This window comes from Variovorax sp. VNK109 (assembly GCF_049445855.1).
Lineage (GTDB): Bacteria > Pseudomonadota > Gammaproteobacteria > Burkholderiales > Burkholderiaceae_C > JAGOCV01.
In genome coordinates this window covers 56,240-110,764 of sequence record NZ_JBMSDV010000003.1, presented here as the reverse complement: position 1 = coordinate 110,764, position 54,525 = coordinate 56,240, and the positions used below count along the sequence as shown (strand labels likewise).

The window sequence follows — 54,525 nt, the reverse complement described above, 5'->3', positions numbered from 1 at the left end:
CGTCGGGCATGGTGGCCGGCACGCCGTCGACATACAGCCGCACGCCGCGGATGCCGAACGTGGAGCGCGCGCCGAAGCCACGGATGGACAGTTGCAGGTCCTGCGCGTGGTTCTGCCGGTTCTGCAACACAAGGCCCGGCACGCCGCCCAGGCCCTCGGAGAGGTTGACCTGCGGCAGTGCATCGCGCAGCGCCTGGCCGTCGATCACGTCCACGGATGCAGGAACCTCGAAGGGCGGTGCTTCGACGCGCGTGCTCGTCACCGTCACGGTGGATAGGCTTTGCGCGTTCGCGGCAGAAGCCAGCGCCGCAGCCGCCACCAGGGTCCATGCATCAGGAACAGTTCTCAACGGTAACCCTTCTTCTCGGATGTTGCGGGGGCCGGCATGGCGATGAGCATTCGGTCGAGCTGCGCGAACACACGCATGCTGGCGAGCAGGTCTTTCTCGGTGATGCCTCCGAACGCTTCATCCGCCAAGTCTTGCAGCACGCGCTCGATCTTCGCGCGCATACGCCTGCCATCGGCGGTGAGGTGGAGGGTCTTGGCGCGGCCGTCTTTGGCGTCAGGCCGTCGCACGAGCAGGCCGCCTTCTTCCACGCGGTCGAGCGTCCGCACGAGCGACGGACCTTCGATGCCCAGCAATGCAGCCAGTTCGTTCTGGCGGATGCCGTCATTGCGCCCGACGATGAGCACCGGCCAGGCACTCACCACCGACAGCCCACAGCCTGCGAGTGCCTCGTCGGCACGACGCCGGTACGCGCGCGCGACCAGTGTCGCGGCGATGATGGCCTGCTGGCCGAGGCTCTGCGCATGCTCCATGATGAGGACGTCTCCGAGTACCGGTCACGCATACTGGTGGTCGGACAAATCGATAGCAAGCTAACTATTTGTTGCGATTTTCTCTCGTTTGCAAAGTCCACCCATGGGACGCGGGATTGCGTCTGGCACAACGGCTGTCTGGTGAAGGTACGGGGCTTGCGCTTCGGGTTGCCGGTGCTTGCCCCTGCTACGCAGGGGTGCCCTGCGATGCTCGACAGGACGGCCACGCGGCGCAACTCACTACGCGCGCTGGCCGTCCCATCTGCGCTTCTCGGCTGCGCACAGGCAACCCGAAGCGCGAGCCCCGTACCTCTGGACATTTTTTTGGAATGCGACGAGCGGCAGGCGGCTGTGCGCTGGGGTTCGCTGTGGGGCACCGAGCAGCGCAGCCTTGGGAATGGCGCGCGCAGCGCGCTTCAATACTGACTCACGGCGGCTATCTGAGCGGAGCGGGTCAAGCGACCCGCGCAGCGAGTTCCGCCGTGCATCCCCAAGGCGAGCAGCACAGGGGAGTCGGCGCAACGCGCCGACCGCCACACCGCGAACCCCAGCGCACAGCCGCCTGCCGCGCACCCACACAAGGATCAAGAGCGCCGCTGCTCCGCCACACACCGCTCGAACACGCGCCAGAACGTCGCGTCCTGCGCCGTCGCGAAGTTGATGCGCATCAGCGTGCAAGGCTGTGCCGTGGCATGGAACAGCGCGCCCGGCGCGAGGAGGTAGCCCTCGTCGAGCATGCGCATCGCCAGGATGTCGGTGTCCACGCCCGTGTCGACCCACCCGAACAGGCCGGCAGGCTCCGCCGCGAACGTGCAGCCCGCCGCCAGGGCGAGCTTCACACAGCGCGCACGCGCGGCGTCCAGCCGTGTGCGCACGCGCTCGGCATGACGGCGCAATTGGCCCTGCTCCATGCAGATGGCGAGTGCCTTCTCGAGCAACGATGGCGTGGTGAGCGTGCCCAGCAATTTGGCGTCGAGCATGCGCTCCACCAGCGGCGGCGGCGCGGCGAGGAAGCCGACACGCCAGTTGGGCGCGAGGATCTTCGCAAAGCCGCTGACGTAGATCGTGCGCTGCAATCCGTCGAGCACCGACAGGCGTGTCGCATGCTCGGGGGCAATGTGGCTGTACGTGTCGTCCTCGACGATGTGGAAGTCGTGCTGGTGGGCAAGCTGCAGCACGCGATGCGCGCTGCCCGGCGTGAGGCAATAACCCGTGGGGTTGTGGAACACACTCACGCTCACGAAGAGGCGCGGCTTGTATTGCTCGCAGTAGCGGGCCATGATGTCCAGGTCCGGCCCGTCTGCGCGGCGCGGCACGGGCAGCACGCGCATGCCCAATGCGACGAGCCGCGCGAACTCGACCGACCAGCCGGGCTCCTCCACCATCACCGGGTCGCCGGGCTTGAGCACCGTGCGGCTCACCACATCGAGCGCGTGCGTGGCGCCGACGGTCGTGATGATCTGCGCCTGCGTCGCCGGCACGCCGATGCCATTGAGCTTCTTGGCGAGCGCGGCACGCAGCGTCGAATCGCCCATCGGTTCGCCGTACTTGAGCGAACCTTCCGCCAGCGCCTTGCCGCTCGTGACCTTGCGCACGGCAGCTGGCAGGAAGGTCGTCTCCAGCCATTCCGAGGGAAACACGCCCGCACCGGGCTGCGGCTTGGTGGAGGCCTGGTGGAACATGCCACGGATCAGCGCTGTCGCATTGATGCGCGAACCGGCAGGCAGCGGACCGGGCTCCGCGGGCTCGCGCAACGCCTGCCTGCCGGTACTCGACGCGGAAGACACGCGCTCGGTCGCCACGACATCGCGCACGAAGAAGCCGCGCTGCTTGCGCGCTTCCACCAGGCCCTGCGCCAGCAACTGGTCATACGCAGCCACCACCGTGTAAGGGCTCACGCCCTGCTGGCGCGCGCATTCGCGCACCGACGGCAGGCGCGTGCCCGGCAGCAGCAGGCGGGCGCGGATGCGCTCGGCGAAACGGCCAGCCAACTGGTCCGTCAGGGATTGCGATGAGGTGCGGGTGAGCATGGTCAATGGAAACTGTGCTGGGCCTTTGACCCATACAGATGCGGATTTTGTTCGCCCATCTGTATTGGTTCTGTACCGGCCACCTACTCTAAAGTGTTTGACATGAACTGGCAAGAATTCACCGCGCTGCTCGTGCTGGCAACCGCCATGAGTTTCAGCCCGGGCCCCAACACCACGTTGTCTACCGCGCTCGCGGCCAATCGCGGGCTTCGCCATGCCATGCGCTTTGTCTGGGCCGTGCCGGCCGGCTGGGGTGTGCTGCTGGTGCTGTGCGGCACGGGTCTGGGGACGCTGGTGCTGCACGCGCCGGCGCTGCGCATGGTGATCAAGGTGCTGGGCATCGGCTACCTGCTGTGGCTGTCGTGGAAGCTGGCGGGCAGCCGCACGCTCGGCGAAGCCGACGCCAGCCGCATGGACGTGGGCTTCTGGCAGGGCGCGGCATTGCAGTTCGTCAACATCAAGGCCTGGTTGCTGGCGCTGACCATCGTGGCCGGCTGGATTGCCGGGCGCGACGACGCCTGGACTCGCATGGCCCTCGTGCTGCCGGTCATGCTGGCATTCGCGTTCACCAGCAACTTCGCGTACGCCGCCATGGGCGCCTTGCTGCGGGGCTGGCTGGCACGCGGCTCCCGTCTGCTCTGGTTCAACCGCTTCATGGCGGCGCTGCTGGTGCTGACGGCCGTCTGGATGGTGCAGGCATGAACGTGCAGGCCCCCGCGATTCGCGCCCCTTCCCACGACACACGCGCCGCGCTGTCGCGCGGGCTCTGGCTTGGCCTGCTGGGCGTGGTGATCTTCGCCTTCACGCTGCCCATGACGCGGCTGGCGACCGGCACCGCCGACGCACCGCTGATGTCCGGCGTGTTCATCGCACTCGGTCGCGCCGTCGTGGCCGCCGTGCTGTCGGCGTTGCTGCTGTGGGCCACACGGGCACCGCTGCCGACGCGCGACACCTGGCTGCCGCTCGTCTTCACATCCGCCGGCGTGGTGCTCGGCTTCCCGCTGCTCACGTCCATCGCCATGCGACACGTCGAGGCCGTGCACGCGAGCGTGATCGTCGGCGTGCTGCCGCTGGCCACCGCTGCGGCGGGCGCCCTGCTGCACCGGCAGCGGCCGTCCACGGGCTTCTGGCTCTGCGCCGCGCTGGGCAGCGCACTGGTGGTGACCTATGCGGTCCTGCGCTCGGGCGCTGGCGGCTCCGGCATCCGCATCGGCTTCCACTGGGCCGACGGCCTGCTGCTCGCGGCCATGCTGTTTGCGGCCATGGGGTACGCCTGGGGTGCGAAGCTCTCGCAGCGCATGCGCGCCGAGCATGTGATCTGCTGGGCGCTGGTGATCGCGCTGCCGTTCACGCTGCCGCTGGCGTACGTCACGCGCCCCTTGGCCGCGATGCCGGCCACGGCGTGGTGGGCCTTCGGCTATCTCGCGGTATTCTCGATGTGGCTGGGCTTCTTTGCGTGGTATCGCGGCCTCGCCCTCGGCGGCACGGTGCGCGTGAGCCAGGTGCAACTTGCGCAGCCATTCATTTCCATGCTGTTCGCCGTGCCGCTGCTCGGTGAATCGCTCGACGCGGTGACGGTGCTGTTCGGCATCGCCGTCATCGCCACCGTGTTTGCCGGCCGCAGGATGCCGGTGCATTCAAAGCAGAAAGCCACGCCATGAACTGGAACCTCGCGCGCCGCGCCGAAAAAATGAACCCTTCCGTGATCCGCGAGATCCTGAAGGTTACCGAACGCCCCGGCATCATCAGCTTCGCCGGCGGCCTGCCCTCGCCGAAGACCTTCCCGGTCGCCGAGTTCGCCGAGGCCTGCGCACGCGTCCTGAAGGACGACGGGCCCGGCGCCCTGCAGTACGCGGCCAGCGAAGGCTACGGCCCGCTGCGCGAGATGGTGGCCGCGCAACTGCCGTGGTCGGTCGACCCGCAGCAGGTGCTGATCACCACCGGCTCGCAGCAGGGCCTGGACCTTGTCGCCAAGGTGCTGATCGACGAAGGCAGCCGCGTGCTGGTGGAGACACCCACCTACCTTGGCGCATTGCAGGCCTTCATGCCGATGGAACCCAAGGTGGTCGGTGTGGACAGCGACGACGAAGGCATCGTCGTGGACGACCTGCCGCGCAAGGCCGGCAGCGGCGCCGACAAGGCGCGCTTCCTCTACCTGCTGCCCAACTTCCAGAACCCCACCGGCCGCACGATGACCGAGGCGCGCCGCGCCGCACTGTCCGCACGCGCAGCCGAACTCGGCGTGCCGATCGCAGAAGACAACCCGTATGGCGACCTGTGGTTCGACGCGCCGCCGGCCGCGCCGCTCACCGCGCGCAACCCGGACGGCTGCGTGTACCTCGGCTCGTTCTCCAAGGTGCTCGCGCCCGGCCTGCGCCTGGGCTTCATCGTGGCACCGAAAGCGCTGCATCCGAAGCTGCTGCAGGCCAAGCAGGCGGCCGACCTGCACAGCCCCGGCTTCAACCAGCGCATGGTGGCCGAAGTGATGAAGGACGGCTTCCTCGACCGGCACGTGCCGACGATCCGCGCGCTGTACAAGTCGCAGCGCGATGCGATGCTGGCCGCGCTCTCGCGCGAGATGAAGGGCCTGGACGTGCAATGGAACACGCCAGCCGGCGGCATGTTCCTGTGGGCGCGCCTGCCCGAAGGCATGGACGCCGTGCAACTGCTGCCGCACGCCGTGGAGCGCAACGTGGCCTTCGTGCCGGGCGCCGCGTTCTACGCGCAGGACGGCGACGCGCGCACGCTGCGCCTGTCGTTCGTGACCGCGAGCGTCGACGAGATCAACACCGGCGTCGCGGCGCTGGCCGCAGCCATCCGCGAACAGCTCGCACGGCAGACGCCGCAGCGGCTCGCCGCCTGATCACGCAAGGAAGTCATCATGCTCAAGCTCTGGGGACGCACGAGTTCGATCAACGTGCGCAAGGTATTGCTCGCGCTGAACGAGCTGCAGATTCCGTTCGAGCGCATCGAGGCGGGCGCGGCGTTCGGCGTGGTCGACACGCCCGCATACCGCGCGATGAACCCGAACGGCCTGGTGCCGGTGATCGAGGACGCGCACATCGGCGTGCTGTGGGAATCGAACGTCATCGTCCGCTACCTCGCGTCGCGCCATTCGGCAGGCAGGCTGTACCCGGACGACATGGCCGCGCGCTTCAACGCCGAGCGCTGGATGGACTGGCAACAGACCACCATGAACCCGGCCGGCCGCGATGCGTTCCTGCAGATGATCCGCGTGCCCGAACCGCAGCGCCAGCAGAAGCTCATCGACCAGTCGGTCGCGGCGATGGTGCCGCTGCTGGACATGCTCGACGCGCACCTCGCCACGCGCGAATGGATGCTGGGCGACCACCTCACCGTGGCCGACATTCCCATCGCCTGCGAGATGCACCGCTGGTGGGGCACGCCGCTTGCCCATGCGCCGCACCCGAACCTGCGCCGCTGGTACGACGCGATGCTCGCGCGGCCTTCGAGCCGTGGCGTGCTCGACCTGCCCCTCTCCTGATGAACACACCATGAACAACACAACATCGGCCAGGCAGCGCAACTTCAGGCAAGTGGACGTGTTCACCGCCACGCCCTACTTCGGCAACCCGGTCGCCGTGGTGCTGGATGGAGACGGCCTCGACGCCGACACCATGCAGCGCTTCGCGCAATGGACCAACCTGTCGGAAACCACCTTCCTGCTGCCACCCACGCAGACCGGCGCGGACTACCGCGTTCGCATCTTCACACCCGGCGGTGAACTGCCGTTCGCAGGCCACCCCACGCTCGGCAGTTGCCACGCGTGGCTCGAAGCCGGCGGCCAGCCGGCGCAAGGCGACTTCGTCACCCAGGAGTGCGCGATCGGCCTCGTGCGCATCCGCCGCAACGGCAGCAAGCTCGCTTTCGCTGCGCCGCCGCTCAAGCGCAGCAATCCGTCGCCCGCCGTCCTCGCACAGGTGGCCGGCGCGCTCGGCCTGAAAGCGAAGCAGGTGGTCGCCTCGCAAGTGCTGGACAACGGGCCGGTGTGGTTCGGCCTGCTGGTCGATTCCGCGCAGACCGTGCTGAGCCTCGACCCCGATCACGCGCAACTGAAGGCACTCGGCTACAAGGCCGGCGTGGCGAACGTGGGCGTGGCTGCGGCTGATGACAGCCAGCCCGGCGTGGTGGTGCGCGCATTCGCCGCGCCCATCGGCGTGAACGAAGATCCCGTCACCGGCAGCTTCAACGCGAGCCTGGCGCAGTGGCTCATGGGCGAGGGCCTCGCACCGGAGCGTTATCTCGCGAGCCAGGGGGAGCGCCTCGGCCGCGCAGGCCGTGTACACGTGGAGCGCGATGCGCAAGGCCAGGTGTGGGTGGGTGGTGAATCCGTCTCGTGCATCGGCGGACAGGTGAGGCTCTGACATGCTGACACTGCAGGAACTCGCCTTCTTCGCGCTCGCTGCGCTGGTGCTGGTGCTCACGCCGGGACCCAACATGATCTATTGCGTGTCGCGCGCCCTGTCGCAGGGCCGCACTGCGGGGCTCATTTCGCTCGCGGGTGTGCTGCTCGGGTTCGTGGTGCATCTGCTGGCCGCATCGCTGGGCCTCACTGCGCTGCTCATGGCCGTGCCGGTGGCCTTCGATGCGATACGCATTGCGGGAGCAGCGTACCTCCTGTGGATGGCATGGCAGGCCGTACAACCCGGTGGCAATGCGCCATTCGAAACGCGCACGCTGCCGCACGATTCGCCCGCCACGCTGTTCCGCATGGGCTTCATCACCAACCTGCTGAATCCGAAGGTCGCGATGTTCTACCTGTCGTTCTTCCCGCAGTTCATCCACCCCGAACGCGGGCCGGTGCTGTTGCAGAGCCTGGCGCTCGGCGCGATCCAGATCGTGGTGAGCGGTGCGGTCAACGCGACGCTCGTGTGCTGCGCGGCGGGCATCACCGCATTTCTTTCGCAGAGCGCAGGCTGGCTGCGCGCGCAGCGTTACTTCATGGGCACGGTGCTGGCGGCGCTGGCGGTGCGGGTGGCGCTGACGGAGAAGCAGTGAGGCGTCGGACAGCCACTCAGCGCGGCAGGCATGCCTTGAGGTAGTCGGGCACCGGCACTGGCGACGTCTGGCGCGGATCGGCCTCGACACCCGAGAACTGCGAGCGATACAGCAACTGCCCCGCCCAGCACGGGTGTCCCATGTCCTCGTCATCGTCCAGCGGCGGGCCCTTGCGGGTCTTGGTCGATGCTTCCGTGATACGCAACTTCAGCACCGAGGTGGCCCGCATTTCCGTGTCATTCGGCGCGCGTGCGTCCTCCCAGCGGCCAGGCAGGATCTGGTCGGAGATGATCTTCAGGGCATCGAGCTTCTCGTCGCCTTCCACCAGCGTCGCTCGCCCCAGGATGACGGCCGAGCGGTAGTTCATTGAATGGTTGAACGCCGAACGCGCCATCACGATCGCGTCCAGCAGCGTCACGGTGACGCAAACGTCCACGCCGTCGGCCAATGTCCGGAGCATCCGGCTGGCTGCCGATCCGTGGAAGTACAGCACATCGCCATTTCGGCCATAGCCTGTCGGAATGACGTACGGCTGGCCTTCGACGCTGAAACCCAGATGGCACAGGAAAGTCTCGTCGAGCACGGCGGCAACGCTGGCAAGGTCATAGGCGCCGCGAGTCGGCCGGCGTTCGAGCGTGACGCGCGAGGTCTGCAGGCTGGGAGTGTGGGGGGATGTGCCGGTCATATCTTTCTGTCCTCTCGGTTGAAATGCGGTACCTGCCGATTCCGGGAAATGCAGGAGCCACGTTTGCTTTCGGAAGAATCATGGTGATTTAATCGGCACCTGAAAAGTACCGCTTTTAACTGCTTCAAAGGTGCCACCGATGATGCTACCCCCACTGGACGGCCAGGGTTCGCTCTACACACAGCTATACCGCTGCATCCGTGCGGCCATCCTCGCCAAGACTCTGCTGCCCGAACATCGTCTGCCGTCCACACGCGATATGGCGACCGAGCTCGGTGTGTCGCGCAACACGGTGCTGCAGGCATACGAGCAGTTGCTGGCAGAGGGGTATCTCGAATCCCGCCTCGGATCGGGCACCTACGTCGCGGGGCGCATTCCGGACGAGGCCCTCGCTGTCCGCAAGGATGCGTCCAAGCAGGCCAGCGTCCCGGCGCGCGTTCCCCTGCGGTTGCTGTCGGAATACGCGCGCCGCGTGGTCGGGCCCGAAAGCGCGAGCCTCATGCCGCCCGACCCGAGACTGCGCATCGATTTCCGGTACGGCGCGCCCAACCTGGACGACTTTCCCGCAGAGGAATGGCGCGCCCTGACGGCCCAGCGGCTCCGGCGGCTGGGCAAGCCGTCTCTGATGTACGCAGAACCCGGGGGCCACCTGCCACTTCGCGAGGCCATCGTGCGCTACGTGCGCGAACATCGCGGGATCAACTGCACAGCGCAGGACGTGATCGTCGTCAACGGTTCACAGCAGGCGTTGGACATCGTGGCCCGGGCACTACTGGACCCCGGCGACCGCGTGTTGATGGAGAACCCGACCTACCCGGGCGCCCGCGTCGCGTTCCAGGCACTGGGCGCAAAGATCGAATCAATCCCCGTTGACAGTGAGGGGCTCGACGTCAACCGGGTGATGCGGCTGCAGCACCGCGCCAAACTCGCCTACGTCACGCCGTCGCACCAGTTTCCTACAGGGGGCGTGATGATGCTGGCAAGACGCCTGTCGTTCCTGCAATGGGCGCACGACTCGCAGGCTTTCGTCCTTGAGGACGATTACGACAGCGAGTACCGCTACAGCGGCCGCCCCATCGAGGCCATCCAATCGCTGGACACATATGGGCAGGTAATTTACCTAGGGACGTTCTCGAAAATCCTGGCGCCATCACTGCGCTTGGGCTACATCATTTCCCCGCCCGCGCTCACAGCCACGCTGCAGCGCATCAAGTCGGTGACAGATCGTCACACCTCGCTGCTGAGCCAGGAAGTGCTGGCGGAATTCATCCAGTCGGGCCAGTTCGAGCGGCACCTGCGCCGCTCGCGCACCCGCAACTCGGGCCGGCGGCAGGCGTTGCTGCGGGCCCTGAACAAGGCCTTCGGCGACAGCATCAGCGTGCAGGGCGAGAACGCGGGACTGCACGTGCTGCTGTGGTTCCGCGACCGCCCCGCGTCCCAGATCGATGACATCGTCCAGCGGGCAACTGCCAAGGGAATCGGCGTCTACTCCATCGCCCCCTACTACGCCGGCACACCGCCGAGAGCCGGGCTGCTGCTGGGCTACGGCTCGCTGGAAGAAGTGGAAATCGTGGCAGGCGTAAACGCGCTGGCACAGGCCTTGCGCTGACTGCAGCCAGCAGAAGTGGCACCATCGATTCGCTAGCGAATGGCACTGGCTTGGAACCACAAGCTTCCCTAAAGTCCGTCTTGCGCAAGGAAGAATCCCATGATCGTCGAGCAACGCACCTACACCCTGCACCCGGGCCGCCTGAAAGACTACATGCGGCTGTTCGAGGACCAGGGCTTCGCGATCTACGAGCAGATCCTGGGAAACGTGATTGGCGTTTTCGCGACCGAGATCGGCCCCCTCAACCAGTTGGTCATCCTGGCCGGTTACAACGACCTCAACGACCGCATGGCTCGCCGTGCGGCCCTGGCCGCCCATGAAGGCTGGGTCGCGTATGCGGTGCAGGTCCGGCCGATGGTGGTCTCACAGGAAACGCGGATTCTCGTGCCTGCACCGTTCTCTCCCTTACGCTGAATATCCACGACCCCCTCTCTTCGCAAGGACTCCCCCGATGACCTCCAAGACCGCCCCGATGCACGGCCTCATCGCCTTCGCCGTGACGCCACTGAAACCCGATGAAAGCATCGACGAAGAACGCCTGCTGGCCCATGTGGACGCGCTCATCGAAGGTGGCGTGGACGGCATCACGCTGTTCGGCAGCACCGGTGCCATCGGCTCGTTCAGCGAGGTCGAGCGCCGGCGTGTCGTGGAGATCGTGCTGCCGTACGTCGGCGGGCGCGTACCGGTGATGGTGGGCACGGGCGCGATCAGCACCACAGAAGCAGTGCGGCTGTCCCAGCACGCACAGGAATATGGTGCCTCCGCAGCCTTGGTGGTGCCCATCACCTACTGGCTGCTCGGGGAAGCGGAACTGCTCGCCCACTACAAAACCATCAACGACTCAATCTCGATCCCTATGGCCATCTATAACAGTCCGCGCTTGACCGGTATCGATCTCATGCCGCCGCTCATCGCACGCATCGCGGAGCTCTCCAACGTGCGGTATCTGAAGGAAAGCTCGCCGGACCTGCTGCGCATCGCGCAGGTCAAGCGGTTGACGGACGGCAGACTCAAGGTCTTCGCCGGCCGCGACGACTCGGTGCTCGAAGCCTTCCAGGTCGGTGCTGATGCATGGGCATCGGGCTGCGCCAACTTCATGCCCAGCACCTGCAAGCGGCTGCTGTCTTTGCTGGGCAAGCCAGAGGCCAGCGCCGAAGCCCGCACGCTCGAGGCATCTTTGAGACCGGTGACCGAATTCGGCATGGCCAAGGGCCTGGTGCGCACCTGTCATGATGCGCTTCGCATCCTAGGCCGCCCCGTCGGCAATCCGCGCAAGCCGATCCAGACCCTGTCGCAACCGGACTTCTCTCAGTGGTCCGAAATCCTCAGGACCCATGGCAGTGTGATGAAGTGACCATGGAAACGCAGACGACCGCCCCGGGCACAACGGAGCACCGCAGCGTGTGCTGCCATTGCTCGGCACGCTGCGGCGTGGTCCTTACGCTGCAGTCGGGGCGGCCCGTCGCGATTCGTGGCGACGCGGATCACCCGGTGTCCAAGGGGTTCATCTGCCCACGTGGACGCGCCGCCATCGAGTACCACGACCACCCCCGGCGCCTCGACCATCCGCTGCGTCGCGTTGGTGCCCGCGGTGAAGGACGATGGGAGCGCGCGAGCTGGGATGACGCGCTGGACGATATTGCGGCGCAGATGCAGCGCGCGATCGCAGAGATCGGGCCCGAAGCGATCGGCTACCTGTACGGAACGTTTCACGGCTCCGACCAGGGGGCGGCGATCCGCCTGCTGAATCTGCTCGGAAGCCCCAACAGCGCGGGCATGGGCTTCATCTGCGCCGGCCCGAAGATGGAAGCGGAGGCGCTGACATTCGGCTTTGGCCCGGCCACGCCGGACCCGGTACCGGGTGAGACACGCACGGTGCTCGTCTGGAGCCACCGGCCCTCGGCCTCGAACGCCCCTCTATGGGGCAAGCTGCTCGATGCGAAGCGGGCCGGCGCACGCCTTGTCGTCATCGATCCCTACCGCACTGCAGAGGCCCGCCTGGCCGACCAGTGGCTGCAGATCCGTCCGGCGACAGACGCGGCACTGGCGCTCGGTCTCATCCACGTCGCCATCGAGCATGGATGGATCGACGTCGATTTCGTCCAGCGCTGGACCATTGGCTTTGACGCATTGCGCGACCGCGTTCAGGCCTTCACGCCCGAGCGCGTGGAGGAAATCACCGGCCTCGGCGCGGACGAGATCATCGAATGCGCGCGCGCCTACTGCACCGGCGGGCCCGCATTGATGTCGCAAGGCCTGCCCAACGGCATGGGCGTGAATGCGCTCAACTTCGAGCGCGCCAAGTGCTGCCTGATGGCGGTGAGCGGCAACCTCAACCGTCGCGGTGCCAACCGCCTGCTCGGCCCGCCCGAAAAGGCACTGTCGAAAGTGGACCTGGAGATGTACGAAGCGCTGCCTGTGGCCCAGCGTCACAAACGGCTTGGCAGCCAGCACTTCCGGCTCCTTTCGGAAGGCTACGAAAGGATCTGTGCGGCCAATGCGAGGTTGTGGCCCAACCACGCGAACGCCATGAGTGCAACCTATTGTGGACTTGCACATCCGCCCTCCCTGCTACGCGCCATCACGCACGAAGATCCCTACCCGGTACGCACACTGCTGGTGCAGCACACCAATGCGGTCGCCGTGCTGGCCGATGGCGGCCGCACACGGGAGGCACTCAAGTCGCCGAACCTGCATTCGCTGGCTGTCCATGAGATGTTCATGACACCGACTGCCATGCTTGCGGACTGGGTACTTCCCGCTGCACACTGGATCGAGAAGCCTTACATGTATGTGCACGGCCAGAACGGATTGGTGCTTGCCACGCGCAGGGCCATCGATCCGCTGCATGAGCGCCGCGACGATCATGCCCTGGTGCGCGGACTGGCCGTGCGGCTGGGTCTGGCAGACCATTTCGCAGCAGATCTGGAAGGCGTGTGGGACCAGATGCTGGCGCCCGCAGGCCTCGATTTCGAAACCTTGTCCGGGCGCGAGAAGAACTGGATCAACGATTGCCTTGCGGCGGACCATCTTCGCCTGACAGCGGACGGCGACATGCTCGGGTTCGGCACGCCCTCCCGGAAAGTCGAACTGGCCTCGTCGATTCTCGAAGCGTGCGGTTACGACCCGCTTCCGGACTATCGCCCGTCGGGCGCAGGCGTGCCGACACCCGGGCAACCGCTGCGGCTGACCACGGGTGCCACAACACTGCAGATGACGCATAGCGATCACAGACAGGTTCAGAGCCTCCGGAAGAAGCACCCGGACCCGTTGTGCAAGATGCACCCCGACACTGGGGCTCTCCTCCAACTGGTGGACGGCCAATGGGTCTGGCTCGAGACCACGAAGGGGCGCATCCGGCAGAAGCTCATGCTGTCACCGGACGTGGCCATCGGCACGGTGGATTCCGAACGATGGTGGTATCCCGAGGCCGATGGCGCCGAGCCCCGCCTGTTCGACGTGCTCAGCAGCAACGTGAACGCGCTGTTGGCGGACGACGCATCGATGTGCGACCCTGCCTACGGCACCTGGCCATTGCGTGAGGCGACCTGTCGCGTCACACCCGACACACCCTCGACTCCCGTGGAGACAACATGAACCCGACAATTCCCTCTTCACTCGAAGCCGCGATCCAGCAGTATTTCGACATCCTCTACACCTGCGATCTCGCGAAGTTCGACGCGTTGTTCTCGGCTGCGGCCCAATTGCAGACCGTAAGGGACGGCAGCCTTGTCGTGATCGGCCGGAACGACTACCGTGCGCTGCTGGCGCAGCGCACGCCGCCCGCGAGCGTTGGTGCAGCACGGCACGACCGTGTCTTGCATGTCGACGTTCAAGGAGATCATTGCGCCATGGCGAAAGTCGGTGTCTCGATCATCGACAAGGAATTCGTGGACTACCTGTGCTTTCTCCAGGCCGACGGGCGCTGGCAACTGGTAAGCAAGGTCTACATGCAGACAGCCTGAACGGCCGCGCCAGCCGCTTCAAGCGGTTACGCCGGCAGAGGCCTCCAGCAAATCGTGCACATGCACCAGCTTCACGCGCGGGCGGCCTCGCAGTCGCCCGGCGGCGCGTTCCGAGGCGTCAATTCGGGCCCACCCGGACTGATCGACGAGCTGCAGTCCGCGCTGCGCGAGATCCTGAGACAACGCCGAAAAGCCACCACGCGTGCCATGCGACTGCTGCCCGAGAAATTCGAGCACGCGCGCCGCCACCTGCGCTCCGTCGTCACGGTTGGTGCCGATCACGCCGGCGGCGCCGCGTCGCGCCCAACCCGTGACGAAGAGGCCATCGCATGGCCTGTCCAGGTGATCGATGATCTGGCCATCGCGATTGGCAATGCTGCCCTTCGTCTCGTCGATCGCCAGGCCCGCGAAAGCAGGTGCGATGCTGCCGATGCTGCGCACCAGCAAGCGTGCCGGCAAGGTCATCCACTCCTGCGAACCCGGACTGCCGCGACGGAAGCTGACCGACTCCACGCTGTCTGGACCGGACACAGCCACCGGCTGGAGACCGAAATGGAAATGCACACCGGCCGCGTCGAGCGCGGCAGTGCTGGGGCTGTCACGCAAGACCTGCTGGAAGAACTGGCCGGCAGCCTTTTGCGCGTCGTCGGCATCCCCGGGCGGCTCCGAGTCAACGAAATCGGGGTCGGTATGGACGTGCACGGCGATCCCGGCAGCCTTCACCAGCTCACGCAGTTCCTTGACAGAGAAGCGTGTGTGCCACGGATCCCGGCGCCCCGCGACGTGGACGACCCGCACGCCGCTCGCGCGCAGGGAAACCAGTGCGTGCTCTGCCATGTCCGAACGATGGCGTCCGTCTTCGGACAGCAGCAGGATGCGCGCGATATCCAGCGCCACGTTACCCTGCCCCACGACGACCGCCTGTTCGCCCGACAGGTCCATGAGGTGATGTGCCGCATCCGGGTGGCCGTTGTACCAGGCGACCACCTCAGTCGCACTGTGACTGCCGCGCAGTTGCTCGCCAGGAATGCCCAGGCGGCGCGGCGCAGGCGCACCGGTGGCCAGCACGACCGCATGGAAGTGTTCTCGCAGCAGGTCGAGCGATACCGTGCGTGGGATACTGACGTTCCCCACCAGATGCAGCCTCGGATGCCGCAGGATTTGCTCGAACACCGAACAGATCTGCTTGAGCTTCAGGTGATCCGGCGCAACGCCATAGCGCGCAAGACCGAAAACGGCGGGCAGTTTTTCGATCACCGTCACATGCAGGGTTTCATCGGCCTCAAGCAAGGCCTGGGCGCAATACAAACCCGCAGGCCCTGCGCCCACGATGGCGCACTCCCGCGCCGTCATGTGAATCCCAATGCAGCGCGCTTCGCTGCGGCGCCAGGCAGTGCCTCCTGGCGCTTCGCGATGACTGGCAGGCCAGGCGCGCGCTCAGCATTGATGCCCGCCCAATGCGCCAGCGTGTCGGGAAGATCAGCCTCGTCATAGATCGCCTTGACGGGGCAGCGCGGTGCGCACGCACCGCAATCGACGCAAAGGTCCGGGTCGATGTAGAGCATGCGCTCATCGGCATGAAAACAGGCCACGGGGCATACCTGGACGCATTCGGTATAGCGACAGGCGTCGCAATTCTCGGTAACGACGAAAGGCATTTTGTCTCCTCACCTGCGCGTCATTCGAGCTTGATGTTGGCGCTGCGCGCGACCACGTTCCAGTGTTCGATCTCGCCGCGTATCCAGTCGCCGAACTGTGCGGGTGTCGAGCTCGCCGGGGTCATCCCCATATCAATGAGCTGCTTGCGCACACCGGGGTTGTTGACGGCATTCGTACTTTCCGTCGCCAACCTGTCGACGATCCCCTGGGGCGTGCCTGCAGGTACCACCATGCCGTACCAGGTCAGCACGCGAAAGCCGGGCATCGTCTCGGCAAGCGCCGGGGTGTCGGGCAAAGCGGCGTGGCGCTCTTCGGATGTCACGCCCAATGCCTTCGCAGTGCCACCGCGGACCTGCTGCAGCGCAGAGTTGAACGGATCGAAGAGCAGGTCGATCTGCCCGCCCAGCAGATCCTGCGTGGCGGGCGCGCCGCCGCGATAGGGAACCAACGTGAGGTTGAGGCCGGACTTCATCGCAAGCAACGCCGAGGAGAGATGCCCCGAGGTGCCGTTGCCCGGATAGCCAATGGTGAGAGGACGCCCCAGCGTTTTTGCCCATTGCGTCAACTCCGCCATGTTATTGGCAGGCACACCCTTGTGCGTCATCAATACGAGGGGAGAAATGGCAAGCAATGAAACGGGCTTGAAATCCCGGATTGGATCGAATGGCAGTTTGGGGTAGACAGCCGGGCCAATGCCGTGTGTGGCCACATGTGTAAACAGGACCGAGTATCCATCCGGAGCAGAACGCGCCACGTTTTCCGCTGCCAGATTCGCGCCCGCGCCGGGTCGGTTGTCAACTGTCATGCGCTGCGGCAATTGCTCGGAAAGACGGGTCGCGAACACACGCGCCAGTACATCTGTGGCGCCACCAGGAGGAAAGCCGACCACCAGCCGGATGGGCTTTGACGGATAGGCCTCCTGTGCTTGCGATGTCAGGGGTGCGAGCCACGGAGCTGCAAACAGCGACAGGGCGACCAGCAGGCGAGCTCTCGCGGGAAGTGTGGGGTGATTCATGTTTTCTCCGGTGAACTGTGGAAGGCGATATGCATCAGGGATGTCGATGCATGCGAGATTCCTGCCAAACGTGGCTCCGGTAAAGAACCACTTTTCAGCGATCCCGCAGAGCCAGTCGCCCCGCAGAAGTGGCTCCCCCGAAAAATCAGGAATGGCACTTGTCGACATGCCAGTGCAGGCAGACGATCAACGCTCCCCCGCTACTTCATGGAACGCTTATGACTACGCCCCCTTCCCTGGCCGGCACCTTCCTCTTTTCCGTCACCCCCACGCGCGACACGGGCGAGATCGACCTCGGCGCGTTCGGTCGGCTGCTGGACCACGCCATCGGGCAGGGCATCCACGGTGTAGCGGTATTCGGCAGCACCGGCATGATCGGCTCGTTCACCGAAGAGGAGCGCCGCGACGTCATCCGGTTCGCGGTGGAGCATGTCGATGGCCGGGTTCCGGTGATGGCGGGCACGAGCGCGGTGACCACTGCAGAGGCCGTCCGTCTCTCGCAATATGCAGAGAAAGTCGGCGCCGATGCACTGCTGGTCGTACCCTTCACCTACTGGATCCCGTCGGACGACGAACTGTTCGGCCACTATCGCGCGATCGCCGAATCCGTCCAACTGCCGGTGGTGGCCTACAACAGCCCCCGGCTCACCGTGGTTGACATGAGTTCCGCATTCCTGGCCCGGCTTTCCACCCTCGGCAATCTCCGCCGCATGAAGGAGAGTTCGCCCGACCTGTCGCGCATCCCCGCGCTTCGCAGGCTGTCTGGTGGGAAGATGGCCGTGGCCACTGGTCGTGACGCGAACGCGCTGGACGCGTTCATGCTCGGGGCGGACGCCTGGTATGCAGGCATCTCCAACGTGATCCCGCACCACGCGTCGAAGCTCTATGAGCTGGCGTGCATCCGCCGCGACATCCCGGCAGCCCGTGCGTTGTTCGAAGAGATCCAGCCGCTGTGCGCCTTCGGCATGGAGAGGGGTCTGGTACGCGTGGCGTACAGCGGGCTTGCGATGCAAGGGTTGCCGGTGGGTCGTCCTCGCGCGCCGATCAGCATGCTGTCCGATGCAGACGCGGCAAGACTCAAGGAACTGCTGCAGCGGCTCGGCCTCGTCTGAAGGCGGCCCCGACGACACGGGGCTCTGCCGTCACGCCTGCAATTGCACGCGGGCCGCGCGCGCAACCTCGCCCCACTTCAGCTTCTCGCGCGCCACCAGCTTCGTCATCTCATCCGGTGAGCTCGACGACAGATCGAGCGCCAGCGGCCCGAACCGGTCACGCATCTCCGGCGATTGAAGCAGCTTGACCATCTCCGAATTCAGGCGCCCGACGATGGGCGAAGGCACACCACGCGGTGCGACGACGCCGTACCAGATGAGCGCTTCATATCCCGCAAAGCCCTGCTCGGCAATCGTCGGCACATCAGGAAGAATCGACAGGCGTGTCGTTCCCGTCACGCCCAGCGCGCGCACCCGGCCCGCCTTCAGGTGGGGAACCGCGGTCAGCGCGACTTCGTAGAAAGCCTGCGTCTGGCCAGCCATGACACTGGCAAGCGCGGGAGCGCCGCCCTGGAAAGGCACGCTGACCATCGAGATCCCTGCCATCGTGTTGAAGAGTTCACCGGCAAGATGTTGTGCGCCACCTGCACCCGGGGTCGCAAGGTTCAGTCCTGCAGGCGTCTTTTTCGCGAGTTCGACGAACTCACGAAGATCACGCGCCTGCAGCGACGCGGGCACCACCATCACGAGCGGAGACGCGCCGCAGTAGCTGATGTTCTGGAAATCGTTGACAGGGTCGTAGGGCAGGCTCTGGTAAACCACCGGGTTCACAGCGAGGCTCGTGGAACTGCCCATGAAGAGCGTGTAGCCATCGGGCGCGGCCTTGGCTGCGAGGTTCGCGCCGATGATGGTGTTTGCACCGGGTTTGTTCTCCACGACCACAGGCTGACCCAGGCCGGCAGACAGCCTGTCAGCCACGGCGCGCGTGAACGTGTCCGTCGGCCCTCCGGCCGGGTACGGCGCAATCATCCGCAGGGAGCGGGAAGGCCAGGCCTGCGCGCGGATGGCGGGCGCGGCAAGCACGGAGCCTGTGGCAAGCAAGAGCGATCGACGTTTCATTTGGGGACCTCAGTTTCGGCAAGTGGATGCGGAGCCATTAAACAGAGGACATCGCCAGCAGACGAGTACCACTCCCCCATCATGCAAGGGCACCAATCCGTCGCTGCGGCGACAGCACGTCCCCACAGCGACAACGGCTGCGGCACGCAGCGCGCCACAATGCCGCCATGGGAACGCTCTATCTCGTGCGTCATGGTCAGGCTTCATTCGGTGCGGACGACTACGACCAGCTCAGCGAACTCGGCATGCGCCAGAGCGTGCTGCTGGGCGAGCACTTCGCACACCACGCGCTGAAGTTCGACGCCATCCTCACCGGCTCGCTCAAGCGCCATGTGCAGACACTGCAAGGCATCCTGCAGGGCATGAAGGAAGAGCACGCGGCCGCGCAGCCCGCACCGCTCGTGTGGCCAGGGCTCAACGAATACGACAGCGCCGCCGTCGTGGCGGCGATCCACCCGGCACCGCTGGCCAAACCCGACACGCCCGAGATGTACCGCCAGCATTTCCGGTTGTTGCGCGACGGTCTCGCGCAGTGGATGTCGGGCACCGTCTCACCGCGCGGCATGCCCAGCTATTCGGACTGGCGCGACGGCATCGTCCGTGCGCTCGATCACGTGCGCCAGAACGTGGACGGCAACGTGCTCATCGTCTCGAGCGGCGGGCCGATTTCCACCGCCGTGGGCCATGTGCTGGGCACCAGCGCCGAAACCACCATCGAGCTCAACCTGCGCATCCGCAACACCGCCGTCACCGAGTTTGCCTACACGCCCAAGCGCCACATGCTGGTGTCGTACAACGCCCTGCCGCATCTGGGCGGGCGGGAACACGCGGACTGGATCAGCTACGCCTGACGCATTCACGCAGGGTTGCGTCCGCCGCAGTTGCGCTCGCGCAAGGCTGCGGTGATACTGGCTCCGATGAAGAAGGAGGGAATCCACCTGCACGCCAGCACGGCGGCCGAGTCCGCGCCGTGGGTCGACGCCATGCTCGACTGGCTGTCACGGCTGGGCCTGGAGCATGTGGTGCTGGTGCGGCCGCTTTCCCATGCAGGCAGATCCGGCCATCAGTTCGTGCTCGGCGTCGACTGGTTCCAGAGCTGGACACCCGGCTTCGACACGCTGGGCCTGGCACAACGCATGGGCCTGGACACGCAGGCCGACAGCGAAGACCTGGAGCGCGAGATCCTCGTCGCCATGCTGGCGTCGCCCATCGCATTCGCATTCCCGTCGTTCGACGAACTCGTCTCGCAGGTGCGCATGCGCATCGACATCGTGCAGGCCGCCCGCAAGACGGCCCTGGCCTTCCAGACCGAAGCTGCCGAGCGGCCGGACGATTGCTGGACCTACCACGAGAACACCGGCTTCACGCTGGTGCCGGGCCACCGGCTGGTGGATGCACTGGTGAAGGCGACACAACCCGAAGCGACCGGCCGCCTCTACTCGTTCTCGTGCTACCGGGCGACGGAGTATGTGATCCTGCTGGCCATCGCGCGCGAACTGGAGCGCAGCAACCCCGCCTTGCTGCAAGCGCTGGAGCGCGACAGCGAAGTGCGCGCGATCCGCTCAGGCCTGTTCCATGATGTGTTCCTCGTCGAGTACGGCTCGATGGAACAGCCACTGCCGCCACGCTACTACGTGCCGGGCGACCGGCTGTGGTTCCGCAACCCCGACGGACGCTCGGCCGACGTGGCGGGCTTCGAAGGGTCGTGGGTGTTCTATGAAGGGAGCGGGCTCTTCAGCAATTTCTGGAAGCGCGGTGCGCCGTTCAGCTTTGCGTCGAAGTGCCTGGAGATCTATCACTGGCGCGACGGTGTGCGCGAAGGCCAGCCCGGCGAAGAACCGGTGATGGATGAAGACGAAGTCGCCAGGCGCGTGGCGCTGACGATGGAAGACCCTGCGGAGGTGAAGCGCATCCTCTCGCTGATGCAGCGCCTGCGTGAGCCCAAGGGGGTGTACGTGGATGGTGGCTGCATCGACACGTCGCGGGAGTATCCGCGCCGCGTCAGGCCGGCCACCACCGGCATCGTGCTGCCCCCGCCGGGCTGACGCACGCAGATCACCAGAGTTCCTGGATGCGGAAGGTGTGTGCGGCTTGCACGGCTTCTGCACGGACTTCGGCGCGGTCACGCGAAGGGCCTTCGGTCTTGCTGTCCACGTTGGCGTAGGCTTCGGCCACGGTCGGCAGTTCACCGGCGGCGGATGCGCGGTCGAACTCGGCGCGGACTTCGGCACGCGTCAGGTTGCCCGTGAAGGCGGTGCGGTTCTGCAGGTCGTAGTCGGCGCTGTCGGCGAAGGCGGAGCCGGTTGCTGCAACGAGGGCCAGGGCGATGATGGAGAGCTTGTTCATGACATTTCCTTGAAAGTGGTTCGGGTTTCATCGGCGACACCGTGTCGTCGATGAAACGTAATGTCCCGCAATGCCCTTTGCGCCGCGACAGGCCGGAGACGGAACGCGCGAAGCGCGGCGTGAAATGCACGCAGCGCGGCGCGAAATGCGGCGGAAGCAACCGGTTTCAGGCCGCGCGCAGGCGCAATTGCGTGATTTCGGAGGGCGCGCCGAAGCGCTTGGGCGGGCCCCAGTAGCCTGTGCCCCGGCTGGTGTAGACCCACAGCCTTCCGAGGCGATGCAGGCCTGCCGTGAACGGCTGCTGGAAGCGCACGAAGTGGTTCCACGGCCAGAACTGGCCGCCGTGCGTGTGGCCGGAGAGCTGCACGTCGAAGCCGACGCTGGACGCGGCCTCCGCGCTGCGCGGCTGGTGCGCGAGCAGCACGCGCGCCCCGGCATCGGCCGGCGCATCGACGAGTGCCTTGGCCGGATCGCTGCGGTGTGCTGAATCGAACAGGTGGGCGGTGTAGTCGTTCACCCCGGCCAGCACGAGCTGCGCATCACCGCGGCGCAGCACCACGTGCTCGTTCATCAGCACGTTCACGCCGAGGCCGCGCAGATGATCGATCCACGCATGCGCGCCCGAGTAGTACTCGTGATTGCCGGTGACGAAGTAGGTGCCGTGGCGCGACTTCAGTTGCGCGAGCGGCGCGACGTGCGGCGCGAGCTGGCGCACCGATCCGTCGATCAGGTCCCCGGTGACGGCCACCGCATCCGCATCCAGCGCGTTCACGCGGTCCACAATGGCTTGCAAATACTTCGCCTTGATCGTCGGGCCGACGTGGATGTCGCTGATCTGTGCGATGGTGAACCCGTCGAGCGCGGCGGGCAGGCCCTGGACCGGCACGTCCACCGTCACCACTTTGGCGGTGCGGCGTGCGTTGAGGAAGCCGAGCACGGTCGCAGCGAGCGAGACGAAGAGCACGCCCCAGGCCGACGCGGGCTCGAGGTCGGGCGGCAGCACGACCGCAGGCGCAAAGCGCTGCACGATCCACGTGCCCAGGTACACCAGTTCACGCAGCAGCGTGAACACGAAGAGCGACGAGAACAGGCCCATGAACAGCATGCCCGCCCAGGCCAGCCGGTCGGCGTTCTTCTCGCCTTCCCCATGTGCCCTGCGCACGAGAAGCCCCAGAGGCATCAGCACGGCCGACACCGCCAGCAGCAGGGCCAGCACACCGGCCGCAAAAGGCCACGCCAGCAGCGAAGGAACGAGCATCCAGCCGACCCACAGGTGCAGGACAGCGGAAAAGGCAAACAGGAAGGAACGGCCCATGGTCTGCCCAAGATGGGCATGCCCGCCAGGGATTCAAGCCTTGGCAGGCTGACAGCGGCGGTCAGTAGGTCTTGTACGGCAGGAACTTGCCCGACAGCACCACATTGACGCGGTCGCCCTTGGGATCGGCCTGGCGCTGGATGTCCATCGAGAAGTCGATCGCGCTCATGATGCCGTCGCCGAACTCCTCATGGATCAGTTCCTTGATCGTCGTGCCGTACACGTTGACGATCTCGTACCAGCGGTAGATCAGCGGGTCGGTCGGCACGGCCGTGGCGAGCGAGCCCTTGTAGGGCACGACCTGCAGCCATTTCTGCTCTTCGGCGCTCAGGCCGAAGATCTTGCCCAGTGTCTTGGCCTGCGCGGCCGAGGCGGTCATCTGGCCCAGGCACAGGGCCGTCGTCCATTCCTTGGATTCGCCGACTTTCTTCGCGACGGATTCCCAGGTAATGCCCTTGGACACCTTGGTGGAAATGATCTTCTCGGTAACGTCCATGCGGTTCATTTGCTGCTTCTCCTTTTCTGGGTGCGGTGATGGATGTGTGGATGAATGAATGGTTTCAGTGGTCGGCCGGCTTGCCGCCCGCGAGTGCGCGGGTGACGAGGAAGTCGACGATGTGGTTGCGCAGCTCGTAGTAGCCGGGCAGGTGGTGAAGGCCGGCGCGCGTGCGCTCGCGCGGCAGCGTGTTGGTGACGACTTCGGCAATGCCGCCGGGCGTGTACCGGCCGTCCGACTCGTGGCCGTTCGTCATGAGCAGGATGCGGTCGGCCAGCAGGATGGCCTCGTCCACATCGTGCGTGATCATGAAGACCGTCTGCTGCGTGTCGCGCACGATGGTCATCAACTCGTCCTGGATGGTGCCGCGCGTGAGCGCATCGAGCGCGCCGAACGGTTCGTCGAGCAGCAGCATCTTGGGCTGGATGGAGAAGGCCCGTGCGATGCCCACGCGCTGCTTCATGCCGCCCGACAACTGCGAGGGCTTCTTGTCGATGGCCGCCGAGAGGCCCACCATCGCCACGAACTTTTCCACATGCACGTTGACCTTCGGCGCCGGCCATTCGGGCCAGCACGACTTCACCGCGAATGCGATGTTCTGCCGCACGGTGAGCCAGGGCATCAGCGCGTGGCCCTGGAACACCACACCACGCTCCAGGCTCGGCCCCGATATCTCGCGGCCGTCCATGAACACGTGGCCGTCGGTGGCGGTGTCCAGCCCGGCGAGCACGTTGAGGATGGTCGTCTTGCCGCAGCCCGAGTGGCCGATGATGCAGACGAACTCGCCCTTGTCGAGCGTGAACGACACGTCGGCGAACACCGGCTTGCCCGGCACCCAGGTCTTGGCGAGTCCTTCGACTTTGAGGAAACCGGTCATCGGCTTTTCTTTCCTGTGTATGGCAACCACGGCATCGCGTTCGGAGAGTTCACTCCACATACGTCACCACTTTCTGCAGGCTGGCGAATGCCAGGTCCAGCAGCATGCCGACCACGCCGATCACCAGGATGGCGAAGATCACATTCGTGAGCGAGAGGTTGTTCCATTCGTTCCACACGAAGTAACCGATGCCCGTGCCGCCCACCAGCATCTCGGCGGCGACGATGACGAGCCAGGCGATGCCCATCGAGATGCGCATGCCGGTCAGGATGGTCGGCGCAGCCGCCGGCAGGATGACGAGGAACGCGCGGCGCAGTGCGCTGACTTCCAGCGTGGCGGCGACATTGAGCCAGTCGCGCCGCACCGATGCGACACCGAAGGCGGTGTTGAGCAGCATCGGCCAGACCGAGCAGATGAAGATCACGAACACGCCGGAGATCGACGAGTCCTTGATCGTGTAGAGCGCCAGCGGCATCCAGGCGAGCGGGCTGATGGGCTTGAGCACCTGGATGAACGGATCGAGCGCCTTGTAGAGCAGCGGGCTCATGCCGATGGCAAATCCCAGCGGCACGGCGACCAACGTCGCCAACAGGAAGCCCAGGGCCACGCGACCGAGCGAATGCGCCAGCTGGATCGCGATACCCTTGTCGTTGGGCCCGTTGTCGTAGAACGGGTCGGACAGTTGCTGCACGATCGTCGCACCCATCTGTGCGGGCGTCGGGAAGCCTTCGGACTTCTTCTCGCCGCCCGGGTCCTTGCCGAGCATCTTCATATACTCGATCTGCTCGGGCGTGAGTTGCGCAGCAGGCGACGCGGCGCTGCCAGACACCGTCGCCGCATGCCAGATGCCGATCAGGGCCAGGAGCATCAGCACCGAAACGAGCGCCGCGCGCATCCTCAAGGACTTCATTGCTTGGCTCCGCGCGGTCAGGCCATCTTGTTGATCGGAAAGCTCTTGACGTAGTCGTCCGGCTTGGCCGGATCGAACACCTTGCCCATGATGGTGAACTTCGGATAGGCGCCGTCAGGCACCTTCTGGTCGAGCTCCTTCATGTGCTTCTTCGCGTCGGTCAGAAGGAACACTTTTTCAGCGACCTGCCTGTAGTTGACTTCGCCCTTGATGTAGCCCCAGCGCTTCATCTGCGTGAGCATCCACACCGCCATCGACTGCCACGGCATCGGATCGAAATCGGCACGATCGGGCACGGTCTTGATCCCGCCCAGGCCATCGGCGAAGCGGCCGGTCAGCACCTGCGCGATCACGGTTTCCGGCTGGTTCAGGTAGGCCTGCGGCGCGATGACCTTGGCAATGAGCTCGCGGTTCTTCGCATCACGCGCCATGGCAGCGGCAGTGAGCACCGAACGGTAGAGCGCGGCGAAGGTGTTGGGGTTCTTCTGGATGAACTCGGTTGACGTACCGAACGCGCAACACGGATGGCCGTTCCACAGGTCCTTGGTCAACACGTGCAGGAAGCCGATCTCGTCGTAGACCGCACGCTGGTTGAACGGATCGGGGCCGAGGTAACCATCGATGTTGCCGGCGCGCAGGTTGGCCACCATCTCCGGCGGAGGCACCACGCGGATCTGGATGTCCGTATCGGGGTTGAGACCGTGCTCCGCCACGTAATAGCGCAGCAGGAAGTTGTGCATGCTGAACTCGAACGGCACGCCGAACTTGAAGCCCTTCCACATCTTCGGGTCGCGCTTGTCCTTGTGCTTGTTGGCGAGCGTGATGGCCTGGCCGTTGGTGTTCTGGATGGTGGCGACGTTCATCGGCACCGCCGTGGAGCCGACGCCCAGCGAGATGGCCAGCGGCATGGGCGACAGGAAGTGCGTGGCGTCGTATTCCTTGTTGAGCATCTTGTCGCGGATGAGGGCCCAGCCGGCCGTCTTCACCACTTCGACATTCAGGCCTTGCTGGCGGTAGAAGCCCAGCGGGTGCGCCATGATGAGTGGCGTGGCGCAGGTGATCGGGATGAAGCCGATCTTCAGGTCCTTCTTCTCGAGTGCGCCCTTGTCCTGCGCCATGGCCTGCAACGCGGAAACGGGCAGCACCGATGCGATGGCGGCACGCGCGGTGTTCGCACCCACGGCCTTGAGGAAACTGCGGCGCACGCTGTCGACGGGGAAGATCGCCTTCATCAGGCTGGCCTCGACGAATTCGTGGGACAGCTCTTCCGCTGCGGTGGACAGGGAGGGCGCGGATGCAGCAGCGGCCACGGCACGATCGTGGTCCGCAGCAGCGTGGTCCTGCCCGCAGGAGCAGCGCATCAGCAGCGGACGATCGGCGTCGTACGGATCGTAGGCTTTGGAGGAACCGGTTTCAGGCAGTCTGGACATGGTGCACCTCTTTGGAAAGATGCCTGTCACTACGCAAGCGATGCGCCAGATACCGTGCCAGCGCGGCGTTTTGCGTGCCACACCATCAAATCGTCGATGGTTCTGCGCCGGCTTGTAGGGCTGCCCCTACAAATTCGCGTGTCGCTCGGCGTAAATCGCCAGTTCCACATCGTTCTTGGTGCCGGTCTTCTCCAGGATGCGGGCGCGGTAGGTGCTCACCGTGTTGGCGGCCAGGCCCAGTTGCGCACCAATCTCGCTCACGCTGCACCCTTGTGTGAGCAGGCGGAACACCTGGTGCTCGCGGTGCGAGAGCGCCTCGGCGCCATAGCGGCCGGCCACCGCGCCGGCCAGCGCCTCGGCAGTGGCCGGCGTGACATAGATGCCGCCGGACGCCGCCTTGCGCACGGCGGCCAGCATGTCGTCCGAATCCGCGCTCTTGTTCAGGTAGCCCGCTGCGCCGAGCTTGATGCAGCGCACGGCGTACTGCCGTTCGGGATAGGTGCTGAGCATCAGCACCGGCAGGCGCGGATGGTCGGCGCGCAGTTGCTGCAGCACGTCGAGCCCGTCGCGGCCGGGCAATGCGATGTCGAGCAGCACGAGGTCGATGCCGCCGTGCATGGCCTGCACGCGCTCGATCACTTCGGGGCCGGTGGTCGCCTCGGCCACCACCGAGAGATCGGGCGCATCGGCCAGCACCTGCCTGAGGCCCTCTCGCACGATGCGGTGGTCGTCGCCGATGAGGATGCGGATGGGTGTGCTCATGGCCGTCATCGTCAACCTTGCACCGGCATCACGAGGCGGAAGGTCGAGCCCTGGCCCGGCTGGCTGTCGATGGCGACGTAGCCCCCGAAATGACGCGCGCGCTCGCGCATGCCCATCACGCCGTAAGCCGTGGGTGACTCGAATTCGTCCGGTGTGGCGCCACGGCCGTCGTCGCGCACGGAAAGCGTCACGCGTTCGCCGTCCGCCGCGATGCGGATGTCCACCGCGCCCGCCTGCGCATGGCGGCCCACGTTGCTCAGCATCTCCTGGAAGATGCGGAACACCGCCATCGCTGCCGGCTCGGGCAGGTCCACGCCGGGCGCGATGTCCATCGACCAGTCCAGCTTCAGTTCGGCCGACTGCACGAACTCGTGCGCCTGCCATTCGAGCGCGGCCCACAGGCCCTGGTGGTCGAGGATGCTGGGCCTGAGGTCGGTGATGATGCGGCCCACGTTCTCCACCGCGTTCTCGATGAGGCGGCCCATGCTCTGGCATTTGCAACGCAGCCGCTCGCGCATCGCATCGGCTTCCGGTGCCGCGCGCTCGGCTTGCTCGCCCAGGCGCTTGTCGAGCCAGTTCACATCCATCTTGAGCGCCACCAGCAAGCTGCCCAGTTCGTCGTGCACCTCGCGCGCGATGCGCGTGCGCTCGTCTTCGCGCGCCGAATCGAGCCAGGCCGAGAGCTTGCGCGTCTGCGTGAGCGCGTCCGAGAGTTCGCGCGTGCGTTCGTCCACGCGCACTTCGAGTTCTTCCTTGGCGCGATGCAGCGCATCGGCCGCCTGCTTGCGCGGCGTGATGTCCACCAGCGTCGCCATCGCGCCCAGCACCATGCCGTTGTCGACGACCGGGTGCGAGGTGTATTCCGCGTCGAAGCTGCTGCCGTCGCGCCGCCACAGCACCTCGTTGTCGATGCGGCACGACAGGCCCTGCCGGAACGCATTGAAGATCGGGCAGTCCTTCTCGGGATAGGGCGTGCCGTCGTTGCGCGTGTGGTGGATCAGCTCGTGCATGTTGCGGCCGATGACCTCGGCCGGCTCGTACCCGAGCATGCGCGCGCCGGCCGCATTGATGAAGATGCAGCGCCCCGCCAGGTTGATGCCGAACATGCCTTCGCCCGTCGACTCCAGCAGCAGGGCCAGCCGGTCGCGCCACAGCGGATGCGCGAGCGACTGCCCGTCACCCAGCGGGAAAGCCTCGGTCAGGGGCGGCCGGGAGGTATCGGGCATGGTTGTCATGGTGCGGGCAGGCAAGCAACGGGTGTGCCAATCTGGTGCATCGCCTCAGGCCGGGCCGAAATGCTCGACCATGAACTGCTCGAATGCCTTCGCTGCGCCGGAAGGGGCACGGTCCGCCAGCGAGATCACCGACATCGGCCGCGCCACGGCCGGCCGTACCAGCTTGCGGCTGACCAGCCCCGGAAGCATCGAATAGGCCGCCGCCGCACCCGGCACCACGGCGACGCCGAGCCCTTCGGCCGCCATGGCGAGCGCGGTGGTGAGCAGGGTCGCTTCATGCACGATGCGCAGTTCGGCCCCGGCCTGCGCGGCGGCCTGCTCGACGCGCCGCCGCACGCCGTAGCCGGCGCGCACGACGATCAGGTCGTGTGCGGCCAGTTGCTTCCACGTCATCGACCCGCCTGCCTGGAAGCTGGCGCTCCCGCGTCCTGCAGCCACCAGCCAGTCGCGCAGGAAGACGCGTTCGCGCAAGCCCGGCATGCCGGTTTCGAGGATACCCACCCCCAGGTCCACGCGCTGGCGCGTGATGCGCTCCACGAAGTCGAGCGGCGCGCAATCGTCCACGACGACCCGCACACCGGGATACCGCTCGCCGAAATGGCGCAGCGCACGCGGCAGCAGTGTCTGCGCCGTCGTTGACGTCGCCGCGATGCGGAGTACGCCTTGCTCGCCGGTGGCGAGGCCGCGCAGGGCGGCGCCCATGCCCTCCAGCTCGGCAAGCGCGCGTTCGGCATAGGCCAGCGCCTGCTCGGCCGCCGCGGTGCGGGCCAGCGAACGCGTGGTGCGGTCGAACAGCTTCACGCCCAGCCGGTCTTCCAGATCGCGCAACAGCACGGTGACCGCCGGCTGGGTGATGGACAGCTGCCCGGCTGCAGCGGAGACCTGCCCCGTGTGATAGACCGCGACGAAGGCCCGCAACTGCCGGACCGACGGCAGTCCGCGCATTGATAGTGTTTCTTTATGAATTGCCATACAGAATTCATTGTCGCGGATCAAGGCGAAAAGTTGTAATCGATGGCATGGAGACAAGAAACCACCACGACACACAAGTGCTGATCGTCGGCGCCGGCCCGGTCGGCCTCACGCTCGCCACCGACCTCGCGCAGCGAGGCATCCGCGTGCTCATCGCCGAAACGCGGCATCGCGGGGAACCGCCCAACGTGAAATGCAACCACGTGGCGGCGCGCACCATGGAGATCCTGCGCCGGCTCGGCGTGGCGAAGACGGTGCGCAACGCAGGCCTGCCGGCCGACTACCCGAACGACGTGGCCTACCGGACGAGCTTCACCGGCGAGGAGCTCTCGCGCATCGAGATCCCCGCGCGGCAGGACCGCGTGACGGACCGCCAGCAGCCGGACACCGGCGCGCCCGACACCTGGTGGCCCACGCCCGAGCCGCCGCATCGCATCAACCAGATCTACCTGGAGCCACTGCTGTTCGCGCATGCAGGGCAGACGCCCGGCGTCACGATCCTCAACCGCACGCGCATCGACCGCTTCGAGCAGGACGGGGACGGCGTGACGGCATACGGCGAGAACATCGACACGGGCGAATCCCTCATCGTGCGTGCGGACTACCTCATCGGCTGCGACGGCGGGCGCTCGGCCGTCCGCAAGCAGATCGGCGCGAAGCTCTCGGGCACCGACGTGGTGGGCCGGGTGCAGTCCACCTACTTCCGTGCGCCCTCGCTCATCAAGCTGCAGAAGCATGAACGGGCCTGGGCCACCTTCTCGCTCAACCCGCGACGCAGCGGCAATGTCTACGCCATCGACGGCAAGGAGACCTGGCTGGTGCACAACTACCTGCGCGCCGATGAGGAAGACTTCGAAGCCGTGGACCGCGACTGGGCGCTGCGCCAGATCCTCGGTGTCGGCCCGGATTTCGAATACGAGATCCTCAGCAAGGAAGACTGGGTCGGCCGCCGTCTCGTCGCCGACAAGTTCCGCGACCGGCGCGTGTTCATCTGCGGCGATGCCTCGCACCTGTGGATCCCGATGGCGGGTTACGGCATGAACGCGGGCATCGCCGATGCGATGAACCTCTCCTGGCAGCTGGCCGCGCGCATCCACGGCTGGGGCGGCGAACATGTGCTGGACGGCTACGAGACGGAACGCATGCCGATCACCGGGCAGGTGTCGCACTTCGCGATGAACCATGCGATCGCGCTGCAGAAGGAGCGCGAGGGCGTGCCCGCCGGCATCGAGGAACCGGGCGAGGCCGGTGAGCGCGCGCGCGCTGCCGCCGGCAAGGCGCTGTACGACCTCAACGTGCGGCAGTACTGCTGCGCGGGCCTCAACTTCGGCTATTACTACGACGCGTCGCCGCTCATCGCCTATGACGGCGAAAAGCAGCCGGCCTACGGCATGGACACGTTCACGCCCTCGACCGTGCCGGGTTGCCGCACGCCGCACCTGTGGCTGGACGACGGGCGATCGCTCTACGACGCGATGGGGCCCGAGTTCACGCTGCTGCGCCTCGACACGTCGGTGGATGTGACGCCTATCGTCGACGCCGCGCGCAGGCGCGGCCTGCCCCTCGTGGTGCTCGACGTGAAGTCTGCAGGGGCTGCAGGCCTGTACAAGGAGGCGCTCGTGCTCTCGCGCCCCGACCAGCATGTCGCATGGCGCGGCAACGCGGCTCCCCGGGATGCACTCGCACTGGTGGACCGCGTACGCGGTGCCCTGCCGATGGCCGCGCCGGAAGCCGGGATGCCGTCCCGGCTTCCGGCCGAGGCTTCAGTCGCCTGAACGCTCAGGCCGGAGTACTGCGGCCATGGCCGAGCAGTTCGGACAATTGCTGCGACTCGCGCAGCAGGAGCTGCGCCAGCTCTTCCAGGCGCGCCTTGTCCATGCGCACGTCGGGACCGAAGATGCCCATCGAACCCGCCACGCGGCCGCTCTGGTCGAAGAAGGGCACGGCCACGGCCACGGCGCCCTTGATGAGTTCGTTGCGGCTGGTCGCGTAACCCTGCTTGCGCACCTGCGCGAGTTCCTTCTTCAACTGTGCGGGTTCGGTCGGCAGGCCTTCGCAGAGCGCCACGAGCTGCTCCGGCGAGGGATCGGTCCACGCCAGCAGCGCACGGCCGCTCGCACCGAGCGCAGCACGCTCGCTGTAACCGACACCGCGCCGGAACGACAGCGGCTGCGGGCTCTGCAGTTCCGCCACGCACATGCGCAGGTTGCCGCGCGGCACGAACAGCGCGACAGTCTCGCCGGTCTCTTCCCACACACGGCGCACGATGGGTTGCGCCACGCGTGCGATGTCCAGGCTGGCCGACCAGGCCCACGCCATCCGCGCGACCGAAGGACCGAGGCGGAAGCGCTGCGGTTCACCGCTGGACGTGACGAAGCCGCTCTGCTCCAGCGTGTAGAGCAGGCGGTAGAGCGTGGGCCGGCTCAGGTCCACGCGCTTGAGGATTTCGCTCGCGGTGAGCTCGCTGTCCTGCGCGGAAAACGCGAGAAGGATGTCCAGCGCGCGCTCGACGGCGCGCACGCTGCCGTCACCGGCTTTTTCTGTGTCTGTCTTCTTGTCGGTCGTCATGGATTCACGGGACTGGACCCACCCTGGGGGCAATCCCTGGCTGCCCGGTGATCCCGGCATCAGGGAGAACGCGTATTGATCTGCATCATACAGTCCGTATAATGGATACTTGTCTCATCAGACGGACAAAGAAGCCGCTTGATGAGGCCTGCGTCCAACGGGCCCGCTTTCACCAACCACGCATGGAGACACACATGAACTTTTCCCGAAGGGCGATCGTCGCCCTCATGGCCGCAGGCACGACGGCGCTCTCGCTCGTCGCCACCCCGTCACTCGCGCAGGACGCGTATCCGGACAAGCCGGTGCGCATCGTCGTCGGCTTCGCACCGGGCGGCACCAACGACATCGTCGCGCGCGTCATCGCGACCAAGCTGACGGAGCGACTCAAGCAGTCGTTCATCGTCGACAACAAGCCGGGCGCGAACTCCGCCATCGGCAATGACCTGGTGGCCAAGTCGAAACCCGACGGCTACACACTGCTGGTGTCCGCAAGCGGAGGCCTCACCGTCAACCCGGTCCTCACCGCCAATCTGCCGCACGACCCGACGAAGGACTACGAGCCGATCGCGCTGCTGGGCACCTTCCCGCTGGTGGTCACGGTGAACCCGTCGCTGCCCGTGGACAACCTTTCTCAACTGATCGACTACGCCAGGAAGAACAAGGGCGGCACGCTCGACCATGGCGTGGCAGCCTCCTCGTTCCAGCTGGTGGCCGAACTGCTGGCCAACACCGCAGGCGTGAAGTTCAACCACATCAACTACCGCGGCTCCGGCCCCACCGTGATCGCGCTGATGGGCGGCGAGATCCAGGTCGCCGTGCTCGACAGCGCCGCCGTGATGGCGCAAGTGAAGGCCGGCAAGCTCAAGGCCCTGGCCGTCACCACGGCCAAGCGCGCCGCCGCGCTGCCCGACCTGCCGACCGCCGCCGAAGCCGGGGTCGCCGGCTACGACGTGCCGATCTGGTCTGCCTTCATGGCGCCCAAGGGCACGCCCGAACCGGTGCTGGCCAAACTGCGCGCCGCGATGAAGGACATCCTGGCCGAGAAGGACATGGTCGACCGCCTGCATGCACTGGGCATGGACCCGGGCAACACCGACGGTCCCGCGCTGATGCGCCGCATCTCCACCGACATCGAGCGCTGGAAGGTCGTGGCGAAGAACGCGAACATGAAGCCCGAGTGAGCACGGCGAGGCACCACGCATGAGCCCCTTGTCCGCCGTGAGCACCTTTCCCATCACGCTGCTGTTCGCCGACGGCGCCACGCGCGCCATCGAAGCCGGAGCCGGCCAGAAGCTGACCGACGCCGCGGAGGCCGCCGGCCTTTCGCTGCTGACCGATTGCGCCAACGGCCAGTGCGGCACCTGCGCCGCGCAGTGCGTGTCGGGATCGCTCGCGATGGATCACTACGACAGGTCGGTGCTGCCCGATGAAGACCGCGACGACGGCGCGGTGCTCTGCTGCGTGTCGCGCGTGCAGGGCCCGTGCATCGTCGAGCTGCCGTACGACGCGAGCGATGCGAGCGCCGACGAGCCCGAACCGCAGATGGGCCGCGTGCATGCGGTCACGCAGATCGCGCAGGACACCGTGCGGCTCGAAGTCGAAGTGGATGACGCGCTGCACTTCCTGCCGGGGCAATACGTACGCGTTCGCCCGCAGGGTGAAGCTCAGTGGCGCTCGTATTCGATGGCGAATGCGTCCGGCCAGACGCGGCTGGTGTTCTATGTGCGTCGCGTGGCGGGCGGCATGTTCTCGCGCTGGCTCGAAACCGCTGCCGCACCGGGTGCGCAGATGGAAGTGAGCGCGCCGCGCGGCAGCTTCTTCCTGCGCGACGAAGAACGGCCGCGCCTCTTCGTCGCAGGCGGGACCGGGCTCGCCCCGTTCCTCGCCATGCTGCGGCGCATCGGCGACGACGCCACGGCGGCCGCCGCGCCGACACGATTGCTGGTGGGTGTGCGCAGCGGTGCGCATCTCTTCGCACAGGAGGAGATCGAGGCACTGCGCACGCGCCTGCCCGGCCTGCAAGTGAGCTATGCGTCCGAGGAAGCCGTGGCCGATGGTTGCCACCAGGGTTTCGCAACCGACCTGATCGACGCCGTGACGCTGGATCCGGCGACGCGCGTGTACCTGTGCGGCCCGCCGCCGATGGTGGACGCAGGCCGCGACGCCGCCGTGCGCGCCGGCATCCGCCGCAGCGACGTGCTGTGCGAGCGCTTCGCCTGACACGCACGCCCCCACGCATACATGCACCCGCACCTGCGCCCGCAAGGATTCTTGTAGAGAGAGCACCGACCCCATGAACTACGACCAGATGATCGACACCGATCACGGCCAGATCAGCCGCGAGATCTTTTCCGCCAAGTCCGTCTTCGACGAAGAACTGGAGAAGGTCTTCACGCGCGCCTGGCTGTTCGTCGGCCATGAAAGCCTGATCCCCAACCCCGGCGACTACTTCGCCTCGCGCATGGGCGCGGAGTCGGTCATCCTCACGCGCGACAAGAAGAACCAGATCCATGTGTTCCTCAATTCATGCCGCCATCGCGGCATGAAGGTCTGCCTGTACGACCATGGCAACACGCAGCTCTTCACCTGCCCGTACCACAGCTGGAGCTACACCACCGAAGGCAAGCTGTTCGGCGTGCCACAGTACAAGAACCTGTATGAAGGCTGCCTCGACAAGAACGAATGGTCGCTCATCGAAGTGGCCAAGCTGGTCAACTACAAGGGCACCATCTGGGCCACGTGGGACAAGGACGCGCCGGACTTCCTCACCTACCTCGGCGCGGCGAAGGAACACCTGGACCTCGCGCTCGATCACCGCGACGGCAGCGAGGGCGGTTCGGAAGTGCTGCTGGGTGTGCACAAGTGGATCATTCCCTGCAACTGGAAATTCGCGGCCGAGAACTTCCTCGGTGACACATACCACAACGTCAGCCACCGCTCGGTGGACCTGATCGGCATCGGCCCGAGCGCCGAGGTGGGTGTGAAAGGCCGTCGCGACAACGAACTCGAATTCGCGCAGCACCTGTGGGTGAACTTCCCCGGCGGGCACGGCGTGCACTCGGCCATCGTGCCCGAGAACTCGCCGTTCGTGAACACCTTCCAGAACAACCAGATCATTGCGGACTACTTCCGCGAGTGCCACGAGAAGCGCACGAAGCTGCTGGGCGACAAGGCGCGCCTCGTGCCCTTCGTCGGCACCATCTTTCCGAACGCGTCGTTCCACGGCAAGCAGCCGCGTTCCATCTGCGTGTGGCATCCGCACGGCCCCGAGGCCACCGAGGCCTGGCGCTTCTTCCTGGTGGACAAGAACGCGCCGCAGGAGGTGAAGGATTTCCTGCGCATGTACTACATGCGCTACTCCGGCCCGGCGGGCATGACCGAGCAGGACGACATGGAGAACTGGAACTACGCCACCGCGGGCAGCCGCGGCGTGATCGCCAAGCGCTATCCCTACAACTACATGCAGTCCATCGGCCGCGTGCAGGCGCCCGGCACCGGTCCGGTGGCCGGCAACGTGAGCCTCCAGGTGAGCGAGGAGAACCCGCGCCAGTTCTACCGCAGCTGGCTCGACTACATGAACGGGGAGGACTGGGAAAAGATCCTCTCGGACGACCCTGAGGCACGCGTAACGCATCACGCGCGCGCGGCGCAGGAAGCGTGACGCGCATGCCCGTCGTCATCGTCACCGGCGGCACCTTCGGCATCGGCCAGGCCATCACCGTGCTGCTCGCGCAGCGCGGCTGGCAGGTCGTGGCGCTGGGCGTTGCGGCGGCGCAGGTGTCGAGCACCGCCGCGGGGCTCGACGGCGTTCAGGCCGAACTCGCGCAACTCGGCCTGTCGGCCGACGTGCTGGAGGCGGATGTCTCGAGCGCGAAAGATGTGGCACGTGCGGTGGAACACGCCGTCTCGCGCCACGGCCGCATCGACGCGCTGGTGAACAACGCGGCCATCGGCCCGCTGGGCACCATCCTGGACACCGACGAAGACACCTGGGACCGCATCCAGGACGTGAACCTCAAGGGCGCGTACCTGTGCAGCCGCGCGGTCATCCCGCACATGAAGAAGCAGGGTGGCGGCGCCATCGTGCACGTGGGCTCCGGCGCAGGCTGGGGCAAGCCCAACATGGCGGCGTATGCGTCGTCGAAAGGCGGCATGGTCGCGCTCACGTCTGCGATGGCCTACGACCACTTCCACGACCATGTGCGCGTCAACATGGTCATTCCCGGTGGCGGCGGCATCATCAGCGGCATGAGCGTAGGCCGCATGGGCGGCGATGTCGACAAGTTCGTGCGGCGAGGTGCACCCGGCACCGTGGCCGGCCGGCCGGCCACCGGCACCGACATCGCGAAAGCCGTGGCCTTCCTGCTTTCCGACGACGCGGCCGTCATCTCGGGCACGGTGCTCGACGTCGGCTGCTTCTTCCACCAGGGCGGACCGGTGCCGCCGCGCCCTGAAAACACCCACTGACGCAGTCAAAGAAAACATCATGGAAACGATTGCCAACCCCACCGACAAGACGCCAGCGCCCGCGGCGGACACGGCAGCGCCCGCCGCGCCGCCGCTCGTGCGCGACCTGCGCTACTTCCAGCTTCGGCAGGAAGCCGAGGAATTCCTCTACGACGAATCGGAAATGCTCGACCAGCGCCGCTATCTGGAATGGCTGGACACCCTGGCCGACGACCTCGTCTATTTCATGCCGATGAAGCGCAACGTGAAATTCGGAAAGCACGCGACGCAGGAAGACACGCGCTTCGAGAAAGACATGAGCTGGCTGAACGAAGGCAAGTGGACGCTGCGCAAGCGCGCCGAGCAGATCCTCACCGGCGTTCACTGGGCCGAAGAGCCGCTCTCGCGCGTGTGTCACATGGTGAGCAACGTGCAACTCACCGCCATCGGCGATGCGACACCCGGCGCGGAGAAGCTCAACGTGCGCAGCCGCTTCCTGATCTACCAGAACCGCGTGGAGTACGAGCAATACTTCTTCGTCGGCAAGCGCAACGACGTACTGCGCCGCGAAGACGGCCGCTGGTTGCTGGAGCGCCGCGAGATCACGCTCGACCAGAACGTGCTGCTGGCCAAGAACCTCACCGTGTTCTTCTGAAAGGGCGCACATGTCATCCGTACACCTGATGGACCTGCAGCCCGGCCAGCGCATCGCGCTGAAGAACCAGGCGGTCTGCGAGGTCCTCGAGAACATGGGCGATGGCATCTGGGTGCAGGTGCGCTACATCACGTCGCCGTCGGACCCGTCGATGGAAGGCTCGGAAGAGCTCTGCCATTGCGAGGAAGTGGTGCGTGTGATCGACGGCTAGGACACCGTCGTCATCGCCAGACACCCATTCAGGGACAGACAGAAGACAAACCAGAAACCCGGAGACAAGCCTCATGAACAAGACCTTCCAGCGCGCCCGCCGCGCGTGCCTCTCGACCGTCGCTTCCGCTGCAGTGGCTGTGGTTGCAGCCATGTCCGTCACCACCGGCGCGTCGGCACAGACCTGGCCGGAACGCCCGGTCACGCTGATCGTGCCCTTCGCGCCGGGCGCATCGTCCGACGGTCTCGCGCGCATCCTCGCCACCGAGCTTTCCACATCGCTCGGCAAGCCCGTCGTCGTGGAGAACAAGCCGGGCGGCGGTGGCGCGACCGGCCTCATCCTGGTGTCCAAGGCCGCACCTGACGGTTACACGATCGGCATGGGCGCGACCGGCGCGCTCGTCATCAACCCGCACGTGCCGGACTCGCCATCGCTCGATCCGCTCAAACAGCTCGCGCCGCTGGCGAAGATCGCGGACATCCCGCTGGTGCTCGTCGCTTCCAAACGCTCGGGCTTCAACACCGTGAAGCAGGCCATCGACGGCGCAGCGCAGAAGGACGATGCCGTGGCGTTCGGCTCAACCGGCAACAACACCGCACAGCACCTGTCGGGCGAACTTTTCTCGCAGCAGGCAAAAGTGAAGATGGTGCACGTGCCCTACCGCGGCAGCGCGCCTGCCGTCACCGATCTGCTGGCCGGCAGCACGCCCATCGCCTTCGTCGACCTGACCTCCGCCTACCAGCATGTCAAGGCCGGCACGCTCACCGCCATCGGCGTGACCAGCCCGGCACGCTCCGTGGCCGCACCCGAAATCCCGACCATCGCCGAAGGCGGCCTGCCCGGCTACGCCGCCACCGCATGGATGGGCATCCTGGCGCCCGTCGGCGTGCCCCCTGCCGTGATGTCGCGTCTGGACAAGGAAATCCAGACCATCCTCGCGCGCCCGGACATCCGCACCCGCGTGCTGGCGCTCGGCGCGGAACCGGCGTATCTGGACAGCGCCGCGTTCGGCAAATTCATCAGTGCGGAATCGCAGAAGTGGAAAGGCCTGGTCGCCTCGGCCACGCCGGCCCAGCCCAAATAAGAAACCAGGCAACAGGACAGGAACCACGATGAACGCCCCCCTGCCAACCGAAGCCACGCGCGTTCCCGCACCCGCCGGCATGAGCCCCGAAGAATGGACGCTGCGGCTCGACCTCGCGGCCTGCTACCGCCTGTTCGACCACCTCGGCTGGACCGAGCTGATCTTCAACCACATCACCGCGCGCGTGCCGGGGCATGAGGGCGCTGCGGCGCGCTACCTCATCAACCCCTTCGGCCTGCACTACGCGGAAGTGACCGCGCGCAACCTGATCTGCATCGACCTGGCCGGTCGGGTGCAGGACGGCAGCACGCACGCGGTGAATGCGGCCGGCTTCGTCATCCACAGCGCGGTGCATGCCGCACGCGACGACGCGCACTGCATCATGCACACGCACACCACCGCCGGTTGCGCCATCTCGTGCAAGGAAGAAGGCCTGCGCCACGACAACTTCTACAGCGCCATGATGTACGGCGACGTCGCTTATCACGAGTACGAAGGCGTCACCACCAGCCTGGACGAACAGCCGCGCCTGGTGGCGTCGCTGGGCACGCGCAACCACCTCATCCTGCGCAACCACGGACTGCTTGCCGTCGGCCCGGACATTCCCGGTGCGTTCAACCGGCTGTGGACGCTACAGCGCGCCTGCGAGATCCAGCTTGCAAGCGACGCGGGCGCCGGCCCCAACAGGCAGATCGACCTGCACATCCTCGAGAAAGTGCCGGCCACGCGCGTGGGCGCGTCGAACCGCGACCACGTGAACCGGATGGCGTTCGAGGCGATGCTGCGGCGCGCGGGAATTTCGCGGGCGGACATTTCCTGAGTCATTCGACAGGCGGGTCTTTGCGGGCCCGCCTTTTCTTCGACTTGACAACATACCGGCTGTTCGGTATCTTTCACTGATCTGCATCAGCACAGACATCAGGAGACAGTGGCAGTGGAAAACTTGTTCGACACGCGCGACCTGCGGAGGGCGTTTGGCCGTTTCGCCACCGGGGTCACCGTGGTCACCGCCGCACTGCCGGACGGCCAGCGCATCGGCGTCACGGCCAATTCATTCACCAGCGTATCGATGTCTCCACCCCTCATCAGCTGGAACTACCGGCGCGATGCGCGCGGCCTGCCGCTCTTCATGGAGGCCGGTCACTTTGCGATCCATGTGCTGGGTCAGCACCAGATGCACCTGTCACCGCGTTTCGCATCGGCACTGCCGGACCGTTTCGACGGCGTGCCGCTGTCCGAGGGTTGGGGAGGCGCGCCACTCATCGACGGATGCAGTGCCACGTTCGAGTGCCGCAAGTGGTCCATCGTCGAAGCCGGCGACCACGTGATCATCCTGGGGGAAGTGTTGCGCTACTCGCACACCGACTGCACGCCGCTGGTATTTCACGGGGGCGACTACCTGCAGTGGCCAGAGGCACGGCAGGCATGAAGTCCCGCCCGCTAGCGCGTGGACTTGCGTGGCGCCTTGCCTGCCCGCTCGTCGGGGAACTGCGCCATGACGTCGTGCCAGAGCTTCAGCACAACGGTGTCCCGGTCGCGTCCGCGCAGGAACGAGCCCAGCGCAAGGCCGCGCACGATGACCACGGACAGTTCCATGGCGCGCTCGCTCCATGCGCGCGAATGACCGGCGCGTCCGAAGGCATCCAGCCACGCTGCGTTCACCGCCACGCGGAATGCGTTGGCAGCAGGCCGCACGGCCTCCATGATCTCGGGCGCCGTGCGCCCCACGTTGATGACTTCGTGCTGCGTGAGATAGCGCGGACCGGAATAGAAACGGTACGAATCGTCAATGAAGGCACGCAGCGGATCGGCCTTTGCGGCGGCCGACGTCGCAGCGCGCACCGACTCGACGGCTGCCTGCTCGTAGGTATAGACCACTGCGGCAACCACCAGGTCGAGCTTGGCCTTGAAGTGGTGGACACGCGCACCGCTGGAGACGCCCGCGCGTGCGCTGATCTCGGCCGAGGTCGCGCCCGCGAAGCCCTTCTCGGCAATGCAGTCGATGGTGGCGCTGATCAGGCGCTCGCGCGTGGCGCCGCTGCGCTCTTCCTGAGTAGGACGGGGATTCTTGCGGATTGCGGGCATGGTGTCCGAGAAAACTGACCAAAAACATACCGAACGAACGGAATGATAAAACATGATCCTGCACCTTGATGTCCATGGACAGGTTAGCCTCGCCGAACCTTCAGACTTCCGGCGGCTGCATTGCGAGTTCGCATTGCCCGCTGCACGTCACGATCACGCCGCCTTTCTGCTGCGGGGGATTGCCCAACTGGAGCAGGACGGCGCTTGGATCGAACTGGCATGGATGCGCACGCAGGCACCGCCTGGTGATGCGTCCTGGCTCCACGCCTTCGAGCAGATGATCGCGCAAGCCCGGCCCCACGGCTGGGTGAGCGCCGACGGCCTTCGCGTGAAGGCACACGTGATGTGGACTGCGCCCGATCTCTCCGGGCCGGCCATTCTTGAAACAAGGACCCTGACGTGAAATTCGGAATCTTCGACCACCTCGACCGGCGCGACGTGCCGCTGCACCAGTACTACGCCGACCGTCTGGAACTGGTTGCGCTGTACGACCGCCTCGACTTCCATGCGTACCACGTGGCCGAGCATCACGCGACGCCGCTGGGCATGTCGCCATCGCCCTCGGTTTTCCTTTCATCCGTGGCACAGCGCACACAGCGGCTGAAATTCGGCCCGCTGGTGTACACGTTGCCGCTCTATCACCCGCTGCGCGTGGCGGAAGAGATCTGCATGCTCGACCACCTGAGCCGCGGCCGGTTGCAGGTCGGCGTGGGTCGCGGCATCTCGCCCATCGAAGTCGGCTACTACGGCGTCGATCCGGCCAGGTCACAGGCGATGTACATCGAAAGCTATTCGGTGATGATGAAGGCGCTCACGCAAGACGTGCTCGACCACCAGGGCGAATTCTTCCAGTTCCGCGAAGTGCCGATGCAATTGCGCCCGCTGCAGCAGCCACATCCGCCGATCTGGTATGGCGTGGGCAATGCAGACGGTGCGGACTGGTGCGTGGCCAACAACGTCAACGCTGTCGTCAACGGCCCGATCGGTCGCGTGCGCGAAATCACCGACCGGTTCCGCACGCAATGGGCAGCCGCCGGCAAGCCTGAAGCCGACCTGCCGCTGATCGGCACCAGTCGCCACATCGTCGTGGCCGACACCGATGCGAAGGCCGAGGCGATCGCCGCGCGCGCCTATGCGCGTTGGTACGCAAGCTTCATGTACCTGTGGCACCGCCACGGAACCGCTCCGCAGTTCGCACCGTTTCCCGCCGAGTTCCGCACGGCACAGGAAATGGGGCTCGCGATCGCAGGCAGCGCATCCACCGTGCGCCAGCTGCTGGGTGAACAGATCGGGCGCGCGGGCGTCAATTACCTCCTGTCGCGCTTTGCCTTCGGCGACCTCAACGTGGCCGAGTCCACCCGCTCGATCGAGCTTTTCGCGGCGGAAGTGATGCCTGCGCTGCAGGAAGAAGCCACGCCCGCATGAGCGCGCTCCCTCCCACTTTCCTGTCGCGCGGCGCGGCCCACGCATCGCCGGTGCTGATGCTGCACGGCATTGGCTCGACCGCAGCCGGCTGGGCGCCGCAGCTTGTTGCGCTGGGTGCGACACATCACGCCATCGCATGGAATGCACCCGGCTATGCGGACAGCCCGCCGCTGCCCGATGACAGCCCCACGGTCGCCGACTATGCGGCCGTGGTGCTGGCGTGGATGGACAGCCTGCACATCAGGCAGGGCGCCCTTGTGGCAAGTTCATGGGGCGGTCTGATCGCGCTCGCCTTCGCGGCAGCCCATCCTGACCGCGTGACCCGGCTCGTGCTCTCCGGCCCCACCGCAGGTGCAGGACACCTGCCAGCAGAAGAACGCTCAACCATGCTCAGGGCCCGTGGCGATCGCGCACGGCAGACCGGCATTGCGCCGATGCTCGCCCAGGACGTTGCAAAGCTGGTGGCACACAACGCCGGTGAAGCCCTGCGCGAACGCATCCGCCAGGCCCAGCATGGGGTCACGCTGGGCGGCTATCTGCAGGCGATGCACGCGCTCGTGCAGGCGGACGGCGTCCAACTCATCGGACAAGTCCGCTGCCCCGTGCTGGTCGTCGCCGGCGACGACGATCTCATCGCACCGCCGGCGCAGCATGCGCTGCGACTGGCACAGGCCGCCCCGCATTCGCAACTCGTGCGCGTCGCGCGTTGCGGCCATCTGCCACATGCCGAGCACCCCGATACTTTCATCCTGGAAGTGCTGGGGTTCATCGACGCCGGAACCCATTCAACACAAGCACCCAAGGAGACATCCAGATGACATCCCGACAACCCCTGCGCCGCCTCGCGCTCGCCTCCCTGCTGGTCGTCGGCTTCAGCGCCGCCGCACTGGCGCAGACGCCGCCGTGGCCGGCCAAACCGGTGAAATTCATCGTCCCGAGCAACGCAGGCGGCAGCCCGGATCGCGTGACACGTCTGCTGGCAGAGCGCCTCGCGAAGAAATGGAACCAGCCTGTGGTGGTGGACAACAAGGCCGGGGCGACGTCCATCATCGGCACTGACTTCGTGGCGAAGTCACCGGCCGACGGCTACACCTTGCTGTCCACGTTCACGTCCTTCGTGCAGGTGCCCGCGCTCTTCAAGAAAGTGCCCTACGACACCGAGAAAGACCTCATCCCCGTAACCCAGACCGTTTCGGTGGATGTGCTGTTCCTGGTGCGGGCCGATTCGCCCCACAAGACGCTGCGCGACTTCGCCGCCGCCGCGAAAACCGCGAATCCGCCGCTGAGCTACGGCTCTTTCGGCAATGGGTCGTCATTCCATATCTACGGCGAGAAGATGAACAAGGCGCTCGGCATCAACCTCACGCATGTGCCCTACAAGGGCGAACTGCCGTCCACCACCGACCTGCTCGGCGGGCAGCTCGACTCGTCGTTTGCGTCGATCGGGACTGCACTTCCATTCCTCAAGGCCGGTCGTCTGCGCCCGCTCGGCCTCGTGTCGCCCAAGCGCTCGCCCGTCGTGCCCGACGCGCCGACGTTCGCCGAAATGGGCGTGGCCATGCCCGAGGTGGCCGGCTGGTTCGGTGTGCTCGCCCCCGCAGGCACGCCGCCATCCGTCGTGCAGAAGGTGGCGGCGGACATCCGCGAAATCCTCACCCAGGCCGACGTGGTGCAGACGCTGCGCGACCAGGGTCTGGAGCCGGTCGCCAGCACACCCGATGTCTTCAAGACGCGCATCCAGGCCGACCTCGGCCAGTGGAAGCAGTTGCTGCCCGAGGTGGGCATCAATCCCGGCGACTGATCAGAGGAACATCCCCCCCGAAGCCTCGATGCGCTGCGCATTCACCCAGCGCAGATCGGGTGTGAACAGCGACGCGATGACACCGCCGATGTCGTCGGGCACACCGACGCGGCCCAGCGCGGTCTGCGAGGCGACGAAGGCGTTGAGCTGTGCGTTGTCGCGCACGGCGCCGCCGCCGAAGTCGGTCTCGATGGCGCCGGGGGCGACCACGTTCACGGCAATGCCGCGTGCGCCGAGCTCCTTGGCCATGTAGCGCGTGAGCACCTCGATGCCGCCCTTCATCGCCGCATAGGCGGCATAGCCCGGCAGCGCAAAGCGCGCGAGGCCGGAGGACACGTTGACGATGCGGCCGCCATCGGCGATGAGCGGCAGCAGCTTCTGCGTGAGGAAGAACACGCCCTTCAAGTGGATGTTCACCATCTCGTCGAACTGCGCCTCGGTGGTTTCGGCGATGCCCGCGTGCACGCCGGTGCCGGCGTTGTTGAGCAGGTAGTCGAAGTGTTCGCGCTGCCACTGGCTGGCCAGGATGCCCTTCACCTGAACGGCAAAGTCCGTGAAGCCTGCGCTGCGCGACACATCCAGCGGCAGCGCCACGGCGCGACGGCCCAGGGCCGCGATTTCCGCAACGACCGTGTCTGCCTCGTCCTTGCGGCTGCGGTAGGTGAGGATGACGTCGATGCCCTTGTTCGCGATGGCCAGCGCCGCATTGCGGCCGAGACCGCGGCTGCCACCGGTGACGACGGCGATGCGGGTTTCTTGCGTGGTGGTGTTCATTTCGGGTTCCTTTCGGTCCTGTTGATTGGAATGGAGGAAAGTCTATTGACTCGAATTCAATAGATAAATCATTTGAAATTGATAAATTTGTTCGTTATTCTTGAACAATGAATCCGCTCGACTGCATGCAGGCCTTCACGCGCGTGGCTGAACTTTCCAGCTTCACACAGGCCGCCGCCAGCCTCAACCTTCCAAAGGCGAGTGTTTCCACGGCCGTGCAACAACTCGAAGGACACCTGGGCACGCGCCTGCTCCATCGCACCACGCGCCGCGTGCAGCTCACGCAGGACGGTCAGGTGTTCTACGAGCGTTGCAAGGACATGCTGGCCGACATGGAGGAGCTGCAGGGCATGTTCCAGCAGCGTGGCACGCAATCGCTGTCGGGCCGTGTGCGCATCGACATGTCCACCGGTATTGCGAGCCAGATCGTCCTGCCCCGCTTGCCCGAGTTGTTGCAGGTGCATCCCCAGCTTGAAGTGGAACTGGGCAGCACCGAGCGCCGCGTCGACCTGGTGCGTGAAGGCTACGACTGCGTGCTGCGCACCGGCGCCGTGGGTGACACCGGGCTCATCGCGCGGCCGCTGGGCCATCTGGAGATGATCAACTACGTGAGCGCAGGGTACATCGAGCGCCATGGCAAGCCACGCAAGCTGGCCGATCTCGCAAGGCATCGGCTCATCCACTTCGCGGGAACGCTGGGCACACGCTCCACCGGCTTCGAATACATGGACGGCGACGCTGATCGTCGCATCGCCATGGAGGGCGCGGTGACGGTCAACAATGCCGAAGCATATGCCGCCGCCTGTCTGGCGGGCCTGGGCATCATCCAGGTGCCGGTCACGGCCATGCGCCAGCACTTCGCGCAGGCCGGCCTGGTGGAAGTGCTGCCGAAGTTCCGGGCACGGCCGATGCCGCTCAACCTGCTCTACGCCAACCGCCGCAACCTGCCGGTGCGCGTGCGCGTGGTGATGGACTGGATCGCCGAAGTGGTCGCGCAGCACCTGCGCAAGGCCTGAGCCCGGGGCAGGCTAACGCTCGATGTAGTCGAGCGTCGCACGAAGGATCACGCCGGCGCCCGGCAACGGCGTTTCGACCACGAAGCCCTTGGTCGTTTCCTCGCCCTTCCAGTGCAGGTCGAATTCCATCGGCAGGTTCATCTGCGACACGAACTCGGCCGCATGCCGGCGGCAATGCATCACCACCGTGAGCCTGCTGCCGTCCGATGCGATGGTGCCGTGGTAGCTGTGCAGGAAATCGGCGCCGACGAAAGTGCCGTCGCGCACCAGGCAGGCGCCTTCACCCAGCGTGCCTTCGGTGGTGGTGAACGTGATGCTGTAGAGGCCGTCCTTCATGCTCGTCTCCTTGTCGTTCAGACGGACACTTTAGGCCGCTGCCGCGCGGCATGCAACAGGACAGGTCAGTAGATCGCGCCGGCACGCCGGACCGGCGCAGTCCCGCCCATCGGAAGCCGCGAGACTTCCACGAGCATCGCGGCCAATTGCTTTGCGGCCGCCTCCACCAGCGCACGGCCTTTCTCCGCCGTGGCAGCGGCTGCATTGCCGGCCGCGCCCTGCGCGTTGTAGTCCTCCATCGCCCAGCCGAGCTTGGCGCTTTTCCCGTTGCCGAGGATCGCGTAGTCCTTCGCGCGTTGTTGCGAAGTGGACGCGAAGTCCAGCGCCTGCGCCATGTCGACGCGACCGGGCTGCAACGCCAGCATCATCGAGGTTTCGATGTCACCCGCATGCACGCCGAAGCGGTGCTCACCCGGCGGGAACAGGCCGTTCACCTCGTCCCCCAGCGGCAGCGTGTACCAGCTGGTGCTCCACACCATGAGGCCATGCCTCACGCGCAGTTCGCGCGCGACGATGTCCATCACGCTGACCTGGCCGCCGTGCGAATTGAACAGCACCAGCTTCTTCACACCCGCACGCGCCACGCACGCGCCGATCTCGATCCACACGCTGATGAGGGTCTGCGGGCTCAGCGTCAGCGTGCCGGCGAAGGAGGTGTGCTCCGGCGACAGGCCGATGGCCTGCGTAGGCAGGAAATGGATGGCGGCGTCGGCCGGCAGGTACGGCAGCGTGGCGTTGACAATGCCGTCCACCAGCACCGTGTCCACGCCCAGTGGCAGGTGCGGGCCGTGCTGCTCGGTGGCCGCCACGGGCAGCACCGCCACTGCGTGGCTGGCGTCGATCTGCGCGAAGTCGCGCGTGTTGAGTTCGGCCCAGAAGCGTTTCGGTGCGGACTTCGGTGCGGCAGCTTGTGTCATGGCCGCCATCTTAGCCAGCCATGCGCGGTGCAGCCAGCCTTCAGCCTGGCGCCCGTTCGAGCGAACTGCGCGCCGCAGCCGCGATGGCCGCCGCATCCACGCCGAAAAATCCACGCAGGGCCGCGCGCGTGTCACTGCGGCCGAAGCCGTCGGTGCCCAGCGTGGTGTAGGCGCGCCCGGCAGGCACGAATGCGCGGATGCCCTCCGGCACGGCGCGCACGTAGTCGGTGGCCGCAACGACCGGGCCCTCACCCTGCGCCAGGATGCGCGCCACATGCGATGTGCCGCCCGACGACTCGCATGCCATTCCGTCGCGCGCGAGTTCGCTCCAGCTCGTCACGCTGTACACGTCCGCCGCGATGCCCTCCTGCATCAGCAGATCCGCCGCCTTCATGACTTCGGTGAGGATCGCGCCCGAGCCCATCAGCGTCACGCGCTTGCCGCGCGCCGGCCCACGGCGCAGCAAATAGCCGCCGCGCACCACGTCCGCAGCCGCGCCTTCGGGCAGGTCGGGCTGTGCATAGTTCTCGTTCATCAGCGTCACGTAATGGAAGACGTCCTTGCGCTCCTCGAGCATCTCGCGCATGCCGTGGTCGATGATGACGGCCATCTCACCCGCGAACGCCGGGTCCCATGCGCGGCAGTTCGGGATGGTCGCAGCAATCAGGTGGCTGCTGCCGTCCTGGTGCTGCAATCCTTCGCCGCCGAGCGTGGTGCGGCCCGAAGTCGCACCCAGCAGGAAGCCGCGCGCCCGCTGATCGGCAGCGGCCCAGATCGCATCGCCCACGCGCTGGAAGCCGAACATCGAGTAGTAGATGTAGAACGGCAGCATCGGCAGGCCATGCACGCTGTAGCTCGTCGCCGCCGCCGTCCAGCTCGCGATGGCGCCGGCTTCGCTGATGCCTTCTTCCAGGATCTGCCCGTCCAGCGCTTCGCGGTACGACAGCACCGAGCCGATGTCTTCGGGCTCGTAGCGCTGGCCCACGCTCGAATAGATGCCGACCTGCTTGAACAGGTTGGCCATGCCGAAGGTGCGCGCCTCGTCGGCCACGATGGGCACGATGCGACGGCGGAACGCGATGTCCTGCGGGCCGTTCGTCTCGTCCTTCAGCAGGTTGCCCAGCAGGCGCACGAAGGCCATCGTGGTGGACATCTCCTTGCCGCCGGCCGATATCGCGAACGACGCATACGAGGTGATGGGCGGCACCGGCACGGCCGCCGCATCGTCGTGGCGCGCCGGCAGGTAGCCACCGAGGGCCTGGCGGCGCTCGTGCAGGTAGCGCATCTCGGCACTGTCCTGGGCAGGCTTGAAGAACTCGAGGCCCGTCGCCTGCGCATCGGTCAGCGGCAGGTTGAAGCGGTTGCGGAATTCGAGCAGCGCCGATTCGTCCAGCTTCTTCTGGCTGTGCGTGGTCATCCTGCCCTGCCCCGCCTGCCCCATGCCGTAGCCCTTCTTGGTGTGCGCGAGGATCACCGTCGGCTGGCCGCGATGCGCAGCGGCGGCGGCATAGGCCGCGTGGATTTTCACCAGGTCGTGTCCGCCGCGCTTGAGGCGATCGATCTGCTCGTCGGTCATGCCCTGCGCGAGCTGCACGAGCTCGGGGTTCTGGCCGAAGAAGTTGTCGCGGTTGAAGCGGCCGTCCTTGGCGGCGAAGGTCTGCATCTGGCCGTCCACCGTCTGCGCGAAAGCCCGGGTCAGGGCGCCGGTGGTGTCGCGCGCGAACAGGCCGTCCCAGTCGCTGCCCCAGAGCAGCTTGACCACGTTCCAGCCCGCGCCGCGGAACAGGCGCTCGAGTTCGTCGACGATGCGGCCGTTGCCGCGCACAGGACCGTCCAGACGCTGCAGGTTGCAGTTGACCACCCACACGAGGTTGTCCAACCGCTCGCGCGACGCGAGCGTGAGCGCGCTCATGCTCTCGGGCTCGTCCATCTCGCCGTCGCCGAACACGCCCCACACCTTGCGCCCGCCGCAGTCCAGCAGGTTGCGATGCGAGAGGTAACGCATGAAGCGCGCGTGGTAGATCGAACTGATCGGCCCGATGCCCATCGAGCCGGTGGGGAACTGCCAGAAGTCCGGCATCAGCCACGGGTGCGGATAGCTGGAGAGGCCGCGCGCACCCGATTGCGGTGCGGTGATTTCCTGCCGGTAGTGCGCGAGGTCTGCTTCGGTCAGCCGGCCTTCGAGGAAGGCGCGCGCATACACGCCCGGTGCGCTGTGCGGCTGGAAGAAAACGAGGTCGCCGCCGTTGTTCTTCCTCGCATTGAAAAAATGATTGAAGCCGACTTCGAACAGGTCGGCCGCGCTCGCGTAGCTCGCGATATGTCCGCCGAGCTCGCCATACGCGGCATTCGCGCGCGCCACCATCGCGAGCGCATTCCAGCGCATCAGCGAGGCAAGCTTTTCCTCGATGGCCAGGTCGCCCGGAAAGGCCGGTTGCTGGTCCGCCGCGATGGTGTTGATGTAGGGCGTGGAGAGCTCGGGTGTCCAGCCGGCGCGTGCCGTCGCGGCGACGCGCGTGAGTTCGTCGAGGATGAAGCGTGCTCGCTCGGGCCCCGCGACCGCCAGCAGCGCCTGGAAGGCCTCGCGCCATTCGGCGGTTTCGCCGGGGTCGGCGTCGCCTGTGTCGCTGGCCATGAAGCGGGTGAGGCTGTGATCGGTCATCCGCAGATTGTGGAAGGACTCGTTCAGCATTTGCTGTCGGAAGACACCCCGGAAAGGCGATGGCCAGCATAAGATGCCGTCAAACCTGACAGAGACAGCACGAAATGCAACTCGATGCCATCGACCTGAGAATCCTCGACGAACTGCAGCAGGACAGCGCGCTCACCAATGTCGAGCTCGCGCGACGCGTGCATCTCTCGGCCTCGCCCTGCCTCGCGCGCGTGAAGGCGCTGGAGGCCGCGGGCGTCATCAGCCGCTACGTGGCGCTCGCCAACCCGAAGGCGCTCGGCCTCGGGCTGTCGGTGTTCATCTCGATCAGCCTGAAGACGCAATCGAAGGAAGCGCTCGGCGAGTTCGAGCGCCGCATTTCCGAGCAGGACGAGGTGATGGAGTGCTACCTGATGACCGGCGACAGCGACTACCTGATCCGCGTCGCGCTGACCGACATCGCGGCACTCGAGAAATTCATCCTCGAGCGCCTGACACCGATTCCCGGCATCGAGAAGATCCGCTCGAGCTTCGCGCTCAAGCAGGTGCGTTACAAGACCGCGTTGCCGCTCGGGGGATCGCCCGGTTCGCGGCCTACTTCACGAAGCCCGGCAACCAGAGCGAGATCGCCGGAAAGGCGCAGAGGATGACCAGGCGCGCCACGTCGATCGCGATGAAGGGCATGGTGCCGCGGTAGATGCGCGTGAGCGTGATGTCCCGCGCGATCGAGTTGATCACGAAGACGTTGATGCCCACCGGCGGGCAGATCATGCCGAAGGTCACCGCCATCACGATGATCACGCCGAACCACACCGGATCGAACCCCAGCTGCATCATCGCGGGGAACACGATGGGCACGGTGAGCAGGATCATCGCGAGCTCGTCCATCACCGCGCCGAGGATGAAGTACCCCACCATGATGAGCGCGAGCACGCCGTACGGGCCGACCGGCAGGTGCACGAGGAAGTCCACCGACTTCTGCGTGAACTGCGTGATGGTGAGGAAGTAGCCGAACAGGTAGGCGCCGATCACGATCATCATGATGGCGGACGAGACGCGCAGCGTGTCGATGAGCGCAGCCTTGATTTCCTTCGGGCCGAGCCTGCCGCGCGCGATGCCGATGATGAGCGCGCCCGTCGCGCCGATGCCCGAGGCTTCCTCCACGGTGAAGATGCCGCCGTAGATGCCGCCGAGCACGCCGATGAACAGCAGGATCGTCGCCCACAGGTCGCGCAGCGAGCGGAAGCGGTCGCCCCAGCTGAACAGCGGGCCGCGCGGCATCCGGTCGGGGTTGCGCCAGGCGATGAGCTGCACCACGAAGAAGTAGAAAGCGACCGCCATGATCCCCGGGATCACACCGGCCGCGAACAGCTTGGTGACGTCGGTCTCCGTCATGATGCCGTAGAGCACGAAGATCACCGAGGGCGGGATCATGATGCCCAGCGTTCCCCCTGCCGCAATGAGACCGGCCGAGATGCCGGGGTCGTAGCCGGCCTTGCGCATTTCGGGCAGCGCGACCTGCGACATGGTGGCCGCCGTGGCGACCGATGAGCCGTTGATGGCCGCGAAGCCGCCGCAAGCCGCGACAGCCGCCATCGCAAGCCCGCCGCGCATGTGGCCGAGCCAGGCGCGCCCTGCGTTGAACAGCTCGGTGCTCATGCCGGCACGCGATGCGAACGCGCCCATCAGGATGAACATCGGGATGACCGCGAGGTTGTAGTCGGTGACGACCGACAGCGGCACATTGGCCAGCAGGTTCAGGCCGGGCTTCACGCCGGACAGCAGCGCGAAGCCGCCCGCGCCCGCAATGCCCATGGCCACGCCGATGGGCACGCGCAGCGCCATCAGCGCGAACATGCCGACGAAGCCGAGCAGCGCGACGAGATCACGATCCATCGAAATCCCCCGACTCCGCATTTGCAATCGGCACGGGCCTGAGGCTCGCCTCGTCGCGCTGCAGCAGGCGCACGATGCGCACCACGCACAGCAGCGCCGCCACGGTCATGCCTACCGCCGCCACCGCATAGAACCAGACCATCGGCAGGCGCAGGTCCATGGTGCCTTGTGTGCCGGTGTTGCCCACCTTCACCCACACCATCCATGCCAGCGGTGCGAGGAAGGCCAGCGTGACCACCGTCGCAATGACATCGAGCGCGCGGCGACCGTTGTCCTTGAGATGCTCCCAGACGATGTCCACACAGATGTGGCTGCCGTAATAAGTGGCCAGCGCCACACCCCAGAACAGCGCGATGCCTTGCAGCAGGCGCGAACCGTCATACCAGTCGGGAATCGACATGCTGAAAAGATCGCGCAGCAGCACGTTGCCGGCCGCCAGCAGCGCAATCGCCAGCAGGAAAAAGGCGGCCACCGTTTCAGTGGCCGAGAGCAGCTTTTTCAATTACTTCCACCGCGTGTGGCGAGTTCCTTCTTCAGGTCATCCAGCGCCTGCTTGCCGTTCACGCCGACCTTGTCTGCGCTGGCGATCCAGGTGCCGTACAGCGGCTCGGCGGCCTTCTTCCAGGCATCGAGTTGCTGCGCGGTCACCGGCACGATGGTGTGGCCGCCCATGGCCTGCATCTTCTCGCGGCCCGAGTCCTCGTCGTCGCCCCAGCCTGCGCCGACCTTGCCGGCCCACTCGTTGTTGCAGTGGTCGTCGATCACTTTCTTCTGGCCGGCGGCGAGCTTGTCGTACCAGCCCTTGTTCATCACCCACACGAAGTCAGAGGCGTACAGGCGCATGTCGGTGTGGAACTTGGTGGCCTTGTCGATGCCGAAGGTGATCACCGAGCCCCAGGGGAACGACAGCGCATCGGCCACGCCCTTGTCGATGGCGTCACGCGCTTCGGGCGCCGACACCTGCACGTTGGTCGCGCCCAGCAGGCTCATGAAAGCCGCGTTGGTGCCGTTGGACGAACGGATCTTCATGCCCTTGATCTGCGACGGCTCCGTGATCGCCTTCTTGGAGTGGAACGTGCCCACGTGCAGGTGGACCATGCACAGCTTCACGTCCTTCATTTCATTGGCGGCGTACTTGCGGTACCACTGGTCGAGCGCCGACGAACCGGGGCCGGGCTTGCCGATCAGGAAGGGCAGTTCGCCCACGGCGATCAGCGGGAAACGGCCGGCCTGGTAGCCGGGGTTCACCCAGGTCATGTCGGCGATGCCGTCACGCGCCATGTCGTAGTGGTCGGCCGCCTTGCCCAGCTGCTGCGCGGGGAAGAACGCGACCTTGATGCTGCCCTTGGAGGCAGCCTCGACCGACTTCGCCCAGGGCTCGAAGCCCAGCTTGGCCAGCGGGTGCGTGCCCGGCAGCCAGTGCGCGAATTTCATCTCGACGGGCTTGTCCTGTGCGCTGGCCGCAACCGATGCCGCAGCCAGTGCGGCCACCGCGACGCAGCGCAGGGAGGTTTGAAGGAATCTCATGTTTGTCTCCTGTTCCGTTGGTTATGAAAATGAATCAATCCGGTGTGCGGATGATGGGCGATTCACGTCTGCTGCGTGATGGTGTTTTCCCTTTCGCGGGGCATCCAGTGGATGGGTTGCGCCACGATCTCGCGCGGTGCGGCGGCGTTGAGCTTGCCCTCCGGGTCGGCCAGCGTCGCGCGGATGGCGGCCTGCAGGTCCTTCGCGGCCGTCTCGACATCGACGTGCCCGCCGAGCACTGGCGTCACGTGCGCGGCCCACAGCCGCGCGTAGTTCTGGCGGCCGCGCACCTGCGTGTCGCCATAGCCCTTGAGCACCTGCGGCAAGCCGGCCATGGCAAGCGCAAGCTTCGGTGACAGCGGCAGCACATGACGCACCGCGTCGAGCCACGCGCGCAGGGCTTCGTGCTCCTGCGCGAAACGCAGCGACGACGGCCTCCACGGGCGCAGACGCGCGAGGAAGCGCAGCATCAGGTAGCCCCACAGGCTGGTGGAGCGGATGTGCAGCCCGACGTGCGCGGCCTTCCATCCGCGCTTCTCGGCCAGCGCCATGAGTCGCGCGCCGATGGACCTGGGCAACACCGCCGCGATCTCGTCGATGCCGGGTTTGAAATGCTCGGTGATGCGCACGATGTCATCGGCTTTCGCCTGCGCTTCGCCGCGCACGCGCAGCGTACGGCTTCGGCGCGACTTGAGGTCGGCCACGCGGATCACGTCCTCGAAGCACATCCACAGCGCGAGGTGGCGCACTGCTTCTTCCAGCGCTTCGTTGGCGGCGGTGGTGGTCGGTGCGCTGCACAGTTGCTCGACGCCTGTGAGGAAGCGCTCGGCATACGCGTCGTCCTGGTAGTCACGGCAGCGCAACGCGCCGTGCACGGCAAGCAGTTGCACGCCGGCGGGCCAGGACACCATGCTCGCGGCCCACGCGTCACGCACGATGAGCGGCAGGCCCGTCGTCACCGCATCGGCCAGGACCTTCGCCGCTTCGGGCTGCACGGCGGCCTCGGGTGCGGGCGCGCCGAGCGCCGCCGCATCGAATGCGCGCGCGAAGCCCTCGAGGCTCGCGGCCACACCCTTGCCGGAGGAACGGATCGCGTCCTCGCACACGCTGCGAGGCCAGGGCAGCACGCCCGCGCCGGCGAGCGCGCCGAACATCACGGCGGAAATGACGGTGCCGCTCTGCGCCGCGATGGCCTCCATGTCGAACAACACGGCATGCCGCGCGAGCGTGCGCGCCGCCTGCTGCATGCGCTGCGTGTCGTAACGGCCGTCGGCCATGTGCATCTTCTCGAACGTGGTGTACACGCGGCTGGTGGACGACAGCAGCGCCGTGCGCGAGGGCGTGACGAAGCCGCGTTCCATCACGCGCGCGGCTTCGAGCATTTCGCTCGCGATCACCACGTCCACGTGCCCGGGCACCGGCGTGAGCGCGAGCACCGGCGGCGCCGCGCCTTCGGCCAGCGGCGCGCGCAGCATCTCGATGTAGTAGCTCGTCGCGCCCGTGCGTTGTGCGACGCCGGGCACCGAGGTCGCCTGTACCGGCAGGCCCTGCTCCAGCGCGCACTGCACCAGCCAGTCGGCCAGCACACCGCCGCCTTCGCCGCCGAGCGCGGCGATCAGGATCGAATAAGGTTTGTTGTCGTTGTCGGCCATGTTCAGGGTCATGCAGGTTGCAGGAGGCCGATGAAGAAGCGGTTGAGCCGATCCGTCGTGCGGTCCCACCAGTTGGGATTGGTGACGATCTCGATCTTGTGGAACGACGGGCAGAGCACCGCCGCATCGGCCACCTCGCCGCACAGGCCGCAGCCCACGCAGCCGTTGGTGACATGCGCCACCGGTTCGCGCCTGAGCGGATCGGCCGAGTTCTTCACCGTGAGCGT

General features: G+C 66.2%; 58 protein-coding genes (2 of these 58 only partly in view). 30 read left to right on the top strand and 28 right to left on the bottom strand.

Annotated elements, in window-relative coordinates; genetic code table 11:
- The 3 genes from ACO2Q9_RS11635 to ACO2Q9_RS11625 form a co-directional block, all read right to left on the bottom strand.
- Positions 1–349, bottom strand: partial view of a TonB-dependent receptor domain-containing protein gene (locus ACO2Q9_RS11635; protein ID WP_423311463.1) — the beginning only. Its footprint begins 1,730 nt before the window's first position; only the first 349 of its 2,079 coding nucleotides appear in the window; its start codon is at positions 347–349; its stop codon lies off the left edge, out of view.
- Positions 346–819: a MarR family winged helix-turn-helix transcriptional regulator gene (locus ACO2Q9_RS11630; RefSeq protein ID WP_423311461.1), complete on the bottom strand. Its 474-nt coding sequence runs from the start codon at positions 817–819 to the stop codon at positions 346–348. Before ACO2Q9_RS11630 ends, ACO2Q9_RS11635 begins: the two co-directional genes overlap by 4 nt.
- A 584-nt stretch (positions 820–1,403) precedes the next feature.
- Positions 1,404–2,849, bottom strand: coding sequence for a PLP-dependent aminotransferase family protein (locus tag ACO2Q9_RS11625; RefSeq protein WP_423311459.1), 1,446 nt, complete (start codon positions 2,847–2,849; stop codon positions 1,404–1,406).
- Positions 2,850–2,951: 102 nt separating this feature from the next.
- Here ACO2Q9_RS11625 and ACO2Q9_RS11620 point away from each other — a divergent pair, with 102 nt between their 5' ends.
- The 6 genes from ACO2Q9_RS11620 to ACO2Q9_RS11595 are packed head-to-tail and all read left to right on the top strand — an operon-like array spanning position 2,952 to position 7,868.
- Positions 2,952–3,551 carry a LysE family translocator gene (locus ACO2Q9_RS11620; RefSeq protein ID WP_423311457.1) on the top strand — a complete coding sequence of 200 codons (600 nt, stop codon included), beginning with the start codon at positions 2,952–2,954 and terminating at the stop codon, positions 3,549–3,551.
- Entirely contained in the window at positions 3,548–4,510 is a 963-nt protein-coding gene (locus ACO2Q9_RS11615) for a DMT family transporter (protein ID WP_423311455.1), read from the top strand. Before ACO2Q9_RS11620 ends, ACO2Q9_RS11615 begins: the two co-directional genes overlap by 4 nt.
- Complete coding sequence (locus ACO2Q9_RS11610; protein ID WP_423311453.1) at positions 4,507–5,712, top strand: PLP-dependent aminotransferase family protein; 1,206 nt, start codon at positions 4,507–4,509, stop codon at positions 5,710–5,712. Before ACO2Q9_RS11615 ends, ACO2Q9_RS11610 begins: the two co-directional genes overlap by 4 nt.
- Positions 5,713–5,730: 18 nt before the next feature.
- Complete coding sequence (locus ACO2Q9_RS11605) at positions 5,731–6,354, top strand: glutathione S-transferase family protein (RefSeq protein ID WP_423311451.1); 624 nt, start codon at positions 5,731–5,733, stop codon at positions 6,352–6,354.
- Between the two features lie 10 nt (positions 6,355–6,364).
- The gene (locus tag ACO2Q9_RS11600; RefSeq protein ID WP_423311449.1) at positions 6,365–7,234 is read left to right on the top strand and encodes a PhzF family phenazine biosynthesis protein; all 870 of its coding nucleotides are present in this window, start codon (positions 6,365–6,367) and stop codon (positions 7,232–7,234) included.
- Position 7,235: 1 nt separating this feature from the next.
- The gene (locus ACO2Q9_RS11595; protein WP_423311447.1) at positions 7,236–7,868 is read left to right on the top strand and encodes a LysE family translocator; all 633 of its coding nucleotides are present in this window, start codon (positions 7,236–7,238) and stop codon (positions 7,866–7,868) included.
- Positions 7,869–7,884: 16 nt separating this feature from the next.
- Here the strand turns inward: ACO2Q9_RS11595 and ACO2Q9_RS11590 are convergent, their stop codons facing one another.
- A complete protein-coding gene (locus ACO2Q9_RS11590; RefSeq protein ID WP_423311445.1) occupies positions 7,885–8,553 on the bottom strand; it encodes a pyridoxamine 5'-phosphate oxidase family protein in 669 nt (222 codons plus the stop codon).
- A 139-nt stretch (positions 8,554–8,692) separates the two neighbouring features.
- Here ACO2Q9_RS11590 and ACO2Q9_RS11585 point away from each other — a divergent pair, with 139 nt between their 5' ends.
- The 5 genes from ACO2Q9_RS11585 (at position 8,693) to ACO2Q9_RS11565 (ending at position 14,127) form a co-directional block, all read left to right on the top strand.
- Entirely contained in the window at positions 8,693–10,162 is a 1,470-nt protein-coding gene (locus tag ACO2Q9_RS11585; protein WP_423311443.1) for a PLP-dependent aminotransferase family protein, read from the top strand.
- A 99-nt stretch (positions 10,163–10,261) separates the two neighbouring features.
- Positions 10,262–10,576: an NIPSNAP family protein gene (locus ACO2Q9_RS11580; RefSeq protein ID WP_423311441.1), complete on the top strand. Its 315-nt coding sequence runs from the start codon at positions 10,262–10,264 to the stop codon at positions 10,574–10,576.
- Between the two features lie 37 nt (positions 10,577–10,613).
- Positions 10,614–11,516, top strand: a complete 903-nt coding sequence (locus tag ACO2Q9_RS11575; RefSeq protein ID WP_423311439.1) for a dihydrodipicolinate synthase family protein — start codon at positions 10,614–10,616, stop codon at positions 11,514–11,516.
- A gap of 2 nt (positions 11,517–11,518) precedes the next feature.
- A complete protein-coding gene (locus ACO2Q9_RS11570) occupies positions 11,519–13,759 on the top strand; it encodes a molybdopterin-containing oxidoreductase family protein (protein ID WP_423311437.1) in 2,241 nt (746 codons plus the stop codon).
- Positions 13,756–14,127 carry a nuclear transport factor 2 family protein gene (locus tag ACO2Q9_RS11565; protein ID WP_423311435.1) on the top strand — a complete coding sequence of 124 codons (372 nt, stop codon included), beginning with the start codon at positions 13,756–13,758 and terminating at the stop codon, positions 14,125–14,127. Before ACO2Q9_RS11570 ends, ACO2Q9_RS11565 begins: the two co-directional genes overlap by 4 nt.
- Before the next feature lie 18 nt (positions 14,128–14,145).
- On the opposite strand, the gene ACO2Q9_RS11560 is transcribed toward ACO2Q9_RS11565, so the two are convergent.
- From ACO2Q9_RS11560 to ACO2Q9_RS11550, 3 genes are read right to left on the bottom strand one after another with little or no spacing between them, the layout of a single operon-like run.
- Complete coding sequence (locus tag ACO2Q9_RS11560) at positions 14,146–15,480, bottom strand: FAD-dependent oxidoreductase (protein ID WP_423311433.1); 1,335 nt, start codon at positions 15,478–15,480, stop codon at positions 14,146–14,148.
- Complete coding sequence (locus tag ACO2Q9_RS11555; RefSeq protein ID WP_423311431.1) at positions 15,477–15,785, bottom strand: indolepyruvate ferredoxin oxidoreductase subunit alpha; 309 nt, start codon at positions 15,783–15,785, stop codon at positions 15,477–15,479. The genes ACO2Q9_RS11560 and ACO2Q9_RS11555 overlap by 4 nt, the downstream gene beginning before the upstream one ends.
- Positions 15,786–15,805: 20 nt before the next feature.
- Positions 15,806–16,969, bottom strand: a complete 1,164-nt coding sequence (locus tag ACO2Q9_RS11550) for a Bug family tripartite tricarboxylate transporter substrate binding protein (protein WP_423311429.1) — start codon at positions 16,967–16,969, stop codon at positions 15,806–15,808.
- 50 nt (positions 16,970–17,019) lie between these two features.
- On the opposite strand from ACO2Q9_RS11550, the gene ACO2Q9_RS11545 reads away from it, so the two are divergent.
- Positions 17,020–17,913 carry a dihydrodipicolinate synthase family protein gene (locus ACO2Q9_RS11545; RefSeq protein WP_423311427.1) on the top strand — a complete coding sequence of 298 codons (894 nt, stop codon included), beginning with the start codon at positions 17,020–17,022 and terminating at the stop codon, positions 17,911–17,913.
- 30 nt (positions 17,914–17,943) lie between these two features.
- Here ACO2Q9_RS11545 and ACO2Q9_RS11540 read toward each other — a convergent pair whose 3' ends face one another.
- Complete coding sequence (locus ACO2Q9_RS11540; RefSeq protein ID WP_423311425.1) at positions 17,944–18,912, bottom strand: Bug family tripartite tricarboxylate transporter substrate binding protein; 969 nt, start codon at positions 18,910–18,912, stop codon at positions 17,944–17,946.
- Between the two features lie 167 nt (positions 18,913–19,079).
- On the opposite strand from ACO2Q9_RS11540, the gene ACO2Q9_RS11535 reads away from it, so the two are divergent.
- Complete coding sequence (locus ACO2Q9_RS11535; RefSeq protein WP_423311423.1) at positions 19,080–19,763, top strand: histidine phosphatase family protein; 684 nt, start codon at positions 19,080–19,082, stop codon at positions 19,761–19,763.
- Positions 19,764–19,829: 66 nt separating this feature from the next.
- Positions 19,830–20,957: a hypothetical protein gene (locus ACO2Q9_RS11530; RefSeq protein ID WP_423311421.1), complete on the top strand. Its 1,128-nt coding sequence runs from the start codon at positions 19,830–19,832 to the stop codon at positions 20,955–20,957.
- Between the two features lie 10 nt (positions 20,958–20,967).
- Here the strand turns inward: ACO2Q9_RS11530 and ACO2Q9_RS11525 are convergent, their stop codons facing one another.
- The 9 genes from ACO2Q9_RS11525 to ACO2Q9_RS11485 form a co-directional block, all read right to left on the bottom strand.
- Complete coding sequence (locus tag ACO2Q9_RS11525) at positions 20,968–21,258, bottom strand: DUF4148 domain-containing protein (protein WP_423311419.1); 291 nt, start codon at positions 21,256–21,258, stop codon at positions 20,968–20,970.
- Between the two features lie 166 nt (positions 21,259–21,424).
- The gene (locus ACO2Q9_RS11520) at positions 21,425–22,573 is read right to left on the bottom strand and encodes a metallophosphoesterase (RefSeq protein WP_423311417.1); all 1,149 of its coding nucleotides are present in this window, start codon (positions 22,571–22,573) and stop codon (positions 21,425–21,427) included.
- A gap of 61 nt (positions 22,574–22,634) precedes the next feature.
- On the bottom strand, positions 22,635–23,078 hold the full coding sequence (gene cynS, locus ACO2Q9_RS11515; protein WP_423311415.1) for a cyanase: 444 nt from the start codon (positions 23,076–23,078) through the stop codon (positions 22,635–22,637).
- A gap of 55 nt (positions 23,079–23,133) precedes the next feature.
- A complete protein-coding gene (locus tag ACO2Q9_RS11510; protein WP_423311413.1) occupies positions 23,134–24,006 on the bottom strand; it encodes an ABC transporter ATP-binding protein in 873 nt (290 codons plus the stop codon).
- Positions 23,996–24,856, bottom strand: a complete 861-nt coding sequence (gene ntrB, locus ACO2Q9_RS11505; protein ID WP_423311411.1) for a nitrate ABC transporter permease — start codon at positions 24,854–24,856, stop codon at positions 23,996–23,998. Before ntrB ends, ACO2Q9_RS11510 begins: the two co-directional genes overlap by 11 nt.
- Positions 24,857–24,873: 17 nt before the next feature.
- Positions 24,874–26,286 carry a CmpA/NrtA family ABC transporter substrate-binding protein gene (locus ACO2Q9_RS11500; RefSeq protein WP_423311409.1) on the bottom strand — a complete coding sequence of 471 codons (1,413 nt, stop codon included), beginning with the start codon at positions 26,284–26,286 and terminating at the stop codon, positions 24,874–24,876.
- 126 nt (positions 26,287–26,412) lie between these two features.
- Entirely contained in the window at positions 26,413–27,048 is a 636-nt protein-coding gene (locus ACO2Q9_RS11495; RefSeq protein WP_423311407.1) for a response regulator, read from the bottom strand.
- An 11-nt stretch (positions 27,049–27,059) separates the two neighbouring features.
- A complete protein-coding gene (locus ACO2Q9_RS11490) occupies positions 27,060–28,274 on the bottom strand; it encodes a PAS domain-containing sensor histidine kinase (RefSeq protein ID WP_423311405.1) in 1,215 nt (404 codons plus the stop codon).
- A 54-nt stretch (positions 28,275–28,328) separates the two neighbouring features.
- Positions 28,329–29,228 carry a LysR family transcriptional regulator gene (locus ACO2Q9_RS11485; RefSeq protein ID WP_423311403.1) on the bottom strand — a complete coding sequence of 300 codons (900 nt, stop codon included), beginning with the start codon at positions 29,226–29,228 and terminating at the stop codon, positions 28,329–28,331.
- A 74-nt stretch (positions 29,229–29,302) separates the two neighbouring features.
- Here ACO2Q9_RS11485 and ACO2Q9_RS11480 point away from each other — a divergent pair, with 74 nt between their 5' ends.
- Positions 29,303–31,030, top strand: coding sequence for an FAD-dependent oxidoreductase (locus ACO2Q9_RS11480; protein ID WP_423311401.1), 1,728 nt, complete (start codon positions 29,303–29,305; stop codon positions 31,028–31,030).
- A gap of 4 nt (positions 31,031–31,034) precedes the next feature.
- Here the strand turns inward: ACO2Q9_RS11480 and ACO2Q9_RS11475 are convergent, their stop codons facing one another.
- On the bottom strand, positions 31,035–31,823 hold the full coding sequence (locus ACO2Q9_RS11475; RefSeq protein WP_423311399.1) for an IclR family transcriptional regulator: 789 nt from the start codon (positions 31,821–31,823) through the stop codon (positions 31,035–31,037).
- Positions 31,824–32,017: 194 nt separating this feature from the next.
- On the opposite strand from ACO2Q9_RS11475, the gene ACO2Q9_RS11470 reads away from it, so the two are divergent.
- The 9 genes from ACO2Q9_RS11470 (at position 32,018) to ACO2Q9_RS11430 (ending at position 39,648) form a co-directional block, all read left to right on the top strand.
- Positions 32,018–33,004: a Bug family tripartite tricarboxylate transporter substrate binding protein gene (locus ACO2Q9_RS11470; protein ID WP_423311397.1), complete on the top strand. Its 987-nt coding sequence runs from the start codon at positions 32,018–32,020 to the stop codon at positions 33,002–33,004.
- Between the two features lie 19 nt (positions 33,005–33,023).
- Positions 33,024–34,043, top strand: coding sequence for a 2Fe-2S iron-sulfur cluster-binding protein (locus ACO2Q9_RS11465; RefSeq protein WP_423311395.1), 1,020 nt, complete (start codon positions 33,024–33,026; stop codon positions 34,041–34,043).
- A 73-nt stretch (positions 34,044–34,116) separates the two neighbouring features.
- The gene (locus tag ACO2Q9_RS11460; RefSeq protein WP_423311393.1) at positions 34,117–35,484 is read left to right on the top strand and encodes an aromatic ring-hydroxylating oxygenase subunit alpha; all 1,368 of its coding nucleotides are present in this window, start codon (positions 34,117–34,119) and stop codon (positions 35,482–35,484) included.
- 5 nt (positions 35,485–35,489) lie between these two features.
- Positions 35,490–36,290 (top strand): SDR family NAD(P)-dependent oxidoreductase, encoded by an 801-nt coding sequence (locus ACO2Q9_RS11455; protein WP_423311391.1) that lies wholly within the window; start codon positions 35,490–35,492, stop codon positions 36,288–36,290.
- A 19-nt stretch (positions 36,291–36,309) separates the two neighbouring features.
- Entirely contained in the window at positions 36,310–36,924 is a 615-nt protein-coding gene (locus ACO2Q9_RS11450; protein ID WP_423311389.1) for a 3-phenylpropionate/cinnamic acid dioxygenase subunit beta, read from the top strand.
- Between the two features lie 10 nt (positions 36,925–36,934).
- Positions 36,935–37,135: a hypothetical protein gene (locus tag ACO2Q9_RS11445; protein WP_423311388.1), complete on the top strand. Its 201-nt coding sequence runs from the start codon at positions 36,935–36,937 to the stop codon at positions 37,133–37,135.
- 73 nt (positions 37,136–37,208) lie between these two features.
- Entirely contained in the window at positions 37,209–38,219 is a 1,011-nt protein-coding gene (locus ACO2Q9_RS11440) for a Bug family tripartite tricarboxylate transporter substrate binding protein (protein ID WP_423311386.1), read from the top strand.
- 28 nt (positions 38,220–38,247) lie between these two features.
- Positions 38,248–39,039, top strand: coding sequence for a class II aldolase/adducin family protein (locus ACO2Q9_RS11435; protein WP_423311384.1), 792 nt, complete (start codon positions 38,248–38,250; stop codon positions 39,037–39,039).
- A gap of 114 nt (positions 39,040–39,153) precedes the next feature.
- Complete coding sequence (locus ACO2Q9_RS11430; RefSeq protein ID WP_423311382.1) at positions 39,154–39,648, top strand: flavin reductase family protein; 495 nt, start codon at positions 39,154–39,156, stop codon at positions 39,646–39,648.
- Between the two features lie 11 nt (positions 39,649–39,659).
- Here ACO2Q9_RS11430 and ACO2Q9_RS11425 read toward each other — a convergent pair whose 3' ends face one another.
- Positions 39,660–40,304 carry a TetR/AcrR family transcriptional regulator gene (locus tag ACO2Q9_RS11425; RefSeq protein WP_423311380.1) on the bottom strand — a complete coding sequence of 215 codons (645 nt, stop codon included), beginning with the start codon at positions 40,302–40,304 and terminating at the stop codon, positions 39,660–39,662.
- 52 nt (positions 40,305–40,356) lie between these two features.
- On the opposite strand from ACO2Q9_RS11425, the gene ACO2Q9_RS11420 reads away from it, so the two are divergent.
- From ACO2Q9_RS11420 to ACO2Q9_RS11405, 4 genes are read left to right on the top strand one after another with little or no spacing between them, the layout of a single operon-like run.
- Positions 40,357–40,707, top strand: a complete 351-nt coding sequence (locus tag ACO2Q9_RS11420) for a hypothetical protein (protein ID WP_423311378.1) — start codon at positions 40,357–40,359, stop codon at positions 40,705–40,707.
- Positions 40,704–41,729: an LLM class flavin-dependent oxidoreductase gene (locus ACO2Q9_RS11415; RefSeq protein WP_423311376.1), complete on the top strand. Its 1,026-nt coding sequence runs from the start codon at positions 40,704–40,706 to the stop codon at positions 41,727–41,729. The genes ACO2Q9_RS11420 and ACO2Q9_RS11415 overlap by 4 nt, the downstream gene beginning before the upstream one ends.
- Positions 41,726–42,547, top strand: coding sequence for an alpha/beta fold hydrolase (locus ACO2Q9_RS11410; RefSeq protein ID WP_423311374.1), 822 nt, complete (start codon positions 41,726–41,728; stop codon positions 42,545–42,547). Before ACO2Q9_RS11415 ends, ACO2Q9_RS11410 begins: the two co-directional genes overlap by 4 nt.
- On the top strand, positions 42,544–43,530 hold the full coding sequence (locus tag ACO2Q9_RS11405; protein WP_423311372.1) for a Bug family tripartite tricarboxylate transporter substrate binding protein: 987 nt from the start codon (positions 42,544–42,546) through the stop codon (positions 43,528–43,530). The genes ACO2Q9_RS11410 and ACO2Q9_RS11405 overlap by 4 nt, the downstream gene beginning before the upstream one ends.
- Here ACO2Q9_RS11405 and ACO2Q9_RS11400 read toward each other — a convergent pair whose 3' ends face one another.
- On the bottom strand, positions 43,531–44,304 hold the full coding sequence (locus ACO2Q9_RS11400; RefSeq protein ID WP_423311370.1) for an SDR family NAD(P)-dependent oxidoreductase: 774 nt from the start codon (positions 44,302–44,304) through the stop codon (positions 43,531–43,533).
- A gap of 107 nt (positions 44,305–44,411) precedes the next feature.
- On the opposite strand from ACO2Q9_RS11400, the gene ACO2Q9_RS11395 reads away from it, so the two are divergent.
- Positions 44,412–45,320 (top strand): LysR family transcriptional regulator, encoded by a 909-nt coding sequence (locus tag ACO2Q9_RS11395; protein ID WP_423311367.1) that lies wholly within the window; start codon positions 44,412–44,414, stop codon positions 45,318–45,320.
- Positions 45,321–45,332: 12 nt separating this feature from the next.
- Here ACO2Q9_RS11395 and ACO2Q9_RS11390 read toward each other — a convergent pair whose 3' ends face one another.
- The 3 genes from ACO2Q9_RS11390 to mdeB all read right to left on the bottom strand — a co-directional run bounded on the left by ACO2Q9_RS11390 (position 45,333) and on the right by mdeB (position 49,235).
- The gene (locus ACO2Q9_RS11390) at positions 45,333–45,656 is read right to left on the bottom strand and encodes a hypothetical protein (RefSeq protein WP_423311365.1); all 324 of its coding nucleotides are present in this window, start codon (positions 45,654–45,656) and stop codon (positions 45,333–45,335) included.
- Between the two features lie 65 nt (positions 45,657–45,721).
- Positions 45,722–46,573: a creatininase family protein gene (locus ACO2Q9_RS11385; RefSeq protein WP_423311363.1), complete on the bottom strand. Its 852-nt coding sequence runs from the start codon at positions 46,571–46,573 to the stop codon at positions 45,722–45,724.
- A 40-nt stretch (positions 46,574–46,613) separates the two neighbouring features.
- Positions 46,614–49,235, bottom strand: coding sequence for an alpha-ketoglutarate dehydrogenase (gene mdeB / locus ACO2Q9_RS11380; protein WP_423311361.1), 2,622 nt, complete (start codon positions 49,233–49,235; stop codon positions 46,614–46,616).
- Positions 49,236–49,339: 104 nt separating this feature from the next.
- Between mdeB and ACO2Q9_RS11375 the strand changes: the two genes are divergently transcribed.
- Positions 49,340–49,873 carry an Lrp/AsnC family transcriptional regulator gene (locus tag ACO2Q9_RS11375; RefSeq protein WP_423311359.1) on the top strand — a complete coding sequence of 178 codons (534 nt, stop codon included), beginning with the start codon at positions 49,340–49,342 and terminating at the stop codon, positions 49,871–49,873.
- On the opposite strand, the gene ACO2Q9_RS11370 is transcribed toward ACO2Q9_RS11375, so the two are convergent.
- The 5 genes from ACO2Q9_RS11370 to ACO2Q9_RS11350 form a co-directional block, all read right to left on the bottom strand.
- Positions 49,818–51,119, bottom strand: coding sequence for a TRAP transporter large permease (locus ACO2Q9_RS11370; protein WP_423311357.1), 1,302 nt, complete (start codon positions 51,117–51,119; stop codon positions 49,818–49,820). The two genes, ACO2Q9_RS11375 and ACO2Q9_RS11370, sit on opposite strands and share 56 nt — an antisense overlap.
- Entirely contained in the window at positions 51,109–51,621 is a 513-nt protein-coding gene (locus tag ACO2Q9_RS11365; RefSeq protein ID WP_423311355.1) for a TRAP transporter small permease, read from the bottom strand. Before ACO2Q9_RS11365 ends, ACO2Q9_RS11370 begins: the two co-directional genes overlap by 11 nt.
- On the bottom strand, positions 51,618–52,646 hold the full coding sequence (locus ACO2Q9_RS11360) for a TRAP transporter substrate-binding protein (protein WP_423311353.1): 1,029 nt from the start codon (positions 52,644–52,646) through the stop codon (positions 51,618–51,620). The genes ACO2Q9_RS11365 and ACO2Q9_RS11360 overlap by 4 nt, the downstream gene beginning before the upstream one ends.
- A 62-nt stretch (positions 52,647–52,708) precedes the next feature.
- Positions 52,709–54,310: an indolepyruvate oxidoreductase subunit beta family protein gene (locus ACO2Q9_RS11355; RefSeq protein WP_423311351.1), complete on the bottom strand. Its 1,602-nt coding sequence runs from the start codon at positions 54,308–54,310 to the stop codon at positions 52,709–52,711.
- A protein-coding gene (locus tag ACO2Q9_RS11350; RefSeq protein WP_423311349.1) for a thiamine pyrophosphate-dependent enzyme crosses the window boundary here: on the bottom strand, positions 54,307–54,525 show its final stretch. 1,929 nt of this gene lie beyond the right edge of the window; the window shows 219 of its 2,148 coding nt (coding positions 1,930–2,148); the start codon falls outside the window, past its right edge; its stop codon occupies positions 54,307–54,309. The genes ACO2Q9_RS11355 and ACO2Q9_RS11350 overlap by 4 nt, the downstream gene beginning before the upstream one ends.

Bases quoted from the DNA above. Each gene is read 5' to 3' on its own strand.
- ACO2Q9_RS11420 (WP_423311378.1), top strand. From the start codon at position 40,357: ATGATCCTGCACCTTGATGTCCATGGACAGGTTAGCCTCGCCGAACCT.
- ACO2Q9_RS11470 (WP_423311397.1), top strand. From the start codon at position 32,018: ATGAACTTTTCCCGAAGGGCGATCGTCGCCCTCATGGCCGCAGGCACG.
- ACO2Q9_RS11600 (WP_423311449.1), top strand. From the start codon at position 6,365: ATGAACAACACAACATCGGCCAGGCAGCGCAACTTCAGGCAAGTGGAC.
- ACO2Q9_RS11385 (WP_423311363.1), bottom strand. From the start codon at position 46,573: ATGACACAAGCTGCCGCACCGAAGTCCGCACCGAAACGCTTCTGGGCC.
- ACO2Q9_RS11375 (WP_423311359.1), top strand. From the start codon at position 49,340: ATGCAACTCGATGCCATCGACCTGAGAATCCTCGACGAACTGCAGCAG.
- ACO2Q9_RS11570 (WP_423311437.1), top strand. From the start codon at position 11,519: ATGGAAACGCAGACGACCGCCCCGGGCACAACGGAGCACCGCAGCGTG.
- ntrB (WP_423311411.1), bottom strand. From the start codon at position 24,856: ATGAAGTCCTTGAGGATGCGCGCGGCGCTCGTTTCGGTGCTGATGCTC.
- ACO2Q9_RS11510 (WP_423311413.1), bottom strand. From the start codon at position 24,006: ATGTGGAGTGAACTCTCCGAACGCGATGCCGTGGTTGCCATACACAGG.
- ACO2Q9_RS11550 (WP_423311429.1), bottom strand. From the start codon at position 16,969: ATGTCGACAAGTGCCATTCCTGATTTTTCGGGGGAGCCACTTCTGCGG.
- ACO2Q9_RS11500 (WP_423311409.1), bottom strand. From the start codon at position 26,286: ATGTCCAGACTGCCTGAAACCGGTTCCTCCAAAGCCTACGATCCGTAC.
- ACO2Q9_RS11595 (WP_423311447.1), top strand. From the start codon at position 7,236: ATGCTGACACTGCAGGAACTCGCCTTCTTCGCGCTCGCTGCGCTGGTG.
- cynS (WP_423311415.1), bottom strand. From the start codon at position 23,078: ATGAACCGCATGGACGTTACCGAGAAGATCATTTCCACCAAGGTGTCC.
- ACO2Q9_RS11360 (WP_423311353.1), bottom strand. From the start codon at position 52,646: ATGAGATTCCTTCAAACCTCCCTGCGCTGCGTCGCGGTGGCCGCACTG.
- ACO2Q9_RS11370 (WP_423311357.1), bottom strand. From the start codon at position 51,119: ATGGATCGTGATCTCGTCGCGCTGCTCGGCTTCGTCGGCATGTTCGCG.
- ACO2Q9_RS11565 (WP_423311435.1), top strand. From the start codon at position 13,756: ATGAACCCGACAATTCCCTCTTCACTCGAAGCCGCGATCCAGCAGTAT.
- ACO2Q9_RS11490 (WP_423311405.1), bottom strand. From the start codon at position 28,274: ATGCCCGATACCTCCCGGCCGCCCCTGACCGAGGCTTTCCCGCTGGGT.
- ACO2Q9_RS11560 (WP_423311433.1), bottom strand. From the start codon at position 15,480: ATGACGGCGCGGGAGTGCGCCATCGTGGGCGCAGGGCCTGCGGGTTTG.
- ACO2Q9_RS11540 (WP_423311425.1), bottom strand. From the start codon at position 18,912: ATGAAACGTCGATCGCTCTTGCTTGCCACAGGCTCCGTGCTTGCCGCG.
- mdeB (WP_423311361.1), bottom strand. From the start codon at position 49,235: ATGACCGATCACAGCCTCACCCGCTTCATGGCCAGCGACACAGGCGAC.
- ACO2Q9_RS11630 (WP_423311461.1), bottom strand. From the start codon at position 819: ATGGAGCATGCGCAGAGCCTCGGCCAGCAGGCCATCATCGCCGCGACA.
- ACO2Q9_RS11615 (WP_423311455.1), top strand. From the start codon at position 3,548: ATGAACGTGCAGGCCCCCGCGATTCGCGCCCCTTCCCACGACACACGC.
- ACO2Q9_RS11585 (WP_423311443.1), top strand. From the start codon at position 8,693: ATGATGCTACCCCCACTGGACGGCCAGGGTTCGCTCTACACACAGCTA.
- ACO2Q9_RS11535 (WP_423311423.1), top strand. From the start codon at position 19,080: ATGGGAACGCTCTATCTCGTGCGTCATGGTCAGGCTTCATTCGGTGCG.
- ACO2Q9_RS11625 (WP_423311459.1), bottom strand. From the start codon at position 2,849: ATGCTCACCCGCACCTCATCGCAATCCCTGACGGACCAGTTGGCTGGC.
- ACO2Q9_RS11400 (WP_423311370.1), bottom strand. From the start codon at position 44,304: ATGAACACCACCACGCAAGAAACCCGCATCGCCGTCGTCACCGGTGGC.
- ACO2Q9_RS11405 (WP_423311372.1), top strand. From the start codon at position 42,544: ATGACATCCCGACAACCCCTGCGCCGCCTCGCGCTCGCCTCCCTGCTG.
- ACO2Q9_RS11580 (WP_423311441.1), top strand. From the start codon at position 10,262: ATGATCGTCGAGCAACGCACCTACACCCTGCACCCGGGCCGCCTGAAA.
- ACO2Q9_RS11485 (WP_423311403.1), bottom strand. From the start codon at position 29,228: ATGCGCGGACTGCCGTCGGTCCGGCAGTTGCGGGCCTTCGTCGCGGTC.
- ACO2Q9_RS11480 (WP_423311401.1), top strand. From the start codon at position 29,303: ATGGAGACAAGAAACCACCACGACACACAAGTGCTGATCGTCGGCGCC.
- ACO2Q9_RS11495 (WP_423311407.1), bottom strand. From the start codon at position 27,048: ATGAGCACACCCATCCGCATCCTCATCGGCGACGACCACCGCATCGTG.
- ACO2Q9_RS11435 (WP_423311384.1), top strand. From the start codon at position 38,248: ATGAACGCCCCCCTGCCAACCGAAGCCACGCGCGTTCCCGCACCCGCC.
- ACO2Q9_RS11555 (WP_423311431.1), bottom strand. From the start codon at position 15,785: ATGCCTTTCGTCGTTACCGAGAATTGCGACGCCTGTCGCTATACCGAA.
- ACO2Q9_RS11460 (WP_423311393.1), top strand. From the start codon at position 34,117: ATGAACTACGACCAGATGATCGACACCGATCACGGCCAGATCAGCCGC.
- ACO2Q9_RS11605 (WP_423311451.1), top strand. From the start codon at position 5,731: ATGCTCAAGCTCTGGGGACGCACGAGTTCGATCAACGTGCGCAAGGTA.
- ACO2Q9_RS11620 (WP_423311457.1), top strand. From the start codon at position 2,952: ATGAACTGGCAAGAATTCACCGCGCTGCTCGTGCTGGCAACCGCCATG.
- ACO2Q9_RS11390 (WP_423311365.1), bottom strand. From the start codon at position 45,656: ATGAAGGACGGCCTCTACAGCATCACGTTCACCACCACCGAAGGCACG.
- ACO2Q9_RS11575 (WP_423311439.1), top strand. From the start codon at position 10,614: ATGACCTCCAAGACCGCCCCGATGCACGGCCTCATCGCCTTCGCCGTG.
- ACO2Q9_RS11440 (WP_423311386.1), top strand. From the start codon at position 37,209: ATGAACAAGACCTTCCAGCGCGCCCGCCGCGCGTGCCTCTCGACCGTC.
- ACO2Q9_RS11530 (WP_423311421.1), top strand. From the start codon at position 19,830: ATGAAGAAGGAGGGAATCCACCTGCACGCCAGCACGGCGGCCGAGTCC.
- ACO2Q9_RS11455 (WP_423311391.1), top strand. From the start codon at position 35,490: ATGCCCGTCGTCATCGTCACCGGCGGCACCTTCGGCATCGGCCAGGCC.
- ACO2Q9_RS11525 (WP_423311419.1), bottom strand. From the start codon at position 21,258: ATGAACAAGCTCTCCATCATCGCCCTGGCCCTCGTTGCAGCAACCGGC.
- ACO2Q9_RS11355 (WP_423311351.1), bottom strand. From the start codon at position 54,310: ATGACCCTGAACATGGCCGACAACGACAACAAACCTTATTCGATCCTG.
- ACO2Q9_RS11545 (WP_423311427.1), top strand. From the start codon at position 17,020: ATGACTACGCCCCCTTCCCTGGCCGGCACCTTCCTCTTTTCCGTCACC.
- ACO2Q9_RS11590 (WP_423311445.1), bottom strand. From the start codon at position 8,553: ATGACCGGCACATCCCCCCACACTCCCAGCCTGCAGACCTCGCGCGTC.
- ACO2Q9_RS11450 (WP_423311389.1), top strand. From the start codon at position 36,310: ATGGAAACGATTGCCAACCCCACCGACAAGACGCCAGCGCCCGCGGCG.
- ACO2Q9_RS11475 (WP_423311399.1), bottom strand. From the start codon at position 31,823: ATGACGACCGACAAGAAGACAGACACAGAAAAAGCCGGTGACGGCAGC.
- ACO2Q9_RS11465 (WP_423311395.1), top strand. From the start codon at position 33,024: ATGAGCCCCTTGTCCGCCGTGAGCACCTTTCCCATCACGCTGCTGTTC.
- ACO2Q9_RS11610 (WP_423311453.1), top strand. From the start codon at position 4,507: ATGAACTGGAACCTCGCGCGCCGCGCCGAAAAAATGAACCCTTCCGTG.
- ACO2Q9_RS11425 (WP_423311380.1), bottom strand. From the start codon at position 40,304: ATGCCCGCAATCCGCAAGAATCCCCGTCCTACTCAGGAAGAGCGCAGC.
- ACO2Q9_RS11410 (WP_423311374.1), top strand. From the start codon at position 41,726: ATGAGCGCGCTCCCTCCCACTTTCCTGTCGCGCGGCGCGGCCCACGCA.
- ACO2Q9_RS11445 (WP_423311388.1), top strand. From the start codon at position 36,935: ATGTCATCCGTACACCTGATGGACCTGCAGCCCGGCCAGCGCATCGCG.
- ACO2Q9_RS11395 (WP_423311367.1), top strand. From the start codon at position 44,412: ATGAATCCGCTCGACTGCATGCAGGCCTTCACGCGCGTGGCTGAACTT.
- ACO2Q9_RS11520 (WP_423311417.1), bottom strand. From the start codon at position 22,573: ATGGGCCGTTCCTTCCTGTTTGCCTTTTCCGCTGTCCTGCACCTGTGG.